This window comes from Snodgrassella gandavensis (assembly GCF_914768025.1).
GTDB lineage: Bacteria > Pseudomonadota > Gammaproteobacteria > Burkholderiales > Neisseriaceae > Snodgrassella > Snodgrassella gandavensis.
In genome coordinates, this window is sequence record NZ_CAJZCE010000002.1 from 172,259 (window position 1) to 229,929 (window position 57,671).

Sequence of the window (57,671 nt, forward strand, 5' to 3'; positions counted from 1 at the left end):
CAGTATTTTATAATAGTTATCCCCATATTTTACCTAAAGTTTTGCGCTGGATTTTGTGTACAGGTGGATAAGTCAGCAATAATTGGTTATATTGTTTTGACATAAAAAATAAATGCGCTTGCCAGTCGTTGTAGTGCCTGCCACAATAGCTGTTCAATTCAATCAATATTAATTTGCATTTGTATGAAATGTCCCTTTTGCCAGCATCATAATACACAGGTGATTGATACGCGTTTGAGCGAATGTAATAACAGCATTCGCCGCCGTCGCCGTTGTTTGGCCTGTGACAGTCGGTTTAGTACGCTGGAAGTGGTGGAAATGCGAATGCCACTGATTATCAAGCGTACTGGGGAAAAGGTGCTGTTTGATCCGGCCAAGCTGTACACCAGTATTAGCAGGGCATTACATAAGCGGCCAATGGACCGGGAAAGTGTTGAAGATGCTGTAGCCGAGATTGAGACTAATCTTTATCACATGGGGGTCAAAGAAGTTCCCAGTCATATGATTGGAGATATGGTGTTGAATATGTTGGCTAAAATGGATGAGGTTGCTTATGTGCGCTTTGCGTCGGTGTATAAAAGTTTTCACGATGTTTCGGAGTTTACGCAACTGATTGCAGCATTGCAAAAGGTAGATTAAAGGTATTTATTCTGTCAGGCTATTTTGGGTCTGCTCGCTGCATTGGCTGCTAATTCTTGTTATACTTTGTAACCATTATGCCTTGTCATGAAAGCTTGAATATATCATGTTGAAATCTCGTTTATGGTTATTTGGAATAATCGCCTCGCTAAGTTTATCTGCATGTACGCAAAAAGATACTTCTGTGACGATGGATGCCAGTGATACTCAGGTCGCAAGCAGTGATGTACCCGCTGCTGCGGCTACATCCACCCAGACGCTAACCAGTAAGGATGGCAAGCTCAGTATTGTGGTAGATGGAGGTTTTGCTGATGTAATGGATAGCGCACAAGACTGGGTAGATCAGGCACAGGTAAATAACCTTACTTTATTGCAGCATGATGATGGCAGTAATATTACCTTGGCAGTTAACAATTTGGGTGCGATAAAAATCAAGGCAGATGAATATTTCAAAAATCTGGCTGATAGCCTGAAAAACAATGCAGATATCAGCAACCCTAAGGTAGGCATTGCTACCGAAAATCGCATGAACTATCGTTTTAGTCACCAGCAAAACGGTACTTTACTCCATGAAAGCTGTGTTGCTCTAGTTGGAAATGATAATCTTTATTCAGTCTGCGCCAGCAGTGATAGTGCCAGTGATGCTGAGCTTGCTGCTACGTTGAAAACTATTAATGTACAGAACAGTTAAAAATGAGCTTTTCTGAGCTTGATAAAAAATTCATGCAAACCGCCCTTGAGCTAGCCTGGCAAGGGCGGTTTTCTACCAACCCAAATCCGCGGGTAGGCTGCGTAATTACACGTGGTGAGCAAATTGTCGGTGAGGGATTTCACGTACTGGCTGGGCACGCACATGCTGAAGTACATGCATTACGGCAAGCTGGACAATTGGCACAAGATGCTACTGCCTATGTCACTTTGGAGCCTTGCAGCCATACCGGCCGCACAGGACCCTGTGCTCAGGCTCTGATTGATGCTCATATTAAGCGCGTGGTTGTGGCCATGAGTGATCCCAATCCGTTGGTCAAAGGTAATGGCCTAAGTATGTTGCAACAGGCGGGTATACAGGTTGATTGTGGTTTGTATATGCAGCAGGCACGTGAACTGAATGCAGGTTTTTTATCCAGACTGGAAAGACACAGACCCTATATCCGGCTGAAAATCGCGGCGAGTCTCGATAGCAAGACAGCATTGAGTAATGGTTTGAGCCAGTGGATAACCGGTGCGGCTGCACGCAATGATGTGCAGACATTACGTGCTGAAAGCTGTGCAGTATTAACGGGTATCAATACTATACTGGCAGATAATCCACAGTTAAATGTGCGGCGCTTTTCTGCATTGCGACAGCCACTACGTATCATTCTGGATAGTAAGCTACGCATCACTCCGGCTTATCAGGTGATTCATGATGTGAATAGTCCTACCCTGATTGTTACCACGGTTCGCGATAGGGTTAAAAAAGCTGTTTTTGACCCTTATCCACATGTTTCCATTCTTACTGTGCCGGCCAATCAGCATGGCCAGATTGATTTGCAAAAATTATGGCCGGTTTTGGTTCAACGCGATATTGGTCTGATACTGGTTGAAGCGGGTTCTATCCTGAATTCTGCTTTACTTGCTGCCAATGCCGTAGATGAGATAATTTATTATCAGGCTCCGAAAATTCTCGGAGCTGCAGCACGCAATGCTATTGAGTTAGCGGAAAATCCACAGGCATTAACTGATTCTGAATGGCAGACAGTTGATATAGCGGTTTTAGATCAGGATTGTCGCTGGTCATTGCGTCATCAACAAAGCACAGCCTGGTTAACAGGAACGGTGGGATAATGTTTGTAACTGGGTGTTTATTTAAACAATCTCTATTGTATATAAAAAAAACAGTGCTGAAAATAAACTATCGTTGTGTAACAATAAGCCTCATTGTTTGAGTGCTTCATTTATGTAACATCATATTTTTAGCATCATTGTTGATATTCTATTGGTATTTTAAAACAAAGGCTTCGCCATGCGTATTTTATTAACGGGTTCAAAAGGTCAGGTAGGTAGTTGCTTAAGGGACAGATTGCCGGAAAGTTGGGAATTGATTGCCAGTGACTCGCAGACACTAAATATTACTGATGCACATAATGTGCTCAATATGGTGAAAACTTTTGAACCGGATGTGATTATAAATGCAGCAGGTTACACCAAAGTTGATGCCGCAGAAACCGATATCGCCAAAGCTTTTGCAGTGAATGCAACAGGAACATTGAATCTGGCTCAGGCTGCCCGGGCAATTGGCGCACGCCTGATTCATCTGTCTACTGAGCAGGTATTTGATGGCCATCATCATGTGATTCTGACAGAAAATATGGCACCCAATCCACTGAATGTATACGGACACAGTAAGCTGGCAGGGGAGTTACTGGCTTTAAACGCGCACGTAGATACCGCTGTTATTCGTACCTCATGGGTATACAGTGAACATGGACATAATTTTGTCAAAATCATGTTGCAAAAAGGATTGGAAACATCCACTATTCGCGTGGTAGACGATCAGATTGGCTGCCCCACCTATGCGGGAGATTTGGCTGAAGCCATTATCCGCCTTGCTGCATTAACTAATCCTGCGCGCGGATTAATGCATTTTGCCGGTAGCCAGCAAATGAGTTGGGCAGATTTTGCCCAGCGTATTTTTGCTGAAGCTGCTGAAATTGATGAGCGTTACAAACAGGTCAAAGTTGAGCGAATTGGCACTGCTGATTATCAGTCGGCAGCCAGACGTCCAGAGTTTGGTATTCTGGATAGTCGTACTTTGCAAAATCTGCTTCCGGAACCTGTAGTCGATACGCCTTTGGCGCACATTGTTGCTAAACTACTGGATTAAAAGAATGTGCAAAAAAAGCGGGTTACTGGCTAACCCGCTTTTTAGTGCCCGATAGCATTACTTTTGTGTACGCATATCATGGTGCTCGATAATAAAGCCAGCATCCCGATACGTACGAAAACGCTGTCGTGCAGCTGCTATTTCATCCAAATCAGTACTCACCAGCTCCAATACTCGCTCTGGTAGCTGCGGAGCATCACACCAATAAACATCCGCCAGATTAATAACCACCCAATCTTTCTGTATTGCCGGTAAATCTGTACCATAAGCCAGTAATACCAATTGCCCAGTAATCGGCTGCGGTTGTTGCGGTGACCAGATTTCATGCGGGATGAAACTAGTGGCTTGAAATGACCATAGAGCATGATCAAACCGACTCATACTGCTTTCATCTTCTAACCAGATCAGAACGCTTGCTCCACTTTTATATACTTTTTGAGTCAGCCGGCAAGTAAAAGAGACTGGATCAGTAATATGAGTATAAAAAGTAGTAGTGGCCATATCGTCTTAAATTCAGGATTGCTGAATCAGATATTCAAGCAGCAGCGGAACAGGACGGCCTGAAGCACCTTTATTGTTGCCTGAATGCCAAGCTGTGCCAGCAATATCCAGATGTGCCCATGGATAGGCTTCGGTAAAACAGGATAAAAATGCTGCAGCAGTAATCGTTCCGGCAGCACGTCCGCCTATATTCTGCAAATCAGCAAAATTGGATTTTAGCTGTTCTTTGTATTCGTCGAATAAAGGCAATTGCCAGGCTTTATCATTAATACTGGCTGCAGCCTGCAATATCTGATCAATAACCGACTGATTATTGCCCAGTACGCCTTGCGCAACATGCCCCAGCGCAATGATACAGGCACCTGTTAATGTGGCCACATCGATTACTGCTTTGGGCTGGAAACGTTCAGCATAGGTAAGAGCATCAGATAAAATCAGCCTGCCTTCTGCATCGGTATTCAAAACCTCAATATTCAAGCCATTCATGGCCTTAATAATATCACCCGGTTTGACTGCATTACCGGAAGGCATATTTTCACAGGTAGGAATGACAGCTACCAGATTCAGTGGCAGTTTAAGTTTGGCCGCAGCTGCAAAAGTACCAATAACAGCAGCAGCACCACACATATCAAATTTCATTTCATCCATCGCAGCACCCGGTTTAAGGGAAATACCGCCGGAATCAAAAGTGATACCTTTGCCTACCAGAACCACCGGTTTATCTTCAGTATTCGGGGCGCCGTGATATTGCAGTTCAATAAGATAGGCACCGGCGGAGCTGCCCTGTGCCACTGCCAGCAAAGCATTCATACCCATTTCCTGAATATCGGCTGTGGCCATAATTCGTGCACTGGCACCCACATCAGCAGCAATTTTGGCAGCAGAAGAGGCCAGATAGGCTGGGGTGCATAAATTACCAGGTGCATTACCCAGATCTTTACAGATATTCATACCATAAACAACAGCTTCACCCTTGCTCAGGTATTCATTCACTGGGTAAATAGTGTAGTAATTGATATGTTCAAGTGCTACTGGTTTAGAATCTTTTTTAAACGTATCAAAATGATAAACAGCTTCGCCCACTGCAATCGTAAATGCCTGTACCCATTGTTGTGCCAAGACTTCAGACAATAAACTCAAATCTACATTAATCCGGGTTTGCTCTTTGGCCCAGCTGGCAGCCATTGCAGCCAACTTCTGCAGGCTGGCATAGTCTTCTTTTTCTATGCATGCTACAGCCAAAGCCTGTACTTGATTGTGTTCAACTGTATGTGTAGCAATAAAATCTTTCTGTTGCTGTTGTAATTGCGACAGTAAAGAACTGGCTACAGAATTGTTGTGTTTACTGTTTGCAGGACAGACAATAAGTAAAGAACTATTGTTTTGCGGCTGCAATTGTTCGGCTTTTATGCTAAATTCCATCTTTTCCTCTCCCATTAAGGGCGTTGTATATATTCTGGACGAATCATGCGTTAGCTGATTTTGGATGCCCCTATTGTAACGCAGGCTGTCACTAAAATACCGGCAGTCGCACATGTGTTTATTATTATATGATCTATCAACGCCAATTTATTAAAGAATTATCATGGGCTGCCGTTGGCATTTTCGTGATTTTGCTGATAGTACTGGTGGCTACGCAAGCAATTAACCTGCTGGGCAGGGCTGCCAGCGGCCGTGTGGCTATTGATGCAGTAACCGCATTAATTGGCTTCTGGACAATTGGCCTGACACCTGTATTACTGATTTTAACTGCTTATATCAGCATTATTACGGTACTTACCCGATACTGGCGTGATAGCGAAATGGTTATTTGGCTGTCCAGTGGCTTATCATTAAAAAACTGGATTTTTCCCTTAATGAAATTTGCCCTTCCGTTTGCAGTTCTAGTAGCGGTAGTCTCGATGCTGATTCAGCCATGGGCAGAGTGGCGTAGCCGTGAATTTGCAGAATTGCTAAAACAGAAACAGGAAATGTCATTACTGGAGTCAGGTGTATTTCGCGAAATAGGCAAAAGCCACCCACGGGTTTATTTTATTGAATCATTTGATCCTGATAGCGGCCGTGCCAGTAACCTGTTTGTACGGGAAAAGGAAAAAAAGGGCAAAGACAGTACGATTTTTGCCAAACGTGGTGAGTTCAAACAGGATGGAGAAAAACGTATTCTGACTCTGGAAGATGGTTTCCGCTACTATGGCCTGCCCGGACAGGCAGACTATCAAAGGGTTTCATTTGACAAAATGACTCTGGTCATCAGCGTCAATACAATGGTTATTGACCCAAAACAAAACCGGCATACCATTCCTACTGCTGCGCTATTTGCCAGCGATAAAGACATTTACAAGGCAGAGCTGATGTGGCGTTTATCATTACCGATCAGCGTAATCGTACTGGCTTTGCTGGCCTTGCCACTATCGTATTTTAATCCGCGCACCGGTCATACTTACAATATCCTGATTGCGATTGCTGTATTTTTAATTTACCAGAATGGACTGACCTTTTTACGGGATTTGGTGGAAAATGGTCGTATTCCGCTTTGGCTTGGCATATTGCCGATGCATCTTTTGATGTTTCTGGTGTTTTTATTCTTATTGAATTGGCGCAATCGTCCATCTGCGTCATTTAAAACAGCATTTACATCATTATTCGGAGGCCGCTCCTGATGCGTTTGCTTAATCGCTATGTAATTAGCCAACTGTCGATTTGCACTTTGTATGCATTGCTGGCACTGCTAAGCTTATACAGCTTCTTTGACATTATGGGTGAAATCAGCCACGTTGGTGATGGGCGTTATACTGCCAATAAAATGCTGTATTACGTTTTATTGTTAATTCCCACACATGCCTATGAGCTTATGCCTCTGGCTGTGCTGGTAGGTGCACTGGTATGTCTGAATCAGATGGCCAGCGACAGTGAATTTACTGTAATCAGAACTTCTGGTATCAGCTTGGCCAGCATTATTGGCATGATGTTGCAGTTTGGCTTGCTGTTTGCCATTATTGCTGCGTTACTGGGTGAATATATTGTACCTAAAACCGGCCCTTATGCAGAACAGTATCAGTTGCATGCCCGTCAGAACAGCATTAGTGCCGGAGATAGTGGTATCTGGTTGAAGCAGGGGCATGATATTGTGAATGTCGCTGAAATGTTACCTGACGGCAGCTTAAAAAACATCAGCATATATCGACATGATGAACAGTTCCATTTAACGGAAACTTTGCATGCATCCAGTGCCAAAGTTGATTCTCATGCCCAGCAAGGTAAAAAGTCGAAGTGGTATCTACATCAGGTAGACCAGTCTGTTCTACAAGAGCATCAAATAACAGTAAATCATCTGGAAAATCTGGATTGGCATATGTCCATCAATCATCAGTTGCTTAATATATTGCTGGTAGCGCCTGAACAGATGTCTATTCTGGCTCTGTCGACTTATATCAAGCATTTGAAAAATAATCACCAACAGACTACCCGCTACGAACTGGCATGGTGGCGTAAAATTGCCTATCCATTGGCCTGTATTGTTATGGCTCTGGTGGCATTGGCTTTTACTCCACAGCAGAACCGGGGCGGAAATATGGGCTTGAAACTTTTCTATGGAATCTGCTTAGGGCTATTATTCCATTTCTCAGGGCGGTTGTTTGGATTTACCAGCCAGTTATACGGGGTACCAACTCTGATTGCCGCATTTCTGCCTACACTGTTATTTTTATGTCTGGCTGTATACCTGATTAGACGGCAAGAAAAGCGGTAAAATCCAGTTGCATGCTCTAAATGATTTATTAACTTCAGATTTAAATATTGATAAATTAATTGCTAAATACTTTTTAATACAATATCAACAAACGATAGATGGCAAAAAGCTTTGCTTTGGTGAATTTGTATTACATATAAAAGTGTTGCGTAGGGTTATAAAACAATTTGATATCACCATTGATGCTATTACTGAATCGGCTAATCAGATTCATACTCATCGTTTTGTAAAAAACATCAAAATTGATAATGCTACTAGCTAATTTGAAGCTTTTGCTTGATTGGTCATTGAATAAATTAATGTCTGCAATGAGTTAACCCGTCAATTAAACGGCCATATAAATGATCAGCAACTAGGTTCTCGGCATTAAATTTTATCGTAGATGGATTAAGATTCAGTTAGTTTAATTATTCTCTACCAAATATTATCTTTAAACTATTTCATCCATAGATATACAACAAGTTTGCAATTTGGATAAACCATATAATATAAATATTTTAAAGAGTAGCTGGGTACTTCTGGCAATATTAATACGTCAATACAAATATTGCTATTAATGGTTGAATAAAAAAAATTATCATATTAATAAAGTTAGTTGATTTACCGTTATTTATATTTTTTTCTGCTGTAGAAGCCAGATAACACATTAAATAAATTATAAATTGAATTAAATAAGGCACTCTCTAGCTTACTAACAGGCAAGCGTAAAACAGATAATACCATACACAATTATTTCAGTAATACTTTCAAATATATATATACAGCCAATATAAACATAAATGACTAATAGAGTAACTTATGCAATTTTTTCTGTTCATCGGCTTCAGTCAAAATGCCAGCATTTTGCAATAGCTGAATATAAGTAGTGATATAGCCATATTGTGCCTCTGCCAATTTCTGTTCGGCATCGGCTTTGGCCTGTAATGCCTGTAATTCGTCTAGATTACTGCGTACACCTACTTTACGGCCTAATTGAGTAGCTTGTAATTTTACCGTATTGGCTTTTAATAACTGTTGCTGTGCCTGAATCTGATACAGATTGCCTAATGTAGTTTGATACGCCTGAGTAATATTCAGTTCAATTTTACGTTCAGTAGCGATTAATAAGAATTTATTTTGCTGTTCTCTGGCTGCTGCTTCTTTAATTTTGCTGTGAATCAAGCCACCACTGAATATAGGGGCTGAAAGCTGAACTGTTACGATACCGCCTTTACTGCGAGTGCCATGATCCATACCATAAAACTGCTGAATCTGATGGTTGTCCTGATAGCCGCCATTAAGCGTTAGTTTTGGCCAGTTCTCTGCTTTAGCCGCAATATAAGCCTGCTTGGCATTTTCCAATGCCAGCTTTTGCTGCTGCCATTCAGGATTATTTTTTTGCGCCAGATTTATCCAGTCTGCTTTACTTGATTTACCTAGTAAATCGCCAAAATCAGTATTTTTTAAACGCTTAATTTTCTTCGGATCCAGTCCTGTAATATTAGCCAGATTATTTTGTGCTACCAGCAGATCTGTCATCGCACTGACTTTTTTTGCCCGGGCAGCTTCATAGCCTGCTTGTGCTTCATTGGTATCTACAATAGTAGCTGCGCCCTTGTTAAATAAGGCTAGTGCTTGCCTGATCTGCATTGCATAGGCTTCTTTTTCTTTTTCAATTGAAACCAGCTTGTCTTCAATCAGCAATACCTGAAAATAAGCATTGGCTACTTTAAGCAGTAGATCCTCCTTCACATTTTCCAGTTGCCAGTCAGCCATGTTAGCGGTAATTTTGCCTTGCTGGTATTGTGCCCATTTGGCTTTATCAAATAGCGCCTGACTTGCCTGAACGTTCCAGCCATGCGTCTGGGTAGTACTGGACAGGGAGGAGGGCTGTTTCTGATAGATATAATTAGTATTTACCTGTGGCAATAATGCGGCTCGTGTCTGTGCCAATTGCTCTTTATGAGCATCCCGCTCATTTTGAGCTGCTGCATATTCTGCGGAATAACTTATTGCAGCCTGCCAGGCATCAAACAGATCGAATGCCTGTGCAGTTGTAGAGATAATACCGCAGCCAATAAGAATAGAGATAGCTTGCCAAGTACCAATACGAATATATTTTTGCATCAACGTTCTCGCATACTTTCATCAACTTTAGTTTGTAGCGGGCTTAACAAATAAGTGATAACGCGACGCTTACCGGTTTTAATCTCAGCGGTAACATTCATACCCGCTGTTAAATTAACCTTTTTACCATCTACCATTAGATAATTTCTGTCCATAACAATGGTTGCAGCAAAAACCAGTCCCAGCTTTTCATCTTCAATCGCATCAAAGCTGACATGTTTTACCTTACCGGTTAAATAACCATAACGGGTATAGGGGAAAGACTCAACTTTGATAACTGCATCTTGGCCAGCCTTAATAAAACCGATATCTTTATTTGGCACCAATGCCTCAATTTCCATCTGATCCTGATCAGGTACGATTACCATAATCTGTTGTGCAGCCGTGACCACTCCGCCCACAGTATGGGTGGCAAGCTGTTGTACCGTACCATCAACTGGCGACTTTAAAGTCATTAACTGCTTGCGCTGCAATGCTTTGTCTGTTGCTTCCGTAAGTTGCTGGATTTGCTCATTTGCCTGTCGCAGCTGATCAAGCGTATCGCGCTTGAGCGTATTAGTTTGTAACTGACGATTCTGCTCGGCTTCGCGTATACTTTCCTGAATCTGCCGAAGCTGGCTGCGCTGGCTGGCTAAATCATTTTTATTCTGAATATACTTGCTTTGCTGTTCATAATAAGCGTGTTTGGAAACAAAGTTCTGTGCCAGCAAGTCTTTATAATCTGCCGTGCGGCTCTGCTCAATAGCCGTGGTTTGTTCAAGTTTGCTCACCTGCGATTGAGTTCCCTGAAGCTGTGCCTGATGTTCTCGCAACACTGTCTGTAACTGGGCATCCTGAGTAAACCATGTTTGAAACTGATGTAATGCCAGTGATTGTGCTTCTATAATCTGCTCAGGATTAAGATGCCATTGCGTGGCTAATTCCCGATCCAGTTGAGGAGGCTGATGCGTCTCCACCGCACGGATAACTGCTTCCAGACGCAATTTATTTAAACGTGCGGCCTGTAGGGATTTTTCCGACTGCGCATAGTCACTATCGGAACCAATACCACTTAACTGAACCAGTACCTGACCACTGCTTACATGGTCGCCATTTTTGACTGCAATTTTGTCGACTACTGAAGTTTCCAGTGGCTGGATTATCTTACTGCGCCCACCGGGAGTGGTTTTACCCATGGCAACAGCAACAATATCCAGCTTACCAATTAATGCCCATAAGAGTGCAATAACAGCAAATAGTATAATCAGGCGTGCAGTCCATTTGGGTGCAGCGGAAAGAGGAGTTTCCGTTAATTCCAGATGTGCCGGTAAAAATGCACGCTCATCTTCATCGCGTTTAGGCGGATCAAGCTGAAAACGGACAGACCAAACATTTTTCCACACCGTAGTATAACGGTGCAGGAACTCTTTAAAAGCTTGAAAGCGAATACCCATAATCTATTTTCTTATTCTGGTTTTAATATTAGCTATTCTGGAGCTGATATAAGTAGCGATAGTAACCATCCGGCTTAGCGAGCAACTCCTCATGAGTTCCTTCTTCCACTATACTGCCTTTATCCATGGCAATAATGCGATCGGCCATACGAACAGTAGATAGGCGGTGGGCAATTATCAAAACCGTGCGGCCTTTGCAAATGGCCTGCATATTTTGCATAATGGCTCGTTCCGATTCATAATCCAGCGCACTTGTTGCTTCATCCAAAATCAGAATTCGCGGATTTCCTACCAAAGCCCGAGCAATGGCGACACGCTGCCTTTGCCCGCCAGACAGCCCTGCACCCTGTTCACCAACTATAGTGTCATAGCCTTCTGGTAACTCCATAATAAAATCATGGGCACCAGCCATTTTGGCTGCATACATAATATTTTCCAGAGGCATCCCCGGGTCGGCAAGAGCAATATTGGCGCGGATACTCTGATTCAAAAGCACATTTTCCTGAAGTACCACTCCAACCTGACGGCGCAACCATGCCGGATCAGCCAGTGCCAGATCATTACCATCTACTAATACCCGTCCGCGCTCCGGTGTATATAAGCGTTGTACCAGTTTGGTTAGAGTTGATTTACCAGAACCGGAACGTCCGACAATACCCAGAATTTCACCTGACTTAATCTGCAAATTTAAATCACGCAGAATTTCTGCACCATCCGGACGATAGCGGAAAGAGATTTTTTCAAATTCAATCTGGCCTTTGATATTCGGCAATGCTACGCGTGAAGTAGGATTTTCGGTTGGGGTGTTTAAAATATCGCCAAGGCGGGAAACAGAAATGCCCACCTGCTGGAAATCCTGCCACAGCTGTGCCAAGCGGATAACAGGTGCCGCAACCTGACCAGCAAGCATATTAAATGCAATTAACTGACCCACAGTCAGCTCACCTTTAATCACCAGATGAGCACCCAGCCATAAAGTAATAACAGTCACCAGTTTCTGAATTAGCTGCACACCCTGCTGGCCAATAGTAGCAAGGCGGGTAACGCGGAAACCGGAGCTTACATAAGCAGCCAACTGCTGATCCCAGCGTCTGGTAATTTGAGGCTCAACCGCCATAGCTTTAATCGTACCGATTGCTGTTACCGATTCAACCAGAAATGACTGATTATCAGCATTTCTGGCAAATTTATCATTCAGCCGTGAGCGTAAAATAGGGCTGATAGTCGCGGACCAGATGGCGTAACAAGGCAGAGAAATAATAACTACTAACGTAAGCCAACCACTGTAAAACCACATCACCAGCAAAAAGATAAATGAAAAACAGAGATCCAGTACCGAAGTTAACGCCTGTCCAGTGAGAAAGTTACGGATTTGTTCCAGCTCACGTACCCGGGCTACCGTATCGCCCACTCGTCGGTGCTCGAAATAGGCCAGAGGTAGGCTTAACAGATGACGAAATAGTCGTGCGCCCAGCTCGACATCAATACGTGACGTGGTATGGGCAAAAACATAAGTGCGTAAACCACCTAAAACCACATCAAAGACAATAATCACCAGTAAGGCAATAGTAATAACATCAAGAGTGGAAAAACCGCGATGCACCAGAACTTTGTCCATTACCACCTGAAAAAACATAGGTGTAACAAGGGCAAATAGCTGAATAAAGACAGATACGACCAATACTTCCAAAAAAATGCGCCGGTATTTGATTACAGCCGGAATAAACCAAGTAAAGTCGAATTTAGCCAGTTGTCCCAGAATCGACGCTCTTGAAGCAACCAGAATAAGCTGTCCAGAATAGCGTTGCACAAACTCATCTTTAGTTAGAATAACTGGCTTACCCGCTTCAATATCCTGAATCAGGTAACGATCGTCATCTATTCTGGCTAAAATAAAATGCTGGCCATCTTCACGCCATACCAGTGCAGGTAAGGCTAGTAGAGGCAAACGCTTGATATCGTGCTTGACCAGTTTGGCTTTCAAGCCCAGATCTTTGGCTGCAAGTAGCCATTGTTCAATTTTTAAATCATTCTGTTCCGCGTACCTATGCATAATATCTGCAGGATTAACGGCGATGCCATGAAAATGAGCTAAAAGAACCAAAGCAGAAACTGCAATACTTGGTTTCTCAAGTTTAGCAGGTATAGAAGATTCTGGTGGTAATGACATAGATTTCAACATCACTGTTTAAATATCTATATATAAATTAACACAACTATAAAAAAAAATACACAGTAAGCTCATCTTCAAATAGATTATTCATAATGCCATTTGAATTATATTTTTAAAGTTATTTGTGTAAATTAAAAATAATTTATATTTCCTAGATATATGAAATTATTATATTGTTTTCGTTGAAGAGATAATAAAATTTTTAATAATATCAATATAATATAGATATATAATTAAAATAAATATTTTATGTTATATAATAAATAGTAAATTATAGTTGTTTATTCTATGAGATTTTAGGTTAAATAAGTTTAAAAATAATGTTTAATACGAATTCCATTGATATATACGAAGCTTAATATACAACTTACATAGAGAATTATGTGGCGTATTTAATTGGTTTATATTCCATTAGTTTCCTATTACTTAAAGTCTTATATGATAGCTAAATTTTGGTTAAAAGATTGTTTGTCAGAAGAAAATTTATAAAACATTTGATTTAATAACGAATCACGGGGATATTCTACTTAGAATATATCTATAGAGTTGTAATTATGAATATAGTAGAAATTTATGCGTTCATGGAGAGCATATTAAGCTATGATTATTTGTATTTGCAATGTAAATACCCCATAGTTAGTACAAAACTGATGCAGAAAATCATGCTGCTTGCTTTAGGGTTTATATTCAATCGGTATTATATTATTTGGTGTTTTATGAAATATTCCGATGTTATAAATTGTTAGTCATTCTTCAGTTACCTTACTTGCCTGTTGCAGTTTATTAAAAAGATATAAATCCAGTACCTCTGTACAACACCAATGATTAAACCTTTCAATATACCCATTTTGATATGGGCTGCCGGGGTTGATGTACTCTTATAGTTATACCACGTGATTTTGCCCAGTTAGTAAAGGTGTTTCCGGTGAATTCCGATTCATTATCCACCCGTATTTTTAATGGATAACCATGATATTCGGCCAATTTATCCAGATAACGGGTAATCCTACCAGCTGGTAAACTGACTGTAATATCAATGTCTAGTGCCTCATGATTAAAGTCATCTATCACATTGAAAGTTCTAAAGTGCCGTTGATTGCGACTGCTGTCACTCATAAAATCCATTGACCAGCATTCACCTTGTCTATTCGGTACGGATAGCTTCTCCGGGCATCGTGGTGCAAAACGTTGTTTACGCTTTACCCTGAGATTAAGTTTTAATTCACAATACACCCGATACACCTGTCTATGGTTCCTGATGTGATTAAAACACTTGGGAAAGCCTAAGCGTAAATGCCTGTCTGTGCTAGTACTTAGTAGCGAAATAGGCACCAAATCATCCTGTAACTAAGGCTGATAATAGTTAAGCGCAAGTAGCTTAGGCAGCTCATTGCAGTAGTAACAGGATGATTTTTTTGTAACTCCAGAGCCCAGTCTTTACGTTCCTTGGTAGGCACTAGCGCTTTTTTATGATTTCCCCCTGAAGCTGAGATTTTAAATCTCAGTTCAGCAAACATCTGCTTAAGCTTGCGATTTTCAGCTTCCAGTTCCTTTAAGTGTTTGATATCTGATGTTTCCATACCACCATAATTTTCTCGCCATTTATAAAAAGTCAATTACCGATGCCATATTTACGACAAATTTCTTTGGCAGGGATACTGGCTTGAGCTTCTTTTAAAATAGATACGATCTGATGTTCAGTCATCTTGTTCATGTTTAAATTCTCTATGGGTTAATGGAGAGAATTTTCTACTTTGGGGTTGTACTATTTTAGGGGGTAGTTACAGCGATGTTGTATATAAGTCATATTATGTGCTGACACCCTACACGGTAGTACTAAATGGTGTTTGGACTATATTATGGTGAAAGCCAGAATATTGTGCAAATATGAGGTCATCTCTTATATAAACTTCGTATTTTTTTGATGTGGTAGAGTAAAAATATTCTCGAGCGAGTGCTATAGTATAGATTATTTAGGTAAAAAAAATATAAAATGTGTTAGTATAAGTATATTAGTTTAAAGCAGAAACTTTAAATATAAAGTACAAGGAATGTTGACATGTTTTATGAAGTGATGCTTGAAAAGAATTGGTAACTGTGGATGAAATTTGGGTCAAATATTTATGGAATCAGAAAACAGTACCATTACCCTCGGAATTAATTGATGATAAATGGATACAAAATCGAGTGCTGTGGGAGTCAACTTGATTATCGATGCACAGGAGTATATGACGCATGGTGTAGACGATTTGTATCGGTAGTAAAAGTGTATTATATAAAAATTTATTACTATTCAAGCAGGTGAAATTGATGGGTGCATGGAGAATATGACATTATGCTTGAAATGTTATTAATTATTGTTGGCATTATCCTAATTATTTTACTTTTACTCCTATGTACTGCCTGGATACTGAATAAGGTAATGGATTTAGCAGAAGCACATCCAAAGCAGGCAAAATATACATTGATAATTCTGGGCTTTATATTGATGGCGGCGGGTAGCTTTAAAATACGGGATTTATATTATGTAAGACCACCGTATCGTTTCTGGAATGAATTAGTAAGGAAAAATCCTAAACCATTCAATGTACAACAAGAAGAGTTTGAGGCTAAAAACAGAGCTGGATATTGTTGGCGGGACAGGAAATATTATAGCAAAGAGGAGCTTTGGCATAAAGCAATAAAAAGTTTAACTGGGCGAATGATATATGAGAATAATTTGTTTTGGGATAATGAGGTATTAGATGCTGAGGGTAAGCGGAGCTGGACATCTGCTGATTGCGAACGTTGGAATAGTTGTAAAGTATGGCGAGTGCCAGTAAGTTTAACTAATCAAGAGTTTGAAGCTTATATAGGAGATGGGGAGCATTATCGTGAAAAAGTTGATGGACTAAAAAATGCTGAAAATGTGCAGAGCTATGTGTATACCTCGGATAAGAACTATATTAATGATGAGTTTAAATTAAAAGATTTTATTCTAATACATGATAACATTGAAGGAACTACTATATATGGCAAGAATTGTTGTAGGATATTGAATAAAACAGAATGGTCAGTGATAAGAAAAAACTATAATTTATACTCTGTTAAAAATGAGATGGGCACATTTGTAGAAGAGTCGAAAATCCCTGAAGATATAAATATTAGTTCATGGGGAGTCGGTAATTTCTATTTAAGTGTTACCGATTTTACAGTTGGAGATAAACGTGAGTTACTCGGGAATCCAAATAATGTCTTTTATTTAAATAATTGTGGCGATATTTTATATAAACCATTTTATTTTATGCGGTGAATTAAATATTCTTAACCTAGTAAAAATAAAGGAGATGATAATAAATATTATATATTTTGTATTGGATTTAATGTAATTGTTTTCAATCAGATATCTGAAATATTGCACAAAAGGAGTATTAACATGCCTTATGACATGAATGCAGGAAAAAATTTAGTGAGTATGAATGAAGTTCTGGCCACATATTTATGGAATCAAGCAAAAACACCATCAAATTCCAAAGCAATTAATGACAAATATATGAGCGAATTTATTCGCTCTGCAGACAGTCTGGTTATTCGAGCGTATAAATCAGCGGATTCGGTAACGCTGCCGTATTACTTCAACGATAATAACAGATATAGCATAGCATATAAATTTCTATTTGATAATCAGAATATTATTAATGAAAATATGAAAAAAGATTATATTTTCGCTGAAAGTGGCGACGGAAAAGATAATGTTATTTTGGGCGAGCAAGGAAGAGAGATTGTGAATGGCGGAGACGGCAACGATACTCTATGGGGAGGAGATGGTAATGACATTCTGAACGGAGGCGCAGGCGATGACATTTTATATGGAGGAGCAGGTGACGATATTCTCAATGGGGGTGAAGGCAACGATATTCTGAATGGAGGTGCAGGCAACGATATCTTGAATGGAGGAGCGGGCAATGATCTTCTATTGGGTGGAGCTGGTTACGATATTCTGAATGGTGGTACTGGAAACGATAGTCTGAGTGGTGGTGATTGGCATAAAGATCGTTATGAATTTGAGGCGGGGCATGGCCAAGATGTGATTAACGATAAAGACTACGAATATTATTCTACTGAAGAATGTTTGGAAAAATGTAATGATATAGTATTTAAGGGAGCCAAGCTGGCAGATGCAGTATTTACCCGCTCTGGCACAGATTTGGTTATTCGAGCGTTTGGGTTTGCTGATTCAGTAATATTGCCGGATTACTTCAATGAGAACAACAGGTATAGTAGAGCATTTAATTTCTTATTTGATGATCAAACCATCACTTATCAAGACTTCAGAGAGAACTTTACGATTAGTCAGAGCGGAGATGAAAAAGATAACGTTATTTCTGGCTGGCATGGAAAAGATATTCTGAATGGTAAAGCGGGTAATGACACTTTATGGGGAGGAAGTGGCGATGATATTTTAAATGGAGACGAAGGCAACGATACTTTAAATGGAGAAAATGGCAACGATATCCTGAATGGAGGAGTAGGAGATGATATTCTGAACGGAGGCGCCGGCGATGATATTTTAAATGGAGGAGCAGGTGACGATATTCTGAATGGGGACGAAGGCTATGATATTTTAAATGGGGGCGCAGGCAACGATATTTTGAATGGTGGTGATTGGCATAAAGACCGTTATGAATTTGAGGCCGGGCATGGTCAAGATGTGGTTAATGATAAAGGTGACGACTATTATTCTGAAGCCAATCTGAAAAAGCGTAATGACCTTGTATTTAAAGGTGCCAAGCTAGCAGAGGCAAAATTTTTCCGATATGGAGATGATCTGGTTATTCACGCGTATGGATCAGCAGACTCAGTGACTCTACCAGATTACTTCAACTATGAGAACAAATATAGTAGAGCATTTAACTTTACATTTGGTGATCAAACTATCATTTATGAAGATATCAGCAAGCACTTTACGATTTGTCAGAACGGAGATGAAAAAGACAATGTTATTAACGGCTGGAATGGAAAAGACATTCTGAGCGGAGGAGCGGGCAATGACACTTTATCAGGTGGATATGGCGATGATATCTTGGATGGTGGCGAAGGCAATGATATCCTGAATGGAGGAGAGGGTTACGATATTCTGCATGGGGGTACGGGAAATGATATTCTGAATGGTGGCGATTGGCATAAAGATCGTTATGAGTTTGAAGCAGGTCATGGTCAAGATGTAATTAATGATAAAGGTGACGATTTTAAACTTTATCAAAAGAAACGAAATGATGTCGTATTTAAAGGTGCCAAGTTGGCAGATGCAGAGTTTACTCGCTCTGGAACCGATCTGGTTATTCAAGCCTATGGATCAGCCGATTCGGTAACGCTGCCGGACTACTTTAATGATGACAATCGCTTTAGTAGGGCGTTTAACTTTGTATTTGATGATCAAACCATTACTTTAGAAGACATCAAAAAGGATTATGCCATCATTCAGAGCGGAGATGAAAAAGATAATATTATTTCCGGCTGGCAAGGAAACGATATTCTTATCGGAGGTGCAGGAAATGATGTTCTAAACGGCGGTACTGGTTATGATATTCTTATTGGGGGTGTTGGTAATGATATTCTCAATGGAGGCAACTTTGAAAAAGACCGTTATGAATTTGAGGCAGGTCATGGCCAAGATGTGGTTAATGATTTAGGCTATATGAATAAAAAGAACAAAAATCAGCGTAATGATTTGGTATTTAAAGGTGCTAATCTAGCCGATGCTGAATTTATCCATTCTGGCAATGATCTGGTTATTCGGGCGTATGGATCAGGAGATTCGGTGACGCTGCCGGATTACTTCAATAATAAAAATAAATACAGCCGTGTGTTTGATTTTGTATTTGAAGATCAGAGTGTTAGTTATGAAGAGCTGAAGAAGAAACGCGCCTTTGTTTTAGCTGAAAGTGGAAAGCAAAAATACAGTGTTAATTTTAATTGTGACTCGAATGTTGATAGCTTGAGTTATGGCAATTTTTCTGTTTTCGATGCTGGTTATGAACAGGGTGTTGCCAATACTGTAGCAGGTAATTCTGCGCAGCAAGGTGGTTCTTTTGCAAGTGATTGGGATGGCACTGCTGCTCAGGTTCAGGCTTTGTTATCAGCTATGGCAGGGTTTACTGCGGGTATTGAGGGTGGGTTAAATTCGCCAGAACAGATGCCGCAATTGACTCAAATGGCCAATGTGTCAGCTTATTGGGGTAGTTAATGAGTTTTAAAGTTTTTATTTAAGAATTTATTTTCTTAGGTTGTATTTTTGTTTAAAAAATCCTTAAACATGATTGTTTAAGGATTTTTTTGATTGGTGGTTTGGTTTTATATTAAAACTGCACAGCCTTGTGCCGGATCACTGCTGCGCGCCGCTATGGCGTCTTCTACAGTCATGCCGAGAGCCTTGGCTACACCAGCGCCATAATCAGGGTGGCAGGCATTGCTGTTGCGGATATGGCGATATTTGATGAAATCCGGTGCATCGCCCATGGCTCGTGCCGTGTTTTCATATAATACCTGCTTTTGTGCATCGCTCATGAGGTTAAACAGGGCACGTGGCTGACTGAAGTAGTCATTATCATCTTCATGGAAATTCCAGAAATCGGCATCGCCATGAATTTTGAGAGGAGGCTCTCTGAATTCAGGCTGTTCCTGCCACTGGTGAAAGCTATTGGGTTCGTAGTGGGGCAGGCTGCCGTAGTTGTCATCTACGCGGGTGGTGCCATCGCGATGGTTACTGAAGACGGGGCAGCGTGCTTTGTTTACTGGAATCTGATGATGGTTAACACCAACGCGGTAGCGGGCTGCATCTGCGTAGTTATACAAACGTGCCTGTAATACTTTGTCTGGTGATACGCTGATTCCGGGTACGAGGTTGCTTGGGGCAAAGGCTGCCTGTTCGACATCAAGGTAGTAGTTGTCTGGATTGCGGTTTAGTTCGAATTCTCCAACTTCGATAAGCGGGTAATCGCCATGTGGCCAGACTTTTGTGAGGTCAAATGGGTGATAGGGGACTTTTTCTGCATCTGCTTCTGGCATGATTTGGATATACATGGTCCATTTGGGGAAGTCGCCGCTTTCAATGGCGTTATATAGATCGCGCTGATGGCTGTCGCGATCTTGTCCCATGATGTTGGCCGCTTCTTCATCGGTGAGGTTTTTGATGCCTTGTTGGGTACGGAAATGAAATTTTACCCAAAAGCGTTCTTTGTTGGCGTTGATGAAGCTAAATGTGTGTGAACCGAATCCATGCATGTGGCGATAGCTGGCAGGGATGCCGCGATCAGACATGGTGATGGTGACTTGATGAAATGCTTCAGGGAGTAGTGTCCAGTAGTCCCAGTTATAGGTGGGGCTGCGCAGGTTGGTGCGGGGATCGCGTTTCACTGCTTTGTTTAAGTCGGGAAATTTACGCGGGTCGCGTAGGAAGAATACTGGGGTGTTGTTGCCAACTAAATCCCAGTTGCCTTGTTCGGTGTAGAAACGCATGGCAAAGCCGCGTATGTCACGCTCTGCATCGCCACCACCGCGCTCGGCCGCCACTTCGGAAAAGCGGACGAACATTTCGGTTTGTTTGCCAATCTGGCTAAACAGTTTGGCACAGGTGTATTGGGTAATGTCGTGGGTTACGGTGAATGTGCCAAATGCACCTGAACCTTTAGCATGCATACGGCGTTCGGGTATGACTTCGCGAACAAAATTAGCCAGTCTTTCGTTAAGCCATAAATCCTGCGCTAATAGTGGGCCACGAGGTCCGGCGGTGAGGCTATTCTGGTTATCAGATACTGGGGCACCCTGATCTGTGGTGAGATGGGTAACCGGGCATTTTTTTATGTCATGAGTCATGGTAAAGCTCCTTGTTAATTTGTTATTAAAAAAGGCCTTTACTGCTTTTGGCTGGTTAAATGATTATAGGCTTTATATAAATTTTTAATGTTAATTACTTGTTATTTTACATATTCTTGAAATTGACAATTATGTTTAATGTTTGTCAATTTGTTTATGTTTTAATGATTGTTTTTTGGGTTTATTTGTTTGTTGGTGATATGCAGAAATAAAATAACCAGCCTGTTCAGGCTGGCTGGGAGAATTTAGATAGAATCTTTGCTTGGCAATAATCTGAATTTGGAGATTTAGCTATTAAACTGAGAAAGATGAACCGCAGCCGCAGGTGGTGGTGGCATTGGGATTACGGATGACAAATTGAGAACCGTGCAGGCTTTCTGAGTAGTCAATTTCTGCGCCAACCAGATATTGGTAACTCATGGGATCAATCAGGAAAGTTAAGCCATCTTTTTCGATTTCAAAATCATCATCGTTAACGATTTCGTCAAAGGTAAAGCCATATTGAAAACCTGAGCAGCCGCCTCCTGTCACGAATACCCGCAGTTTCAGGTCTGGGTTGTTTTCTTCTGCAATCAGGTCTTTAACTTTGGTGCAGCAGCTTTCGGTAAAGATAATTGGTGTTTCGATGTCGTTATCTGACATGGCTTGATCCTTTTAGCAAATATGGGCAGACTGAATTGTCTATCCTGCCGGCAGTTTATGGCAAGAGGGGAATGTGCTTTAGTCCGCTGGTTTCATTCAGGCCGAACATGATATTCATATTCTGTATGGCCTGTCCGGCGGCGCCTTTAACCAGATTGTCAATCACAGATAGAATAATCCATGTATTGTTCTGGGGGGCAGGCTGTACGCTGATGCGACAGAGGTTAGCTCCGCGCACAGTACGTGTTTCTGGCATGCTGCCGGTAGGCATTACATCTACAAACGGGCTGGTACGATAATAGTCAGCAATCAGTTGATGCGGATTGTGACCATCTTTAATTTGTATATACATGGTGGCATGCATGCCGCGAATCAAGGGGGTAAGGTGGGGAACAAAAATGAGATTGTTACTTATCTGAGGCTGTAAGAGGTTAAGCGTTTGTCTGATTTCAGGTAAGTGTCGATGGCCACTGACTCCATAAGCTTTGAAGTTGTCGCCGCATTCGGCAAACAGGTTGCCGGTATCTGCTTTGCGGCCGGCACCGGACACGCCTGATTTGCAATCGGCAATCAATAGTTGATTATCGGCTAGGCATTGTTGTTGTAATAAAGGCAGTAAAGGCAAGCTAACACAGGTGGGATAGCAACCTGGGTTGGCTACGAGCTGAGCCTGAGCGATAGCGGTACGATTGAGTTCACTCAGACCATACACGGCTTTTGCAATCCAATCTGGACTGGTATGGGTAAATGGATACCATTGCTGCCAGAGTGCTACATCTTTGATGCGATAGTCTGCTGACAGGTCAATGATTTTTATACCCTGTGCCAGCAGGGGGGGCGCTTCCTGCATGGCTATGCCGTTTGGTGTGGCAAAAAATACGACGTCACACTGATTCAGGTTGGCCTGCTCAGGATGCTGAAAAATAAGATGGTCATAAGTACCACGTAAACTGGGAAAGTAGTCGCTCAATGCTGTTCCTGCTGCGCTGCGGCTGGTAACGGCAATTATTTCAGCGGCTGGATGTTGTGCCAGTAGGCGTAATAATTCCACACCGGTATAACCTGTGGCGCCAATAATACCGATTTTAATATTCATATTTTCTCTTTCATGGTTTTTATGGCCGGCTTGGCTGGTTAAATGACTACTTGTGCACCTAGTTCGACTACACGATTGGCCGGAATATGATAGTAGTGACTGGCGGTGGCACTGTTTTTATATAACCATTTGAAGATTCGGGCGCGTAAGCGACCCATATTGCCATGTTTGGTTTTGGCTGCTACAACGATGCTGTCATGGGAGAGAAAAAATGACGTTTCCATGGTTTCCAGTGTGATGCCCTGTTCCGCCATTAAGGCCAGAATATGGCTGATATTGGCTGTTTCCTGAAAGCCGTAGTTGGCAATAACGCGGGTAAAGCGTGGGTCAATCTGTTTCATGGCAATGCGTTCGTTGTCGGCAATGTGGGGTACCTCTTTGGTTTTGATGCTGAGTAGGACGTTGTAGCTATGCAATACTTTGTTATGTTTGAGGTTATGCAGTAGTGCTCGCGGAATGCTGAATGGGTCGGATACCATGAATACAGCGTTACCGGAGACAATTTGTGGCGGATAGTCGTGCAGGTTTTCGACAAAATCATCCAGTGAGAATTCTTTGTTCTGTTGCGCCTCGTGCAGCTGTAACTGGCCATGACGCCAGGTAGAAAATAACGTAACTACAATCAGTGCTACCATTACTGGGAACCAGCCGCCGTGAATCAACTTGAGCAGGTTGCTGCTGAAGAAAACGAGATCGAAGCACAGGAATACTGAGGTAAGTAGTAGCGCTAGTGGAATTGGCCAGCGCCAGTTTTTAATCATGACGACACAGAACAGGCATGAGGTGATGACCATGGTGCCGGTCACGGCAATTCCATAGGCAGAGGCCAGATGTTCGGAGTCGTGAAAAGCCAAGACTACTAAAGTGACCGCAACGAGTAACAGCCAGTTAACCAGTGGCAGGTAAATCTGGCCAATTTCTTCGTTATTGGTATGGATGATGTTCATGCGTGGTGCAAAGCCAAGCTGAATTGCCTGACGTGTAAGGGAGAATGCGCCTGCAATTACGGCCTGACTGGCAATAATGGTTGCAAAGGTAGCCAGTATGATTAAGGGAATCAGTAGCCAGTGTGGGGCACTCAGGAAAAATGGATTGTTAATTGCTGCCGGATTGTGCAGAATCAGTGCACCCTGTCCCAGATAGTTGATGATGAGGCTGGGTAAAACCACTTTTATCCAGGCTGTCTGGATGGGCTGACGGCCGAAATGTCCCATATCTGCATATAAGGCTTCGGCTCCTGTTACTGCCAGTACAACACAGCCCAGCCCGATAAAGCCATCCCAGCCGTGGTTGATGGCAAATTTAATGCCGTAGTAGGGGTTGAAAGCCAGTATGATTGTCGGTGCCTGTACTATCTGATACAGGCCTATCAGTGCAATGGCGCTAAACCATATCAGCATGATGGGGCCAAACAATGTACCAATTTTATGTGTGCCTTTTTTCTGAATCAGAAATAGTGCAAACAGAATTATCAATGCTATTGGCATAACATATGGCCGGAAGCTTTCGTTGATTACAGTTAAGCCTTCTGCGGCAGAGAGAACGGATACTGCTGGCGTAATCATGGCATCACCGTAGAAGAGTGCGGTACCGGTGAGCCCCATCATCATGACAATCCATGCAGGTTTGCCTTTAAGATGTCGCATTGCCTGCTGCATGAGTACCACAACACCGCCTTCGCCATTGTTATCTGCCCGCAGGATAAATAAAACATATTTGAGGGTAACAATCAGGAGCAGTGACCACAGGATCAGAGAGACGAAACCCAGTACATTTGCCTCTGTGGGTGCTATTGTTGAAGCGCGAAAGCTTTCTTTTAAGGCATACAGTGGGCTTGTGCCAATGTCGCCATAAACAATACCCAATGCAGCAAGTGTGATTGCGGTATTGGCAGAAAACTGTATACGCATTTATATACCTCATTATATGGTTATCAGGGAGTGAAGTTTAGTCTTAACATTAAGTTTAGCCAATCCCTTAAGTATGAGTTTTTATAGATTTTTTGTTCATTAGTCATGGCTTGAGGTGGCTAATCCAGACTGTTTTTGCGTTTATGTGTTGATGGTGAGAATACTATTTTAGTCTTTAGATAAATCAAACAGGGGGTGATTAACTTTATTTTAAGAATATGTTATTCAGTATTTTATGGATTAACAAAAGGTTATGACGGAATTTGGCGGGCTTAGGTGGAAATAATTATACAGAGCTGCTGATGCAATTGGTTGATATGCTTGCGCTAATTAATATTAATGTTTGCTATAGATAATGGCAGGTAGTTTCTTTTTTTTCAACAATGGGTTAAAATAAAGAAATTTTTCGAATTATTGAGAAATGGCCCTGAGGCCATTTTTTTGTTTTTACGGAGCACAGATGGATATTCAGGGCATTTTGGAAAAAACTTTGCCGGGTCTGGGCTATGAGCTGGTGAATTATGAGCTGACTGCACAGGGAGATTTGCGTGTCTTTATTGATAAGGCAGAAGGTGGCATTTCTCTGGATGATTGTGTTGCGGTCAGCAATCACTTGAGCCGAGTATTGGCAGTAGAAGATGTTGATTATCAGCGTCTGGAAATTTCCAGTCCCGGTTTGGATCGTCCGCTAACCAAACCGGCTGATTTTACGCGCTTTGCCGGACAACTGGCCAAGATTAAAACACGCTTGCCTATTGATGGGCAGAAAAATTTTATTGGCCGGATTAATGGTATGGATGAGAATGATTTGATCAGTATCACGCTGGAAGAGGCTAATGAAGTACGTCGAGCCAAGCGTGCTGCGGTGGCGGCAGGTAAAACTGTTTTAATTGAATGGCAAAATGTAGATAAAGCACGTTTGAAGCCGGAATTTGATTTTTAAATTGAATTTTCATATTGTTGTAAGCACAGGCTTGCAAGGAGAATTAAATGAGTCGTGAAATTTTGCTACTGGCTGAAGCTTTGGCGAGTGAGAAAAACGTAGATACAGAAGTGGTATTCAGCGCACTGGAATTTGCTCTGGCCAGTGCGGCAAAGAAAAAAACCGAGCGCGAAAATATGGATGTGCGGGTGATTATCGACCGTAACACTGGTGATTACAGCAGTTTTCGTCGCTGGCTGATTGTGGCCGACGAGGACTATACCTATCCTGATATTCAGAAAACCATTGAAGAGATTCAGGAAGAAATTCCGGGAACGACATTACAGATTGGTGAATATTACGAAGAACCAATTGAAAATGTAGAATTTGGCCGGATTGGAGCCCAGACTGCCAAGCAGGTAATCTTGCAGCGCATTCGTGATGCAGAACGTGAGCAGATTTTAAATGAGTTTTTGCAACGCAAGGATAGTCTGGTTCTGGGCACGGTTAAACGCGTTGAACGGCATGGTGCAATCGTGGAAATTGGTCGTCTGGAAGCCTTGCTGCCGCGCGATCAGATGATTCCGCGCGAAAATTTCCGTAATGGTGACCGGGTGCGGGCTCTGTTTTTGCGGGTGGACCAGATTGGTAACCGCAATCAGGTGATTCTGACCCGTATTTCGCGCGAATTTCTGCTGAAACTGTTTGAAATGGAAGTGCCGGAAATTGAAGACGGTCTGCTGGAAATCAAGGAAGTAACCCGTGATCCGGGCTTGCGCGCCAAAATTGCGGTGAAGTCGAATGATGCCCGCATTGACCCGCAGGGCACTTGTATCGGGGTACGTGGATCACGTGTGAATGCGGTAACGGAAGAGCTGGCAGGTGAACGCATTGATGTGGTGCTGTGGTCACCGGAAACTGCTCAGTTTGTGATTAATGCACTGAGCCCGGCTGAAGTAACACGCATTCTGATTGATGAAGACAATCATTCGGTTGACGTGATTGTGGCAGAAGATCAGTTGGCACTAGCCATCGGACGCGGTGGACAGAATGTACGTCTGGCAGCAGAACTGACTGGCTGGCAACTGAATATCATGACTGTGGAAGAGGCGCAGGAACGCCACGAGGCGGAAGATAAAGCAGTACGTGAGCTCTTTATAAATAATCTCGGCGTAGATGAAAATGTGGCCGAGGTTCTGGTACAGGAAGGATTTACCAGTTTGGAAGAGGTGGCTTATGTACCTGTTCAGGAGATGCTGGAAATTGAGGGTTTTGATGAAAGTACGGTGGAAGAGTTGCGCAATCGTGCTCGTGATGCCATTTTAACCCTGGCCATTGCTTCTGAGGAAAAGCTGGAGCACATGGATGAAGAGCTGAAAAATCTTGAAGGTGTGGATCAGGAGATGCTGCATGATTTGGCCAATGAGGGGATTAAAACCCGTGATGATCTGGCCGAGCTGTCAGTTGATGAGCTGATTGAGATTACAGGCATTGATGAGGAAACCGCCAAGAAAGTGGTGATGGCAGCACGCGCCCACTGGTTTGACGAAGTATGAGGGTACGCGAATGAGTAATCAAATAACTGTAGAACAATTTGCCGTGGAGTTGCATTTATCAACTGCACGGTTGCTGGAGCAGTTGGCCGAAGCAGGAGTACATAAACAGGCAGCATCAGATAAACTGACTGCTGCGGACAAAAAACAGTTGCTGGTTTATTTAAAGCAGTCTAATGGTAGTCAGTCTGCCGGTACCATCACGCTGAACCGTAAAAAACCAGCTGAGAAAAGTACTGTTGGCGGTGTTGAAGTTGAAACCCGCCGGCGTCGACGCATTGCCGTGCCGTCAGAAGAACTGGCAGCCAAGCCGGCAGAAGAAAAAATAACACCTGCTCAACCAGAATCAGAGCCGGTAAAGGTAGATACTGAAGCTGAGGAACAGGCGAAAAAAGCTGCTGCAGAGCAGGCTGAAGCGCAGCGCAGGGAAGAATCTGCTGCTGCCGCAGCTGCTGAGGCCGCACGTTTGAAAGCAGCGGCTACGGCCAGTAAAACCGAACAGAAAACGAAAGTGGAGTCTGTGCAGACAGAAGTGGTAAAACAGGAAGTGAAACAGCAACAAACTGAAAAACAGCAACCGACTGAAGCAGCTACGCAAACTGCCGAGGTAACTGCTGACAAAAAAGCAGCAGATAAAAATGAGCAGCATAAATCCAAGCGCAACCGCAACCGCAATGCGAAAAAAATTGATTTGGCTGCCTTGGTAGCAGAAGCGTCCAAACCTATTATCAGCCCAGAAGAACAGGCTCAGCGTGATGAAGAGGCTCGACGTGCCGAAGCCATGCGCGCGCATCGTGAAATGTTGCTGAAGCAGAAGCAGGAACGTCAGGCACGGCGCGAAGCAGCCAAGCAGCAGGCCAAGGATGAAAGTAAGGTTGCCAGTGAGCAGAAAACCGCTGAAGTGCGTTCAGCTAAGCCGAGTGAGAAGAAACCGGTAACCAGTACTAGCACGCCTAAAGCTGCGGAGTCTGGGGCTGAAGCAGCCGGACGGCGCAAGAAAGATGAGCAGCGCCGTCAGCGTGAAGATGAAATGCCGAAAGGAAAATCTGCACGTGGTGGTAAAAACCGTCGTTCAACTGATGTGGGCAGTGCAGAAGACAGCCGCAGACGTGGTGGTAAAAAAGGTGGCAAGAAACAGCTCAAGCTGGAACCGAATCAGCATGCTTTCCAGGCTCCTACTGAACCAGTGGTACATGAAGTACTGGTACCAGAGACAATTACTGCTGCTGAGCTGGCACACAAAATGGCAGTTAAAGCTGCGGAAGTTATCAAAACGCTGATGAAGATGGGTATGATGGTTACCATTAACCAGTCACTGGATCAGGAAACAGCCCTGATTGTTGTGGAGGAGATGGGACATATTGGTAAAGCGGCAGCAGCCGATGACCCTGAGGCATTTCTGGATGAAGATACAACGGTTACTACTGAGGCCGAAGCCTTGCCACGTCCGCCGGTAGTGACAGTGATGGGGCATGTGGATCATGGTAAAACTTCTTTGTTGGATTACATTCGCCGTGCCCGTGTTGTGCAAGGTGAGGCAGGTGGTATTACTCAGCATATTGGTGCCTACCATGTTGAAACCCCACGTGGTGTGATTACTTTCTTGGACACGCCAGGACATGAAGCATTTACTGCTATGCGTGCCCGCGGTGCTCAGGCTACTGATATCGTTATTCTGGTGGTTGCTGCTGATGATGGAGTAATGCCGCAGACTATCGAAGCAATTGCTCATGCCAAAGCGGCCAAGGTACCATTAGTGGTGGCTGTTAATAAAATTGATAAAGAGGGTGCCAATCCGGAACGTATTCGTCAGGAATTAACTGCGCACGAAGTAGTGCCAGATTCTTGGGGTGGTGACGTGCAATTTATTGATGTTTCAGCTAAACAGGGTACCAATATTGATGCCTTGCTGGAAGCAGTACTGCTGGAAGCAGATGTGCTGGAGCTGAAAGCACCGGTAGATGCGGCTGCTAAAGGTATTGTGGTGGAAGCACGTCTGGATAAGGGACGTGGTGCGGTAGCTACTTTGCTGGTGCAAAGTGGTACTCTGCGCAAAGGCGACATCGTGCTTGCAGGTACGACTTTTGGTCGTGTACGCGCTATGGTAGATGAAAATGGTAAAACCATTACTGCCGCTGGTCCATCTATTCCGGTAGAGATTCTGGGTCTGTCTGATGTGCCTAATGCTGGTGAAGACTTCATTGTACTGGCAGATGAGAAAAAAGCGCGTGAGATTGCTCTTTTCCGTCAGGGTAAATATCGTGATGTGCGGCTGGCAAAACAGCAGGCAGCTAAACTGGAAAACATGTTTAACAACATGGGTGAAAATCAGGCACAAAGTCTGCCGATTATCATCAAGGCTGATGTTCAGGGCTCTTATGAAGCATTAGCTGGCAGCTTGCGAAAACTGTCTACTGATGAAGTACGTGTTGATGTACTGCATAGTGGTGTAGGTGGGGTGAGTGAGTCTGATGTTAATCTGGCGATTGCTTCAGGTGCAGTTATCATTGGCTTTAATGTTCGTGCTGATGCAACTGCGCGTAAGCTGGCTGAACATGAAGGCATTGAAATCCGTTATTACAATATTATCTATGATGCTATCGATGATGTGAAAGCAGCTTTAAGTGGCATGCTGGCACCGGAGCAGAAAGAAAATGTGATTGGTACAGTGGAAATCCGTCAGGTAATTACGGTATCCAAGGTTGGCAATATTGCTGGTTGTATGGTTACGGATGGTTTAATCAAACGTGATTCGCACGTTCGGTTAATTCGTAATAATGTGGTTATCCATACTGGTGAGCTCTCTTCATTAAAACGCTTTAAAGATGATGTTAAGGAAGTGCGTCAGGGCTTTGAATGTGGTCTGATGCTGAAAAACTTCAATGAAATTGTCGAAGGCGATCAGCTAGAGGCTTTTGAAGTGGTTGAGGTTGCCCGTAAGCTTTAAGCATATTTGAAGTATTACAAGGCAGTCTGGATGTTTTTTCGGACTGCCTGAATTATTGGCCTGATCACAGAAAGGAATGATTATGCGTAAACCCCAACGTGGTTATGCACGTCAGGATCGTGTCAAAGAGCAGATTATGCGTGAACTGGCCGAACTGGTACGTGTTGGCCTGAAAGACCCCCGGGCTGGTTTTATCACGATTAATGAAGTTGAAGTAACTCGTGATTATAGCCATGCTACTGTTTATTACACAGTATTGGATGATAGCACCCGTGCTGTTACTGAAGAAGCATTGGAACAGGCTAGAGGCTATTTGCGTAGTGAGCTGGCACGGCGAATTACTTTATTCCGCACACCTGAGCTGACATTTGTTTATGATGATTCGCTCGAACGGGGTATGAGTATTTCGCACCTGATTGACAAGGTAGCTAAAGAAAAACCGGTTGAGGATTAAAGTCGTAATAAAAAAAGAGATTGATCAATTATGATCAATCTCTTTTTTTATTACGTTACTGGTTCGGTAACATTAAAATGCTATGTTAGCGACCATAGTAAACCGTAATCGAAGCTGTGGCAATAGCATGGCTGTTGACCACGAAGCCTGTGTAGCTGGTAGTTACGTCAGCAGGTAGCTCGATTTTATCGGTGTCTAAAGCATAGATGGTAAAAATATACCGGTGTGGTGGGTCGCCTTCAGGCGGATAAAAGCCGGAATAACCTAAAGTTCCAGTTTCATTGCGTAGCTGACGTGCACTGGCAGGTAAATGCTGCCCATTTTCAGCACCAGCATCGCGTTTCAGCTCAGTTAAATCTTTGGGCAGGTTGATGGCCATCCAGTGCCACCAGCCAGCGCCACCAGTAGGGGCATCAGGATCGTGGCACTGAATCGCAAAACTTTTGGTTTGTGCCGGTGCATTTTTCCATATCAGGGCAGGGGACTGATTATCACGGTCACTTTGATAGGATGAATCAACGGTATCACCATGTTTAAATTCTGGACTGGTTAAGATAAATTTATCTGTCATTGTTTCCTCAAAATCAATTGATATTTATAAATAGTAGTTTAATTTTGCATTATGAAATGTATTAAGTCAATGTTACTATGTTAGTGTTTTATGAAAATTATAAGCACTAATACGGTATATTCTGGCAGGCCGGTTTCGATACTAGGAAAAAAATTCCTATTTCTAAAATATTCATTCATTTGGCTATGTAAAAAGGTAGTTGTTTGACTTTGATTAAATGCTCTCTTTTGGTATCTCTAAATACTTTTATGTATATAGCTTTCATTGGGATTTGGTGAGAGTGAAGTCTGTGGTTATTGTTTTGCAGGATAGGTTTACTTAATCTGCATGGCAATTTGTTTTATTTAAGATTGGGTTGAAAGCTTATAGTACAGTTGAAATTGCTTCTAACGGAGGACAAAAAATTACAGTCAGGTTTGTGTGATTTTAAAGACGAAGCGTACGGATATTCTGTGGAAGAAAGATTTTATTTATATATATAAGCGGTATGAGCAGAAATTTATCCGCAAATTGATCTAAATATACTGAAGTCTATATGTGAAATATCAACTATCTGGAAAATTTATGTGGATATAATTTCATGCGTCAGATTAGACGCTAAGATACAGTGATAGCCAGTTTGGCTTTGCAATACTTTTAATAGTATCTGTTTGCCAGATTTTATCAGTTTGCAGATAGGAAGGTAAGTTTTGGCCATACTGTACTACTCTACTGAAATATAAATTAGTATTAATTATTGAATGGTTGTATTGCGATTATGGTGACTAAAGAGTTATTACCTTGGGTATGTGTTTCTGGCTTTATGCTGGATGAAACGCTATGGGATGATATGCTGGCTACTCTGGCTGCGCCCCAGTCTGTACAGTGTGTCTCACTGGCAAATGGAGACAGTATTGACGCTATGGCAGATGATATTGCGGCCAGTGCTCCAGAACGTTTTGTATTGATTGGATTTTCGCTTGGGGGGTATGTTGCGCGGGCGGTGGCTGCCAAATATCCGCAGCGTGTAGCCGCGCTGGTATTAATTGCTACTTCGTTACGCGAGGATACACCCGAGCAACGTGCAGCCAAGCTCAATACTTTACAGATTCAGCAACATCTGCATTTTCGTGGTTTGGGGCATAAGGCCATTGTTCAGACTTTGCGGCCGGATAATCAAAATAATCAGGTAATGATAACCCGAATCCGACGTATGAGTGAACGCTTGGGGTTTGATGTTTTAAGCCGGCAGTCGCTATTAAACCGGGCAACACCAGATGACCAGAAAATTTCCTGCCCAACCCTGATTATTGCGGCTGCACAGGATCAGATGCGTTCTTTGGATGAGGCACAGGAATTACAAGAATTTATACCGCAGGCCAGCCTGAAGATAATTGAGAATAGTGGGCATATGTTGCCATTAGAGCAGCCAAAATTACTGGCAGAAACTATTTTTAGCTGGGTACAGCAGCTTTAATCTATCTGAATTCTTCAGTAATTAATCGTATTATTCCAGACTTGGCTTGCTTTCAGTGCTGTTTATGTCTGGTATGTTGATAATGGAGATTGATTAGTTATTGCTGCCGATTACGCCTGAGTTTTGCCTATTTTGCTCCAGCCATTTCTGTGCTGTGTGTTTGTCATTAAAATATTTGGGTCTTTGCAAAGTTAATAGATTGGCGAATCGTGCACCAAGCCGAATCCAGATATCGTCTACGATAATGGCGGTACGGCCAAAATCATGCGCGTGCAAGCGTAAAAACCTGAGGTGTTCTAAAGCCATGTCAACTGTAAAGTCTTTCATTTGGCTCATATCAAGCAATAGATTGGGAAATTGCACCTGCTCAATGGCTTTTAATAATGCTTCTTCCAGTTGACGAAAATCTCCGAGTGTAAATTCGTTGTACAGAACAACACTCAAACCGTAGCTCTGTTCATGGATAGAAATCATATATTTACCTTTGATGATAGGTGTGCTACTGCTGCGTTCTATTGACTATGCTTAGCAATATCATACTAATGGATAACTATATTATCTATGATTATTTTGATTATATGCTGATATTAAGATGAAAATGCTAATAGCTGTGGCATAGATACAACCATGCTATGGAAAATTGAATATTATTAGTTTGTCTCAATCGTCTGTCTGGGATAAATAGTACTGGAGTTTTTTGATATAAAATAAAAACAGCTTTCAGAAATGAAAGCTGTTGGTTTTATGAAGTGCCAGAGTCGATTATCTGTTGGGCGTGGTTTCCGAATTCTCTGTTATTGCAGCCAGAGTGCCGGAGGGTACAAAACGATAAAATACTTCGCCATTCTGTATATACCCTAATTTGTCGCGTGCCATTTCGTTGATCGCATCTTTTCCGTTGGCAAGGTTTTTGACTTCAGCAGTGAGGGCACGGTTGCGCTGTATCAGGGCTTCATTGTTTGCGTTTTGGGCAATAACGCCGCGCTCCAGTTTCAACATGTCATGCCAGCCACCATGACCCATCCACAAGTTGTATTGTAAACAGATCAGTGCGAATAACAGTACCCAAGTTACCCACTTCATTTCATTTGCCTATTAGTATATTGCTTGTAACCAGATTAGCTGAGCTGATAAAGCGCTTTTTTACCCGGATAGTAGGCAGCCGTACCCAGTTCTTCTTCAATCCGTAGTAATTGGTTGTATTTGGCAATGCGGTCTGAACGTGAGAGTGAACCGGTTTTGATTTGCATACAGTTGGTACCAACAGCCAGATCAGCTATGGTGCTGTCTTCAGTTTCACCAGAACGATGGCTCATTACGCTGGTATAGCCTGAACGTTTGGCCAAGTCTACGGCTTTAAGTGTTTCAGATAAAGTGCCAATCTGGTTTACTTTAACCAGTAGTGAATTAGCCAGTCCCTGAGCAATGCCTTCACTCAGAATAGCTGGATTGGTTACAAACAGGTCGTCACCTACTAGCTGAACTTTTTTGCCCAGACGTTCGGTTAATAGCTTCCAGCCGTCCCAGTCGTGCTCACTCATACCATCTTCAATAGACACGATTGGATATTTGTTAACCAGCTCGGTTAAATAATCAACAAACTCGGCGCTGGTCAGGTTGAGTCCTTCTGCGGTTAATGCGTAATATCCGTCTTTGTAGAATTCGCTGGATGCGCAGTCTAGTGCCAATACGATGTCTTTGCCGGGAGTATAACCAGCTGCTTCCACCGCAGACAGAATCAGCTTGATTGCTTCTTCATGGCTGGCCAAATCCGGTGCGAAGCCCCCTTCGTCGCCGATACTGGTTGACATGCCTTTGTCATTACATAATTTTTTCAAGTGATGGAAGACTTCAGCACCGCAACGCAAGGCCTGACGGAAAGATTCAGCGCCTACTGGCATAATCATGAATTCTTGAATGTCAAGACTGTTATTGGCGTGAGCGCCGCCATTAATCACGTTCATCATGGGTACTGGCATGGACATCGGGCCGGCACCACCGATATAACGGTATAATGGTAAGCCGGCATCTTCAGCTGCTGCACGCGCAACAGCCAGTGATACAGCCAGAGTGGCATTGGCTCCAAGACGACCTTTGTTATCAGTACCATCCAGATCAATCATGATTTGGTCGATATAGCTTTGTTCGCTGGCATCTATGCCGATAAGCGCCTGTGCAATTTCATTATTAACATTTTCTACGGCCTGTAATACGCCTTTACCCAGATACCTCTGTTTATCACCATCACGTAGTTCCAATGCTTCCTTTTCACCGGTAGAAGCGCCGGAAGGCACAGCAGCTCTGCCCATTACGCCAGATTCAAGTAAAACATCACATTCAATCGTAGGATTACCACGTGAATCGAGTATTTCACGCGCAAAGATGTCAATGATTGCACTCATGCAAGTCTCCAGATTTTTAGATTTTATATTGTTGTGCGGTAAATGGTACAAACAATAAGCCTGCCAGATAGCAGCTTGGTCAGGTAGTTAAACTTTGTATTATACCGAAGGCTGAGTATGTGAACAGGGTAATTTACACTTAGTTTAGGCACGAGAGTGGGAAAGAACAGTCATGTGCTGTGTCGATAAATTAAAACGGTAAATAGTGTGGTTGTGTTACATAATTGTGTTTTGTTTATTATGTAGTTGGCCTGTAGCCCTTATCTGTATTGTGCCATTTGGTTTGTTACATGAGGTATTTGCCGCTGAAGCTTTAATGAATTTTGTGTTGTGTCTGATACACGTTACTGGCGTAAAGAAAATATCTTTTACTGTTAGTATATTAGAAATTAATAGTCTTTTTTATGCTTTTGGATTTTAAATTTTGTTTGACAGTTAAGCGTCGATTAAGTATAGTTCGCTCTTCTCAACGGAGAGTTGGCCGAGTGGTCGAAGGCGCTCCCCTGCTAAGGGAGTATACGGGCAAAACCTGTATCAAGGGTTCGAATCCCTTACTCTCCGCCATATTCAAAAAATCCCTGAATTAATTCAGGGATTTTTTATTTGCCTGCCGTCTGTGGCAGAAATAATGGTATATCTATTGGTGAGTTTGATTGGTTAATCGGTTTATCAATTGTTTCATAATAGTTTGAGCAGTGGCCTTTCCACTCCTGTTTCATTTGCAATCCTGTTTTGTGTTTTGTCAATAAATTTAATGCTTTTTTTGTATGTTTATGTTAAATTAATGAATGATTACTATTATCATTTAATTTGATTTTAATTTAATAGTTTATTTGAATTTTTTGCTGGAACAATAATTATCAGGAGTCTATCTTCGTATGCGTAAACTGGTTCATCATTCTTTTTCGCTGGCGTTACTTTCTACTTTAATTTCTCCATTATATGCTGCCGATGCAGAATTGGAAGATGTGGTGGTGACTGCTTCCGGGTTTAAACAGCAGGCCAAAAATGCAGCAGCATCGATTACCGTGATAAATGCCAAGGAACTGGAAACAAAAGAGTATCACGATGTTACTGATGCCTTGCAGGATGTTCCTGGGGTAGTGGTGACTGGTGGTGGCAGTACAAAGGATATCAGTATTCGTGGTATGTCTGGTGCGTATACGATGTTGCTGATTGATGGTAAACGGGTGAATTCGCGTGCTGTCCGTCCTAATTCGGATGGTCCTGGTATTGAACAGGGCTGGATGCCACCAATTTCTGCTATACAGCGTATTGAAGTGATTCGTGGCCCGGCTTCGGCTTTATATGGTTCAGATGCCATGGGTGGGGTCATTAATATTATTACTAAGAAAACGGCTGCCGACTGGACTGGCTCAATTAAAACGGATGCAACAATACAACAGCATAGTAATAGTGGTAATACGCTGCAAAGTAGTATTTATGTCTCTGGTCCATTAATTGAAGACCGGTTAGGTATTCGTGCCAGTGGCGGATATTCTCACCGAGATGAAGACAAATTTGTCGGTGGATATAAGGAACAGCGGATGCGTGACGGGGATTTTGTGCTGTCATGGACGCCGGACGATAGAAATACAGTTGATTTGGAAGTAAGCCGCAGTTTGCAAAATCGCAATGGTAAGGTAGGCAAAACTATTGACACGGCACCACGCAGAGGGAGAAAACCGACTGACGATTACACTCTGTATGATCGCAATCAGTACAGTGTTACGCATCGTGGCTATTACAATAATATTGATACACAGTCATATGTACAGCGTGAGGAAAACGATAATCCTTCACGTGATATGCATGAGAAGAATACGATTTTTAATACTCAGACTCAGTTTCGTTTAAACAAGCATACGCTGAGTGTTGGCGGAAGATGGCAGCGTGAAGAACTGAATGATTCGGGTAATCAGCTTACCATTAATGGACGACGCTTAAATCATCTGGAACGTGATTCGTGGGCAGTTTTTGGGCAGGACGAGTGGCGTATTGTGCCAACTTTTGCTCTGACTGGTGCTGCACGACTGGATCATGATGAGAATTATGGCTCTGAGATAACGCCAAAACTATATGGTGTGTGGACACCCACTAAAGAATGGACAATCAAGGGTGGATATTCACGTGGTTATAAAGCACCTGCTTTACGGGCAGCTTCAGATGGCTGGGGTCAGGTAACCGGTGGTGGTTACTCTAATGGGATTATTATCGGTAATTCCAATCTGAAGCCGGAAAAATCGGATAATTTTGAAATCAGCTTTAACTGGGATAATAATCGTAATTTATCTGCTGGGGTTACTACCTATTATACGAAGTTTAAAAACAAGATAACGGAAGTGCGTACCTGTCAGGGTAAAGCCGGTTCGAATGCCTGCTCATGGCGTAATGAATATTTTGATTTTATCAGCCAGCGTGAGAATGTGGACAAGGCGGTATTGCGCGGTATAGAAGCAACGTTTGGCTGGAAAATTACCCCGAAAATTGACTGGTCTGCCAACTATACTTATACGCATAGTGAACAGAAGAGTGGCCAGTTTAGTGGTAAACCGCTAAATGAGATGCCGAAAAATATGTTTAATACGACGCTGAACTGGAATGCGAATGAAAAATTCTCTAGCTGGGCGAGATGGAATTTCCGCAGTAGAACTTCAGATTATCTGTCCCGTACTTCTATGGCGATTGGTAAGCCGTCGTATGGTTTTGTAGATGCGGGTCTGGTATTCAAACCGAAAAAAGATGTGATTATCAGTGGTGGTATCTATAATATCTTTGATAAAAAGGTTGATCAGAAGAATTATGGCCGTACTCTGGATGGCCGCCGTTATAATATCAGTGCTCAGGTTAATTTCTAGGCTACTGGTTTATTATTCGTATCAGGGGGGAATATCCCCCCTGTTTTTGTTTCTATAATATAGCCGAGTTGAAATTGGCCAGATTCAGTTGCTGCAAGAGAAAGGAGACAAATGACTAGTGTGGGTTTGAGTGAGGTTATTTGATTACTGTCTGCTAAAAATAACTATATGCATGAGGCAGTCAATCAGGCTTTCGTATTCAAGCTGGTTGCTGGCTTATTATCAGAATGCTCAGAATAATATTGATTTCTTAACATTTAGCTTTGTGCTGGAATAATTTTAAGTGCATTTTCACTGGTGATGGTGCCAATATCCTGCCAGTGACAATTTCGTAAGTTGGCGATGACTTCTGCAATCTGGCGTAAATTCTCCGGATTATTGTTCTGATGCGGTAGTGGTGACATATATGGGGCATCGGTTTCAATAACCATGTGCTGTAAAGGCAGTTTTTCGGCGATGAGGCGAATTTTTTTCGCTTGTGGGCGTAGTAGCAGGGAGCCAACACCAATCAGAAAGCCATGCTTAATCCATGCCTGAGCTTCTTCCATACTGCCAGAAAAGGCGTGTGCAATACCGCCATAGGTAAAACGACAGCGTTTGATACTGTGTAAGCAGGCATCGGTGGCATGAACGTGATGAATGATGACAGGCCGCTGTGCTGATTTTGCCAACTGTAACTGGGCTTCAAGGCAGTTAATCTGTAGGTTTTTATCAACTAAACTAGGTGTACGGGCAAAATCCAAACCGATTTCACCGATTAGTGCTTGTGGGTGATGATGTAACAGTTGTTCGAGCTGGCTGAGCGCTAATTCGTTGTAACTGGCTACAAACCAAGGATGTATACCTATGGCGGCGTATATCTGAGGATATGATTGTGCCAGATGAAGGGTGATTGACCAGTCATCAGGGCTGGTTGCAGGCACAAGGAAGTGGTTAATACTTTTTTCGCCAGTCTGGTGTAATAATTGTGTCAGATTGTCGACAAGCGGGCTGTGATTAAGATGGCAATGGCTGTCAAAAAGCATGGTATTAAAAAACACGAGCCGGAAGCTCGTGTCGGTAGTTAACTGGTATTAATTTTGCGGTTGTTCGCCCTCAACGCCGTGACTGTTTTCAGAATCTGCTACAGGAGCTAGTGCATCATCTGCTGGCACCGGTTTGGCGGTCTGCATGGAGGGATGTTGTTGGGCGATAGCCTGTTCTTCTGGTGATACTTCACCCTTGAAGCGATTATTCAGGTCAAAGCGTTTGCCTCCACGCGCCAGAGATTTAATATACCGTGGCCGGCGGCAGTGGTTGGCCAGAACACGGGCAATCAGAGTAGGGTCATACTGGGGCAGGGCAGTAACTAAATCCTGATCAATGCCAATTGCCAAAGGTTTGAAGTGTTTAAATACATCGTATTTACGATAGATATGCTCGGCAATCATATAGGTTTGTTTTTTCTTGCTCATGGTTTGTACAGCAGATTTCAGCGCTGCACCCAAAGCGGTTTCTTGACTCATAAGGTTACTTCCTTGTGGTTTATGGCCATTTCAGTAAATTAAAGATAATCTAATAAACTGATTTTTGGTGATAGCTATGCAGTTATGGCTATAAAAAATAATATCTATGTATTGGGGTCAATTGGAGAATGGTGGGCTATATCTGGTGTCTCAACGCGAATATCAGCATTCTGGGCACGCTGGCGCAGTGCATGATCCATTAATACCAGTGCGAGCATGGCTTCGGCAATGGGTGCAGCACGTAAGCCGACGCAGGGATCATGGCGACCATGAGTAGCCAGTATAACTGGCTCGCCATGAATGTCGATAGAGTGGCGCGGTGTGGCAATGCTGCTGGTTGGTTTAATGGCCAGATTAATATGTATATCCTGACCGCTACTGATGCCACCCAGTATACCGCCTGCATTGTTGGATATAAAGCCTTCTGGTGTTAATTCATCTCCATGCTCACTGCCTTTTTGGCAGATACTATCAAATCCGGCACCGATTTCAACACCTTTAACTGCATTGATACCCATCATGGCATGGGCTATATCGGCATCAAGACGATCAAATACGGGCTCACCTAATCCTACTGGAACATGGCGGGCAGTGACATGCAATTTGGCACCGATGGAATCGCATGCTTTACGTATGCTATCCATATATTGTTCCAGTTCTTTAATCTGGCTGTGGTTGGCGACAAAAAACGGGTTATCATTTATGTAGGCATAGTTTTCAAAACGTATGCTTTTTTCGCCAATCTGGGTGACATGAGCAATAATTTCGGTATTGAAATGTTCTCGTAGCCATTTTTTGGCGATTGCTCCTGCTGCGACACGCATTGCTGTTTCGCGTGCTGAGCTTCGGCCACCACCGCGATAATCACGTATACCGTATTTATGCCAGTATGTATAGTCTGCATGCCCCGGGCGAAAGCTTTGGGCAATATCACTATAATCTTTACTGCGCTGATCGGTATTTCTGATTAATAGTCCGATGGGTGTCCCAGTGGTTTTGCCTTCAAATACACCGGAAAGTATCTCAACGCAATCTGCTTCGCGACGTTGGGTAACATAGCGACTGGTTCCAGGCTTACGTCTGTCTAGCTCAGGCTGGATATCGGCTTCACTAAGCGACAATCCGGGTGGACACCCATCTATGACGCAACCGAGTGCAGCACCATGACTTTCGCCAAAGGTGGTAACAGTAAGGATTTGTCCGAAAGTGTTGCCAGCCATAGGTTTTACTCTTACGTTTTGAGTACAGATTTTGCTGTTGAGTTTAGCATGGTTTATACGGTTTAGGCATAATTTGTCTGATGGCTGATTTATTTTTGTAGCAGATGCATTGATATGGCTAAAAATTTACCAGTTTTATCAGCGTTTTTGCCTGTTACTGATATTTTTATTATTGATGTGATTAGGATTATTGTCAATTTTTATGCTTTTGTTCTGATTGCATAGAAGTTATCATTCATCAGAATGAGGTTTGGGTTGGAATATATGCTATTCAGTAATAGGTAGTATTTACGGGATTATTTCAATTGGGTCGTGGCTTTTTTTGCTGTGTGGATGATTTTGGCGCAGGCTGGCTGGGCTGCTCTGTGCCAGCAATAGTAGGGGGCTCTGACGGCTGGGGTTTGGTTATAATCGGGAAATAAATTGAAGTGCCCAAGCCAAAGTTGTGGTTGCCACCGCCAATACCCACGGCTACGTTGGACGGCATACCAACGCTACACGCGCTTAGCAGGGTTAAGGCAAAGAGAGAAATAGGTATGAATTTCATGGCTTTTTTCAGAAAAATTAATGTTTTTATTATAAAACTTTCTGGCTGTTTGGCGAATAAAATTGTTTTGCCTGCTGGTAATGTTTTGCTGGTAGCAGAAAATGCGAACAGTTTATCGGTTATTTGAATTTCTTATGCAATGTCTTTTTTGGTGGGAAATGTTGTCTGTTGTGATTTTTTTAACAGAATGATTTTGAAAATAAATTTGTATAATGATTGCTTGGCTGATTAGGCTGGGGCTGTATTATCACAGACTCATGAAATTCGGTGAGCGCTGTCTAATGGGTGATGTTATTGTGTTGTTTTAATTTTAAAATAATCTATTATCACCAGCGCATGTTACATATATGCACTGTCTATTAGTTTAGCGAAGTTCACTTATTGGGTAGTTTGTCACTAATGGTTGTGTTTTTAGGTTTGCTAATCGCACAAACAATTGTTTGGCGCATTCATCTGCAAGCGCAAGCACATATGGTAATTTATCAGTACCTGATTTTCTCTGGATATTTTGTTAACCCGCTTTATTTTAAAACCCCATTTTTTGAAAATTGGCATGGCCACTTTTGAAGCATCTACACTTAATTGTGAAAGCTTTTTCTGGTGGGCCAAGTCAAGCACATGGTCATAGAGTTTTCTAGCTATGCCACGCTTTTGAAAGTCAGGATGCACGTACAGACAGTCTATGTAACCATCATCTCCAAGTTCAACAAACCCCGCAAGGCTTGAGCCAAAGATAGCCATCCAAGGCTGAGTGTTATCTAAACGTTCTAACCACTTCTGATAATCTGGTGGTGTTGAGCACCATGCTTCTTGCTGTGCTTTGCTATAAATATCGGTATCAATAGCATGAATAGACGAATGAAACAAATCGCATATTTCATAGGCATAGAGTGAAGAGTATGGTTTTACTTCAATTTTAGATGCAGCATTACCCAACTTGTTTCCTATTTTCATTATGATTTGCTCTAGCAAGACTTTGCACTTCAATATCGCCAACATTGACAAGGCTGGCTTCCGTACTAATAGCTTCGTGAGTATCCACATCAATAGCTAAGTGTGGTTTGCGCCATGTTCTGCTTTTTTACTTTACATTTACCAAAGACTTTAAGGTCTGTCGAGTCAATAACGAAATATCGAATAGCCCTCACGTTTTATTGCTATATTTGGTGTAAATTGTCTTTGAACGTTTACCGATATTAGTGTAACATCCATTGGCTTGAAAGCCAACTCAAAAAAGCCTTGCAGTGCAGGTGACGGCATAGAGAAAGTCCTCTCCATCATCAAGGCAGTTTCAATCGCGGTATTAGAGTACTGGAAGCCTCCATCACGCATATTTAAAAGGAATGAATAATTAATTTTCTTTTAAAATCCAAGCTGAAGGGTGCGCATTAAAACCAATATGACCATAATAATCAACTGCCTGTGGTGCAGCCAGTAGGGTGATTGAACATGCTTTGTCAGTGTTGTTTTTCACCTCTTTAATTAATTGTTTACCAATGCCTTGTCGTTGATAATCTTCATCCACCGCGAGATCTGCTAAATAAGTAATATAAACAAAATCCGTTAAGCAACGCGCAATACCAATCAGTTTATTATCATGCCAAGCGGTTATTAGCAAATTGGCATTATCTAGCATTGCTTGAAAGCGTATGGTATCCATAAGTGGACGACGCTCGCCTAATGAACAGTGACGATAAAGTGTAATGGCTTGTTCGAGTGTTGGTTTGACATCAGAACGATAAATAATGCGACTCATATTAATCTAATCCCCTATCATGATGTGAATTTTCTACTTGAATTAATTCTAGCTTATTATTGATAAGATTATAATATCTTCTTTTGTAAACTTCTTTACTTTCACTTACATCAGGATCGGCTAATATTCCAGAAATAATAATCAAACTACTATCTAAATGGTACTCTATTGAAAACCCGTTCTCTCCATTTTCATCTTCTATTAAATAAGCATTAGGTAAAGCAATAACTGTGTTAGAAAGTAAATTTCTGATTTCACCACAAATTGCACCACCACCACACCCATAAACCTTAACTAAATATTCATAAGCAAAGTTTGCATTTTTTATTTTTGCTTTAGTTTCAACAGAGAAATCAGCAAAATTTAAATTAGTATTGGTTTTATTTTGATTGGCGTTGGTGTAACCAAATGAAAATAATAAAAAAGATAAAATAGTGTACTTAAATATTTTCATTTTATCTCCAATTGCCGTTTTTAGGCTTTATTGAGACTTCCACTACTTGATTAGGTAGTATCTGTGTTGAATTCAGGCTGTCGCTTTGGTAATCAGATGAGCTATTAAAAGTCGCGATGTGTTTTCGATTTAATAGGCTATGCGTTTTGCAATTAGTTATGTATTACCCGGCCAGTTAATAGTTTATTTTAACAGGCCGGGTTTTGTGTTGGCTATGATGCAGATTAATGCTTAATTATATGGAGCAATGCTTTGGGCTACACTGGTTAATCCCTGTGCCAGAGCTTTAACCATATTACTGTAGCCATTACCTTGCTGAGCAATGCGGACGTTAAAATTCTGTCCTGTTTCATTAGTACCCAGCCAGCTACTATAGCCATTGATGTAGATATAACCATCGTAGCTGCCCTGAAAGGATTGGATATAAACAGTTAGTGTGGCTGCTTTGGGTTTGCTCTCAGGAGTAAACAGATAGTGAGCGCTCTGTTTGTTCAGTTCATTGGCTAATGCCAAACTGATTTCATTGCCCAAATCATCTGCCCATAAATGTTGCTGGGCAAAATGCAGGGTGGTTGGGCTGTCCTGATAAACCAGATTTCCTTGATTGAGACGTTCGGCCAGTACGACTTTAAGCTGAACAGGAGTTCGCTGGCTGGTGGCAGGCAACTGGTAATTACTGCCGGGTAACTGGTAATAGGTTACCGAATTGCTGGCACAGGCACTGAGTGCCAGAGTGGCGGCGCAGACAAGTGGTAGCAGGATTTTCATTATCTGGCTCCTTTTGGCTCAGGGTCATGCCCGCGGCGGTTGAAAATCAGGGCATTGGGTTGCTGTTTCAGGGTTTTCAGTGTCGGCTGTGCCTCTTTCAGCGTGCTATCAATGCTTTTCAGGGTTTGCTGAATATCACCATATAGCGGAGAGGTGCTGGATACGCCTTGCAGGGTGGTACGCAATTCCTTCAGGGTAGCAGCCAGCTCGGCCGGTAGCTGTTGAGTTTTGTTTTGTGCCAGAAGCCGGTCAGCGCTGGCTAAAGTGGTTTTCAGTTGTGCCAGTGTGCTGTCTAGCTGATGCATGGAATGCTCAATTGGCAGGTTGTTCAGTTTGGTTAATAACGTCGATACTTGATTCTGAATCATATCGAATCCGGTATTGCTAGTGCCGATTACGGTATATCCTTGGTAGTGTGCTACTGGTTTGAGTAGCGACTTGCCGGGTTGAGCCTGTGTTAGGCTGATATATTGATTACCTGTAAGCAGATTGTCTTTTTCCAGTGATGCAGACAGCCCTTTATTGAGTGCTTGCTGGATTTGTTGCTGCCAGATTTTGTCATCCTGCTGGCTGGCATTGATTTCCATGCGTCCCGGTTCGATGCGCAGGCGTACCGGTACCCAGCCATGCTGGAATAGTTTATGGCTGTCATTCAGGGCGAAGTAGGGTACGTCGGCAACTGAACCGATGTTGATTCCCTGATACTCTACTGGGGCGCCAACGCTCAGGCCTCGCACTGATTGCTGAAAGAATACCACGTAGTATTGTGCACGTTTGGTGGGCAGGTTATCCAGCTCGCGTTCACTGTTATACAGAGTAAATTCGGTATTGTTGGTAACAGGCTTGCCTTTGCCTTCAAACATGGTTTTGAAAACAATGGCTCCTGAGAGCAGGGCAGGCAAAGGAGCAGAATCGATATGTACACCACCGCCTGATGCAGTAACCTGAATGCCGGTCTGCAACCAGAATTTAACTTTGTCGCCAATCAGACTATCGTACGGACTGTTTATATAAACCTGATAATGGACGCTGTTGTCTTTGGGATCAAAATCGGCTTTTTCAATTCGTCCTGCACTGATGTCTCCGTAAAGTACGGGGCTGCCCGGTGTTAGCAACTTATCACTGTGACCTTTCAAGCGTAGACGGATGCCGCTTTGGGAAATGGCACTGACTGGCGGTAAATCTCCTACAGTAAAGGTCTCGGCCTTTTCTTTGCTATGGCCGGGGGTAAAGGCAATGTAGGAGCCGGATACCAAGGTATTAAGGCCGGTAATGCCACTTTGGTCTATGCGCGGTTTGACGATCCAGAACTGAGTATCTTTACGCAGCATATCTTTGACATCTGCACTCATCTGCGCTTTGATCTGCACTCCTTTTTCATCCGGACTGATGCTGATGGAAGTAACTTTACCCACGGTAACGTTCAGTACTTTGATTGCCGTTGTGTTAATTTCAATTCCATCTGCATCGTTAAGGTACAGGGTAATTTCCGGCCCTGTATGGCGCAGGTGCTGGATAAATAGCCAAGCCCCCGTTAATAACGCCAGTACTGGGATAGTCCACACCAGAACATTAAATGGTGGGGTATGCTTTACTGTAGCCGTTGTTTGCGTAGATTCATTTTCTGTTTGGCTCATGATGAATGCCTTTTAGTGCTACTTTTATGATGAGATGGATGTTGTTTTACCTCATCCCAGATTAAGCGTGGGTCGAAACTGAGTGCTGATATCATGGTTAAAATGACTACTGCGCAAAAGTATATGGTGGCAGCTCCTGGTGTCACATGTGCCAGTGGTGTGGAAAATGCTGACATAAGTATGATAACGACGAAAATATCAATCATTGACCAGCGTCCGATTGATTCGGTAATGCGGTACAACATGGTTAATTTACGTGCAGACATTAGTGGCCGGTAAGCAGCCGAGTAAAGTAATACCAGCATGAATATGATTTTCAGCACGGGAATGGCCATGCTGGCACTGAAAATAACTACGGCTATGAGTACATCGCCATCATTCCACATGTATTCAATACCATCAAGAATGGTACTGGCCAAATTGGTACCCGGGGAACGGGTTATCATCATCGGCAGTAAATTGGCAGGAATATAGAAAATAATGGCTGCCAGTAAAAATGCCATGCTGATACTCAGGCTTAGAGGTTTGCGCCGGCTTAAATAGGAACCACAAACGTCACAGACATTCTGGGTATCCGGTTGTTCAAACAGGCAGTAATGACAATTGATGGTGTCAGCATTATGGATTTGTAATGTTGGGTCGTGGCCAGTAAGGCGCTGAATCTGATAAAAAATCCAATGTTCGGGCACGCCCTGAGAGGTGCGGATGAGCAGAATGGCCAGTACCATCATAAGCCAGAAAGCCAGCCCGAAGTGTATTTGTGCCATACCGCTGATTTTAATATAAGACACCAGCGTAGCAATATAAAATACATCTACCATGATCCAGTGACGCAGACGCACCAGTGTGCGGGTGGCGTATAACATGCCCGGTAACACTTGCTGATAGCGCAGGCCGGTATAAACATACAGGCACAAGAGCAGAAACAGTACCGGTGAACCAAAGGTGAGAAAAAACATGACTTCTGCCAGCAGGGAATAGTCCTGCTGTGCCAGTGACGCTACCATATAGGGAATGGTTAACTCTATATGCATGCCAAACAAATCTATGCTCATGTATAACTGGGTGTATACAATGGTCATGATAATTAGTGAGGCTATGGCATACGCTGTCGGCGTATCAAGCGGATGTGTCTCAACCCGTACAAGATGCTGATGGCAGCGCGGACACAGAGCAGATTCACCCGGCGTCAGGGCAGGAATGAATAATGACATACCGCAGCAGGGGCAGCCAACTTGATGCGCAGGCAGGCTGCCAACAGGTAAGTTGGTTGATGGATGTTGCGCTGATTGTGCGGAACGATAGCTCAAGATATCAGGTTTCAGTTGGGAAAGCAGCTATATAAAAAAATAACTTAACAGAGTAGACATTGCTCTGTTAAGTTTAATATACGTAATTTAAGGCCAATGTGCAATTGGCTTATAACGCAGCAAGCACCGCATCACCCATTTGGCTACAAGAAACGCGCTGGCAGCCTTCTTCAAAAATATCACCGGTACGCAACCCTTGTGCCAGTACTTTACCCACGGCCTGCTCAATCTTTTGTGCAGCATGCTCATTATTCAGGCTGTAACGCAACAGCATGGCTAAAGAGAGGATGGTTGCTAGTGGATTGGCCAGATTCTGGCCAGCTATATCAGGAGCGGAACCATGTGAAGGTTCATACATGCCTTTTCCTGTTTCGTTGAGAGAAGCAGAAGGTAGCATGCCAATGGAGCCTGATAACATGGATGCCTGATCAGAGAGAATATCGCCAAAGATATTGCCGGTGACGATCACATCAAACTGCTTGGGTGCTTTTACTAGCTGCATGGCTGCATTGTCTACATACATATGGGTGACGCTGACATCAGGGTAATCCTTACTCATATCCGTGATGATTTCACGCCACAGTTCGGTAGTTTCCAATACATTGGCTTTATCAACGGAACACAGTTTTTTATTGCGTTTCTGGGCAGCTTCAAAAGCAATTTTACCGATGCGGCGGATTTCACTTTCACTATAACGCATGGTATTGATGCCTTCGCGTTCGCCATTGGGCAAAGTATGGATACCGCGTGGCTCGCCAAAATAGATATCACCGGTTAGTTCGCGCACAATCAGTATGTTCAGGCCAGAAACAACTTCCGGTTTCAGGGTTGAAGCATTGGCCAGCTCAGGATAGAGAATCGCCGGGCGCAGATTACCAAACAGGTTAAGGTCTTTGCGGATGGCCAGTAAACCACGTTCGGGGCGCAATGGACGTTCCAGTTTGTCATATTGTGGACCACCAACTGCACCCAGTAACACTGCATCTGCCTGACGACAGATATTTTGGGTAAATTCGGGGTAGGGATGGCCATATTCATCATAGGCAGCTCCCCCTAACGGTGCATACTGATAATCTGCATCCAGCCCGTCTGCAATAAATTTGTCTAAAATGCGTACCGCCTGTGCGATGATTTCCGGCCCTATGCCGTCACCGGGAAGAATGGCAATGTGTTTGCTCATTTTATTCTTTCTGCATGTTAATTAATTGCCAATGGCCTTGCGGTCATCAGTTTGTTTATTCTGAATAAATGAAAATAGAAATTTGCCCGATTCAATTAGGGCTGGTACAGCCAAGGTTGCTGTTGCTGGTGTTTGATTTCATATGCCTTGATGGCATCTGCATGTTGTAAAGTCAGGCCAATTTCATCCAGACCATTGAGCAAACAATGCTTGCGATGCTCGGTTATCTCAAAATGGTAGTGGTTACCATTGGGTGTGCTGACGGTTTGTTCGGGTAGATTGATACTGAGCTGATAGCCTTCCTGAGCAATAACTTCTTGGAATAGCTGGTCAATTACTTCCTCAGGCAGAATAATTGGTAACAAACCATTTTTATAACAGTTATTAAAAAAGATATCTGCAAAAGAGGGGGCAATGATGGCTCGGAAGCCATAATCATCCAATGCCCATGGTGCGTGTTCTCGGCTGGAACCACACCCGAAATTTTTACGAGTGAGCAAAATATGTGCACCCTGATAACGTGGCTGGTTAAGCACAAAATCCGGATTTAATGGACGCTTGCTATTATCCATGCCGGGTTCACCGTGATCCAGATAACGCCATTCATCGAAAGCATTGGGGCCAAAGCCACTACGTTTGATTGATTTTAAAAACTGCTTTGGAATAATGGCATCTGTGTCTACATTGGCGCGATCCAGAGGTGCTACCAGAGCAGTAAGGGTAGTAAAAGATTTCATGCTGGTATTTCAGTATTGTGTAGTTAATGATTGAATTTTGAGCAAGCCCTGACGGGCTTGCGTACAGTTACATTTCTGAGCGTACGTGGTCAGAAGCATTACTTACTGCCTGACCACCGGAGGAAATATCACGACCCACACCGGAAACAGTATGACAACCCGCCAGAAAACCAACAATGGCAATACTCAAAAGCATCAGTTTTTTCATGATTTTATCCTTGTATGATTATTTATCGGCAGCATTGGATAAGTGCTGGCCACCGGCTCTTACATCCTGTCCCATTCCATGAATTGTGTGACAACCGGAGAGTACAGCCATAACCATTGCAGCAATTAACAACATTTTTTTCATGCCTTACTCCTTAAACAAAGATAAAAGTTAACAAATTCAATCAGAACTACATGCTTATCATGCACTTGCTGGCCTAAAACTGCAAGTTATTCACTTTATATTTGTCGCACATCGGTAAAATGTCCGGTAATTGCTGCTGCGGCAGCCATGGCCGGACTAACTAGATGAGTACGCCCGCCATTGCCTTGCCGGCCTTCAAAATTGCGGTTGGAAGTAGAAGCACAGCGTTCCTGTGGCTGTAAGCGGTCTGCATTCATCGCCAGACACATTGAGCAGCCCGGTTCACGCCATTCAAAGCCAGCCGCAGTAAAGATTTTATCCAGACCTTCTTCTTCCGCTTGCTGTTTAACTATGCCAGAGCCGGGCACAATCAATACCCTTTTAACATTATCTGCCTTGTGTTGCCCTTCTGCGACTTTGGCGGCCATACGCAGATCCTCAATGCGCCCGTTGGTGCATGAACCGATAAATACCACATCAACCGGAATTTCATTTATTGGTGTGCCGGCAGTTAATCCCATATATTGTAAGGCGCGCTGCATGCCTTCGCGTTTAACCGGATCAGCCTCTGCTGCTGGATCTGGTATCTGTTTGTTTATCGCGATAACCATTTCCGGTGATGTGCCCCAAGTTACCTGAGGCTCTATATCTGCTGCGTTAAAGTGATAGGTTTTGTCAAAATGTGCGCCATCATCAGACACCAGAGTCTGCCAATAGCTGACAGCCTGTTCCCATAATGCCCCTTTGGGTGCAAAATGACGGTCTTTGATGTAATCAATGGTTGTCTGGTCTACGGCCACCAGACCAGAGCGGGCACCGGCTTCAATTGCCATATTGCAAAGTGTCATGCGCCCCTCCATTGATAGATTGCGTATGGTTTCGCCACCAAATTCAATTGCATAGCCAGTTCCGCCAGCCGTACCAATCTGGCCGATGATATACAAGGCAATGTCTTTGGCGGTAATGCCGGATTTGAGATTGCCATTAATTTCAATCAGCATAGTCTGTGATTTTTTGGCGGTAATGCACTGTGTTGCCATCACATGTTCTACTTCAGATGTGCCGATGCCATGAGCAAGTGCACCGAATGCACCATGTGTGGACGTATGCGAATCGCCGCATACTACCGTCATGCCCGGTAGAGTAGCACCCTGTTCCGGGCCAACAACATGGACAATTCCCTGATTGATATTTTTAAATGGATAATATTTCTGTACGCCGAAATCCTGAATATTTTTATCCAGCGTATTGACTTGAAGTTTGGATATGGGATCAGTAATGCCTTCATCCCAATGATCAGTAGGGGTATTGTGATCAGCTGTGGCCACAATGCTTTGTTCGCGCCAGAGGGGACGATGCGCCAGCTTCAGGCCTTCAAATGCTTGCGGGCTAGTTACTTCATGCACCAGATGGCGGTCGATATAAAGTAATACTGTGCCATCTGCCTGCTCTTGGACAATATGGCTATTCCACAGTTTTTCATACAGGGTTTGTGCGTTCATTGGAGTAGCTTTGTTTTGTTATGATTTCTGTGTGAGGAATCTTAATACTGTTAAGAGGGATTTACAAGTGTTTTGTCTAAAAATAAAACATTCAGCCGTTTTCAGCAAAAATTTATAGTATTTTTAGACTAAATGTCTAATTTGTTTTAGCAAGCATAGCTGGATTATTTTTGATAATGATAATATTTGCTGTTTTCTGCTGAATTGTCGTTTATTGTTATAATGATGACTGCCATATGAAGCAAAAATGCTGTGTGTGAATGTAGAAAGGAATGAAATATGAGTTTACCGGATGTGGCCGCAGCGCATCGTATAGAGTTGCAGAATTTTGAACGTGCAATTTTAGCCAGACAAACCCAGATTGAATCATGGTTTCGTTCTCAATGGCGACATCACCACGCTCCTTTTTACGGATCGGTGGACATTCGCAACAGCGGATATAAATTGGCCAGTATCGATATGAATCTGTTTCCCGGCGGTTTTAATAATCTGAATCCTGCTTTTCTGCCTCTGGCGTCAGTAGCGGCGCAGGATGCGGTGGAACGTGCCTGTGCTGAAGCTCAGTCAGTATTATTAATCCCCGAGAACCATACGCGGAATACTTTTTATCTGCAAAATGTTTATGCATTGTATTCCATTCTGCGGCATGTCGGTTTAGATGTTCGTATTGGTACACTGAATCCTGAAATTACTCAGGTAACCACGCTTGAAACCGCACTTGGTGACCACATCACACTGGAACCAGTACAACGGCAGGGAAACCATTTGCAGCTGGCGGATGGATTTACACCATGTATGATTCTGTTAAATAATGATTTGTCTGGCGGTGTACCAGAAATCTTACAGGGTCTGGAGCAGACATTGTTACCACCAGTGAAAGCTGGCTGGACCACAAGGCGCAAAAGTACCCATTTTCAAGCTTACAATCAGGTAGCGGCAGAATTTGCCCAGTTAGTAGGTATCGATGAGTGGGTAATCAATCCCTATTTTGAAGTATGCAGCGATCTTGATTTCACTAGCCATGAAGGAGAAAATCGTCTGGCTGAAACCGTCGAACGGCTGTTACAGCGTATTCAGCACAAATATGATGAGCTGGGGATTGAGGATAGGCCTTTTGTTATTGTTAAAGCTGATGCTGGCACTTATGGTATGGGAGTGATGAGTGTGCATTCTGCTGATGAAGTGCGTGGACTCAATCGCAAAAAACGCAATAAAATGGCCAAAATCAAAGAGGGGCTGGAAGTTAGCGAAGTCATCGTGCAGGAAGGTATCTATACTTATGAAACACTGCATGGCGCAACAGCCGAACCTGTTGTATACATGATGGATAGATTCGTTATCGGTGGCTTTTATCGCGTGCATCAGGATCGTGGGCCTGATGAGAATCTTAATGCCGTAGGCATGCATTTTGTCCCATTGAAATGTAATATTGCTTCACCGGAAACGCAAAATGATGAAGAAGAGGCCGTAAGCAAACGCGAGTTTAAGCCGTGGGAAAAGCTGAGCATACCACAGACTAATGATATTACTCAGGCCAGTGATTGCGAAAGTACTCGTTTGTATGTGTATGGTGTACTGGCCAGATTATCTTTACTGGCTGCAGCTATTGAGCTGGAAAATATGCCCGAACCGACTGTTTAATTTGCCTGCACTGCCTTGATTGTATTGTTGTGCTGATTTTCAGGATTCAGCAAAACAGCTTCAGTATTAATAAATCGTTAATTGATAAAGTTATATACATAATGAAAAAAACTCGAGTATTAACCGGCGTTACCCCCAGCGGAATACCGCATTTGGGCAATTATGTTGGGGCAATTCGTCCGGCGATTCAGGCCAGCCTGAACCCTGACGTGGAATCATTTCTGTTTTTATCAGACTATCATGCTCTGATTAAATGTCATGAACCTGAAAAAGTGTACGAATCCACAAAAGCTGTGGCGGCGACCTGGCTTGCCTGCGGTCTCGACCCAGAACGTACCACTTTCTATCGTCAGACAGATATTCCCGAAATAATGGAATTAAACTGGATTCTTACCTGCAATACCGCCAAAGGGCTGATGAACCGCGCACATGCCTATAAGGCAGCCATGCAGGAAAATGCTGAGAAAGGGCAGGAAGACCCGGATCATGGTATTGAAATGGGGCTGTTCTGTTATCCGATGCTGATGAGTGCGGACATTCTGATGTTTAATGCAGATAAAGTCCCTGTAGGTCGAGACCAGATTCAGCATCTGGAAATGGCGCGCGATATTGCAGGCCGTTTTAATCATCGTTTCAAACCGCTGTTTACCTTACCGGAAGCGCAAATCGACGACAATGTTGAAACACTTGTGGGGCTGGATGGCCGTAAAATGAGCAAAAGTTATGGCAATACCATTCCGCTGTTTGAGTCTGAAAAGAAATTGCAGAAAGCTGTTAATAAGATTGTCACTAATCTGAAAGAACCCGGCGAAGCGAAACAGCCGGATGAAAGTCCCTTGTTTGATATTTACAAGGCATTTGCCACGCCAGCAGAAACCGACCAGTTTACACAGATGCTCGCAGATGGACTGGCCTGGGGTGAAGCCAAGAAAATTCTGGCGGCAAAAATCAATGAGGAACTGGCTGAGAAGCGTGAACGCTTTGCGCAACTGAACGCACAGCCTGCTCTGATTGAAGATATTTTGCAGGCTGGTGCTGTAAAAGCGCGCCAGCAGGCACGGCCACTACTGGAGGCAGTACGCGAAGCAGTGGGTATCCGTTCATTAAAATAGAGTATATTTTTATCCGGAAGGGAAAATAACTCTCCCTGCCGGATAAACACTCCGACAGGTAAACTCGATGAAAATCCTATTTATTGCCGACCCGATGGCAGGTTTTAAAACCTATAAAGACACCACGTATGCCATGATGCGGGAGATGGCCAGACGTGGCTGGAAACTGTTTCATACATTAGCCAGTCAGTTGAGTGTGCAACAGGAATGTGTTGTGGCCAGTGCGAGCGAGTTCAGCTTTACTGATGCCAGCGATGAGCATGATCATAACTGGTTTAAACCTTTGCCACCGCAACAATGCCCACTGAATCGTTTTGATGCGGTTATCATGCGTACCGATCCGCCTTTTGATATGCAGTATCTGTATGCTACTCAATTGTTGACACTGGCCGCCAAACAGGGTGCCTATGTGTATAACAGTGGTCAGGCAATGCGTGATTTTAATGAAAAACTGGCCATTCTGGATTTTCCTGAGTTTACCGCCCCAACGTTGGTTACGACGCACGCAGTTGATGTGCGAGCGTTTCTAAGTGAATATCATGACATTATTATCAAGCCGTTGGATGGAATGGGCGGTATGGGTATCTTTCGCCTAAAACAGAACGACCCCAATATTGGCAGTATTCTGGAAATGCTGATGCGTCTGGATAGTCGCACCATTATGGCGCAACGTTATATTCCCGAAATTGTTCATGGCGATAAACGCATATTGATTATCGGCGGTAGAGTTGTGCCTTATGCGCTGGCACGTATCCCGCAGCAGGGTGAAACGCGTGGCAATCTGGCTGCTGGTGGCAGAGGTGTGGCTCAGCCATTGAGTGAACGCGATCTACAGATTGCAGAAACACTGGCTCCAGAACTGGTACGCAGAGGTATTTTACTGGCTGGTCTGGATGTTATTGGTGATTACCTCACTGAAATCAATGTGACCAGCCCAACTGGTTTTCAGGAAATTAGCAAACAAACCGATTGTGATGTGGCCGCATTGTTTGCCGATGCAGTGGAAGAGGCTGCGCGCTTGCACGGTTCACCTGTGTAGTTTTTCATATATTTTATAAATAGCAGATGTAAAAAGGGAAAATTATTGTTATGCCGGAAAATAACAATCAGTACGCCATAAATGTTAAAGGTAAAAAAGGTTTACGCCGTATATTCAATGCTTATGGTTATTCTCTAGCCGGTTTGAAAGCCGCCTGTAGCGAGTCAGGTTTTCGTCAGTTGTTATTATTAAATAGCGTATTGATTGTACTGGTATTCGTGCTGGATTTTGGTATGCAGACACGGATGGTATTGATTATGGCCTCATTCTTAAGCTGGATTGTTGAGCTGTTTAATACCGCTATTGAGGCAGCCGTAGATCATACTTCGCTAGCTAAACATCCTTTGGCCAAACGTGCTAAAGATACAGCTTCGGCCGCTCAGTTGTTAGCTTTGCTACTTCTGGCTATCTTGTGGTTATTGGCATTATGGCGTGATTACCTGATTAACTGGTTTTAGACAATACTGCATTTTTACACTTTAGACAGTTAGATTACGGATGCGGGTATTTTTAACTTTTTACAGGAATTATTGACTAAACATAAATCTGGCTGCTGACTAAAAAATAGAAAGTAAACAATGCATTTTTTGATAATTCTATTACCTGTATTCGGTATTTTTGTCACAGGTTTTATGGCGCAGAAAGTATTAAAATTTGATATTGCCAATTTGTCAAAAATGTCGTTGTATATTCTTTCGCCATTTTTAGCCTTTAAAACGTTCTATAGCAATCAGCTAACTGTTGCCTATGCTTATTATGCCTTATATGTACTGGCATATTGACGCGGTGATGACTGCGTAAAATCGATTTGTTTAAATCGTTCATCATTTAAGATAAGTCGTGAACGTATAAAAGTAGGGTTAGCTAATCTTGTATTCATGTTCTTGACCTAAATCAAACTATAAGGGGCACCGTATGTCAATTAATGTAGATTTTATTAATGGTTATTTAGAGGCGATGCGCTGCCTTAATATGGGGCCTAATCATGGCTGTTATTTTTCTATTGTATTGTTAGAGCATAGAGGTAATTTGAGTAATACCTTGAAACAACATTTTGGAACCTTGGTTGACAGTAAAGGTAAGCACTATGACGGTGATTTATGGCATATAAACCCAGTACAGATAACGGTAGAGAAATTCACACAAATAATAAGTGAATGGTTCTTTAAGCTTTCCTATTCGCCAACGATACATAAAGAGAATAACATATGGGGCATCCGCGGTTTTATTGATGCATTAGCACCAGTAAAGCTTAACTCATGCTATTTATATGAAATCCACATTTCTCCGCCAATTTCCTATGCAACACGATGGTGTGATTTAGTTATCATTTATCAAAATGAACATTACTTAATTCATTTTGATTTCGATAGTTAGTCAAATCTTAATAAAAGAAGATAATAGAATATATGTGTTGGGCTGATTATACTAGTTTATCTTTGATGAAAATTATGTCATTACAACAATCAGGATAATTGTGTCCTGATGCTATCTATATGCTTTATAAATAAAAAATTATGGTACGTTGGTAATTTTGGTTTGGCTTGGTACTGCTGGCCGTGAGCATGATAGGGGATTCATCTATTCCAGTAATCATGCTGATTCTGGGTATGCAATTGGCAACATTACATATCAGACAAATTGAAGTTGCCAAAATAAGCTTTACGCTGGTAGTCCGATTGATGGTATCACCCCTGTGGGCGTTGCTGCTGGTGTATTTTATGCCGATAGACCTGATGGCGAAAAAAATATTGATTGTTCTTGCCGCCATGCCGACAGCAGCTAATACTACTTTGATGTCCGTGCAGTTCAACAGCAAACCGCAATTGGTTTCTTCAGCCACTTTTTTCAGTACGGTATTAAGCCTGATTACCTTGCCGATAGTGCTGATGCTGGTTCAGCCGCCGGTTATGAATCTATTAGCGATTTGAGTGGTGATTTAAGCTAATAAATGTATATTTGATATATGCTTATCTGAATAAATGACAGGTCTTATTATTGGTGTGACCGGATCTGATTTATTCCCTGATGTAACAATACTTATTACCCATCCTATAATGTTCTTTTACTTGAAACGGATTATAACAATATATAGTACAATTTATTTTAGGTTAAAAGACATGAACATAAGCAAGCAACATGGTTGCAGAAGTATTGTTTATTTATTAATTACGGTAATAGGCTGGGGAATTATGTATCCAGCATCCAAACATGCTGTATCTTCAGGTATTGATGGCTATTACCTTACATTCATCCGTTATGTTTTGGGCGCAGTGCTTGTCAGTGTGATATTAATCGTTCTGGAAGGAAAACAAAGTTATCAGACTGAAGGTAAAACCTTACTACTTTGGTTTTTCGGAAGTATCGGCTTTGCAGGGCTAAATTTTCTCACATTCATAGGAATCGGTTATTCATCAGCAGAACATGCAACTATTATATTAGCACTCATGCCCTTATTATCGTTTGCTTTAACATGTATTATTAATCGTAGTTTCCCCGATACTAAAACCATTTTCTGTATGCTAATAGCTTTTGCCGGCATAGTTTTGGTTATTACTAATGGTAATTTCAGTCATTTGATGGCTTCATCTAGTTTTATTGGTGATTTGTTATTACTGGCAGCCACTGTTTGCTGGGTAATTTATACCTATTTTGCCAATGTTATGATTTCAGTATATAGATGGAGTGCTTTACGAGTCACTGCTTTAAGCTCTTCCTTAGGAACACTGAGTATAATAATCATTACTTTAACGGCTACTTTATTAGGATATGCCAGCTAT

Annotated in this window: 53 protein-coding genes, 1 tRNA gene and 1 pseudogene (1 of these 55 cut by a window edge); 23 read left to right on the forward strand and 32 right to left on the reverse strand. The window is 42.7% G+C overall.

What is annotated here, in order from left to right:
* Positions 1 to 183 precede the first annotated feature (183 nt).
* From nrdR to rfbD, 4 genes are all read left to right on the forward strand, one after another.
* On the forward strand, positions 184 to 639 hold the full coding sequence (gene nrdR / locus MJ764_RS02580; RefSeq protein WP_239324362.1) for a transcriptional regulator NrdR: 456 nt from the start codon (positions 184 to 186) through the stop codon (positions 637 to 639).
* 106 nt (positions 640 to 745) lie between these two features.
* A complete protein-coding gene (locus MJ764_RS02585) occupies positions 746 to 1,330 on the forward strand; it encodes a cytochrome C (protein WP_239324364.1) in 585 nt (194 codons plus the stop codon).
* Positions 1,331 to 1,332: 2 nt separating this feature from the next.
* Positions 1,333 to 2,466, forward strand: a complete 1,134-nt coding sequence (ribD, locus tag MJ764_RS02590; protein WP_239324366.1) for a bifunctional diaminohydroxyphosphoribosylaminopyrimidine deaminase/5-amino-6-(5-phosphoribosylamino)uracil reductase RibD — start codon at positions 1,333 to 1,335, stop codon at positions 2,464 to 2,466.
* A 178-nt stretch (positions 2,467 to 2,644) separates the two neighbouring features.
* Positions 2,645 to 3,505, forward strand: a complete 861-nt coding sequence (gene rfbD / locus MJ764_RS02595) for a dTDP-4-dehydrorhamnose reductase (protein ID WP_100090524.1) — start codon at positions 2,645 to 2,647, stop codon at positions 3,503 to 3,505.
* Between the two features lie 57 nt (positions 3,506 to 3,562).
* Here rfbD and MJ764_RS02600 read toward each other — a convergent pair whose 3' ends face one another.
* Both MJ764_RS02600 and MJ764_RS02605 read right to left on the reverse strand, forming a co-directional pair.
* The gene (locus tag MJ764_RS02600) at positions 3,563 to 4,006 is read right to left on the reverse strand and encodes a DNA polymerase III subunit chi (protein ID WP_239324368.1); all 444 of its coding nucleotides are present in this window, start codon (positions 4,004 to 4,006) and stop codon (positions 3,563 to 3,565) included.
* Positions 4,007 to 4,018: 12 nt separating this feature from the next.
* A complete protein-coding gene (locus MJ764_RS02605) occupies positions 4,019 to 5,428 on the reverse strand; it encodes a leucyl aminopeptidase (protein WP_239324370.1) in 1,410 nt (469 codons plus the stop codon).
* Positions 5,429 to 5,556: 128 nt separating this feature from the next.
* On the opposite strand from MJ764_RS02605, the gene lptF reads away from it, so the two are divergent.
* The 3 genes from lptF to MJ764_RS02620 are packed head-to-tail and all read left to right on the forward strand — an operon-like array spanning position 5,557 to position 8,016.
* Positions 5,557 to 6,666 (forward strand): LPS export ABC transporter permease LptF, encoded by a 1,110-nt coding sequence (lptF, locus tag MJ764_RS02610; protein WP_239324372.1) that lies wholly within the window; start codon positions 5,557 to 5,559, stop codon positions 6,664 to 6,666.
* On the forward strand, positions 6,666 to 7,754 hold the full coding sequence (lptG, locus tag MJ764_RS02615) for an LPS export ABC transporter permease LptG (RefSeq protein WP_239324374.1): 1,089 nt from the start codon (positions 6,666 to 6,668) through the stop codon (positions 7,752 to 7,754). Before lptF ends, lptG begins: the two co-directional genes overlap by 1 nt.
* A gap of 7 nt (positions 7,755 to 7,761) precedes the next feature.
* The gene (locus tag MJ764_RS02620) at positions 7,762 to 8,016 is read left to right on the forward strand and encodes a hypothetical protein (RefSeq protein ID WP_239324376.1); all 255 of its coding nucleotides are present in this window, start codon (positions 7,762 to 7,764) and stop codon (positions 8,014 to 8,016) included.
* A 521-nt stretch (positions 8,017 to 8,537) separates the two neighbouring features.
* Here the strand turns inward: MJ764_RS02620 and MJ764_RS02625 are convergent.
* The 6 genes from MJ764_RS02625 to MJ764_RS02645 form a co-directional block, all read right to left on the reverse strand.
* Positions 8,538 to 9,860: a TolC family protein gene (locus tag MJ764_RS02625; protein WP_239324378.1), complete on the reverse strand. Its 1,323-nt coding sequence runs from the start codon at positions 9,858 to 9,860 to the stop codon at positions 8,538 to 8,540.
* A complete protein-coding gene (locus tag MJ764_RS02630) occupies positions 9,860 to 11,287 on the reverse strand; it encodes an HlyD family type I secretion periplasmic adaptor subunit (RefSeq protein ID WP_239324548.1) in 1,428 nt (475 codons plus the stop codon). Before MJ764_RS02630 ends, MJ764_RS02625 begins: the two co-directional genes overlap by 1 nt.
* A gap of 34 nt (positions 11,288 to 11,321) precedes the next feature.
* The gene (locus MJ764_RS02635) at positions 11,322 to 13,463 is read right to left on the reverse strand and encodes a type I secretion system permease/ATPase (RefSeq protein ID WP_239324380.1); all 2,142 of its coding nucleotides are present in this window, start codon (positions 13,461 to 13,463) and stop codon (positions 11,322 to 11,324) included.
* Between the two features lie 749 nt (positions 13,464 to 14,212).
* A complete protein-coding gene (locus MJ764_RS11565) occupies positions 14,213 to 14,338 on the reverse strand; it encodes an integrase core domain-containing protein (protein ID WP_420853916.1) in 126 nt (41 codons plus the stop codon).
* Positions 14,301 to 14,699, reverse strand: coding sequence for a DDE-type integrase/transposase/recombinase (locus MJ764_RS02640; protein WP_239324382.1), 399 nt, complete (start codon positions 14,697 to 14,699; stop codon positions 14,301 to 14,303). Before MJ764_RS02640 ends, MJ764_RS11565 begins: the two co-directional genes overlap by 38 nt.
* Positions 14,700 to 14,779: 80 nt before the next feature.
* Positions 14,780 to 15,082 (reverse strand): transposase, encoded by a 303-nt coding sequence (locus MJ764_RS02645; RefSeq protein ID WP_275415226.1) that lies wholly within the window; start codon positions 15,080 to 15,082, stop codon positions 14,780 to 14,782.
* A 719-nt stretch (positions 15,083 to 15,801) separates the two neighbouring features.
* On the opposite strand from MJ764_RS02645, the gene MJ764_RS02655 reads away from it, so the two are divergent.
* Positions 15,802 to 16,758: a hypothetical protein gene (locus MJ764_RS02655; RefSeq protein WP_239324388.1), complete on the forward strand. Its 957-nt coding sequence runs from the start codon at positions 15,802 to 15,804 to the stop codon at positions 16,756 to 16,758.
* A 123-nt stretch (positions 16,759 to 16,881) separates the two neighbouring features.
* A complete protein-coding gene (locus tag MJ764_RS11405; protein ID WP_275415227.1) occupies positions 16,882 to 19,692 on the forward strand; it encodes a calcium-binding protein in 2,811 nt (936 codons plus the stop codon).
* A gap of 107 nt (positions 19,693 to 19,799) precedes the next feature.
* Here MJ764_RS11405 and MJ764_RS02680 read toward each other — a convergent pair whose 3' ends face one another.
* From MJ764_RS02680 to MJ764_RS02695, 4 genes are all read right to left on the reverse strand, one after another.
* Positions 19,800 to 21,320: a catalase gene (locus MJ764_RS02680; protein WP_239324395.1), complete on the reverse strand. Its 1,521-nt coding sequence runs from the start codon at positions 21,318 to 21,320 to the stop codon at positions 19,800 to 19,802.
* A gap of 294 nt (positions 21,321 to 21,614) precedes the next feature.
* The gene (gene erpA / locus MJ764_RS02685; protein ID WP_239324397.1) at positions 21,615 to 21,962 is read right to left on the reverse strand and encodes an iron-sulfur cluster insertion protein ErpA; all 348 of its coding nucleotides are present in this window, start codon (positions 21,960 to 21,962) and stop codon (positions 21,615 to 21,617) included.
* Between the two features lie 55 nt (positions 21,963 to 22,017).
* The gene (argC, locus tag MJ764_RS02690; RefSeq protein ID WP_239324399.1) at positions 22,018 to 23,058 is read right to left on the reverse strand and encodes an N-acetyl-gamma-glutamyl-phosphate reductase; all 1,041 of its coding nucleotides are present in this window, start codon (positions 23,056 to 23,058) and stop codon (positions 22,018 to 22,020) included.
* A 38-nt stretch (positions 23,059 to 23,096) separates the two neighbouring features.
* Entirely contained in the window at positions 23,097 to 24,968 is a 1,872-nt protein-coding gene (locus MJ764_RS02695; protein WP_239324401.1) for a potassium transporter Kup, read from the reverse strand.
* 460 nt (positions 24,969 to 25,428) lie between these two features.
* Between MJ764_RS02695 and rimP the strand changes: the two genes are divergently transcribed.
* The 4 genes from rimP to rbfA all read left to right on the forward strand — a co-directional run bounded on the left by rimP (position 25,429) and on the right by rbfA (position 30,844).
* Positions 25,429 to 25,911 (forward strand): ribosome maturation factor RimP, encoded by a 483-nt coding sequence (gene rimP, locus MJ764_RS02700; RefSeq protein WP_239324403.1) that lies wholly within the window; start codon positions 25,429 to 25,431, stop codon positions 25,909 to 25,911.
* 47 nt (positions 25,912 to 25,958) lie between these two features.
* On the forward strand, positions 25,959 to 27,446 hold the full coding sequence (gene nusA, locus MJ764_RS02705) for a transcription termination factor NusA (protein ID WP_239324405.1): 1,488 nt from the start codon (positions 25,959 to 25,961) through the stop codon (positions 27,444 to 27,446).
* Between the two features lie 10 nt (positions 27,447 to 27,456).
* A complete protein-coding gene (infB, locus tag MJ764_RS02710; protein ID WP_239324407.1) occupies positions 27,457 to 30,390 on the forward strand; it encodes a translation initiation factor IF-2 in 2,934 nt (977 codons plus the stop codon).
* A gap of 82 nt (positions 30,391 to 30,472) precedes the next feature.
* Positions 30,473 to 30,844 carry a 30S ribosome-binding factor RbfA gene (gene rbfA / locus MJ764_RS02715; RefSeq protein WP_239324409.1) on the forward strand — a complete coding sequence of 124 codons (372 nt, stop codon included), beginning with the start codon at positions 30,473 to 30,475 and terminating at the stop codon, positions 30,842 to 30,844.
* 85 nt (positions 30,845 to 30,929) lie between these two features.
* Here the strand turns inward: rbfA and MJ764_RS02720 are convergent, their stop codons facing one another.
* A complete protein-coding gene (locus tag MJ764_RS02720; RefSeq protein ID WP_239324411.1) occupies positions 30,930 to 31,415 on the reverse strand; it encodes a YbhB/YbcL family Raf kinase inhibitor-like protein in 486 nt (161 codons plus the stop codon).
* A gap of 757 nt (positions 31,416 to 32,172) precedes the next feature.
* On the opposite strand from MJ764_RS02720, the gene MJ764_RS02725 reads away from it, so the two are divergent.
* Positions 32,173 to 32,871: an alpha/beta fold hydrolase gene (locus MJ764_RS02725; RefSeq protein ID WP_239324413.1), complete on the forward strand. Its 699-nt coding sequence runs from the start codon at positions 32,173 to 32,175 to the stop codon at positions 32,869 to 32,871.
* Positions 32,872 to 32,964: 93 nt separating this feature from the next.
* Here MJ764_RS02725 and MJ764_RS02730 read toward each other — a convergent pair whose 3' ends face one another.
* From MJ764_RS02730 to eno, 3 genes are all read right to left on the reverse strand, one after another.
* Positions 32,965 to 33,345, reverse strand: a complete 381-nt coding sequence (locus tag MJ764_RS02730) for a SpoIIAA family protein (protein WP_239324415.1) — start codon at positions 33,343 to 33,345, stop codon at positions 32,965 to 32,967.
* 288 nt (positions 33,346 to 33,633) lie between these two features.
* On the reverse strand, positions 33,634 to 33,954 hold the full coding sequence (ftsB, locus tag MJ764_RS02735; RefSeq protein ID WP_239324416.1) for a cell division protein FtsB: 321 nt from the start codon (positions 33,952 to 33,954) through the stop codon (positions 33,634 to 33,636).
* Between the two features lie 35 nt (positions 33,955 to 33,989).
* On the reverse strand, positions 33,990 to 35,273 hold the full coding sequence (eno, locus tag MJ764_RS02740; protein ID WP_239324417.1) for a phosphopyruvate hydratase: 1,284 nt from the start codon (positions 35,271 to 35,273) through the stop codon (positions 33,990 to 33,992).
* A 471-nt stretch (positions 35,274 to 35,744) separates the two neighbouring features.
* Between eno and MJ764_RS02745 the strand changes: the two genes are divergently transcribed.
* Positions 35,745 to 35,837: transfer RNA gene (locus tag MJ764_RS02745), tRNA-Ser, on the forward strand.
* A 314-nt stretch (positions 35,838 to 36,151) separates the two neighbouring features.
* Complete coding sequence (locus MJ764_RS02750) at positions 36,152 to 38,131, forward strand: ligand-gated channel protein (RefSeq protein ID WP_239324418.1); 1,980 nt, start codon at positions 36,152 to 36,154, stop codon at positions 38,129 to 38,131.
* Positions 38,132 to 38,388: 257 nt separating this feature from the next.
* Here MJ764_RS02750 and MJ764_RS02755 read toward each other — a convergent pair whose 3' ends face one another.
* From MJ764_RS02755 to leuC, 16 genes and pseudogenes are all read right to left on the reverse strand, one after another.
* Complete coding sequence (locus MJ764_RS02755) at positions 38,389 to 39,156, reverse strand: TatD family hydrolase (protein WP_239324419.1); 768 nt, start codon at positions 39,154 to 39,156, stop codon at positions 38,389 to 38,391.
* Between the two features lie 48 nt (positions 39,157 to 39,204).
* Positions 39,205 to 39,636, reverse strand: coding sequence for a ProQ/FINO family protein (locus MJ764_RS02760; RefSeq protein WP_239324420.1), 432 nt, complete (start codon positions 39,634 to 39,636; stop codon positions 39,205 to 39,207).
* Positions 39,637 to 39,740: 104 nt separating this feature from the next.
* Positions 39,741 to 40,856, reverse strand: coding sequence for a chorismate synthase (aroC, locus tag MJ764_RS02765; RefSeq protein WP_239324421.1), 1,116 nt, complete (start codon positions 40,854 to 40,856; stop codon positions 39,741 to 39,743).
* 301 nt (positions 40,857 to 41,157) lie between these two features.
* Positions 41,158 to 41,403, reverse strand: a complete 246-nt coding sequence (locus tag MJ764_RS02770; RefSeq protein ID WP_239324422.1) for a hypothetical protein — start codon at positions 41,401 to 41,403, stop codon at positions 41,158 to 41,160.
* Between the two features lie 420 nt (positions 41,404 to 41,823).
* Complete coding sequence (locus tag MJ764_RS02775) at positions 41,824 to 42,357, reverse strand: GNAT family N-acetyltransferase (RefSeq protein ID WP_239324423.1); 534 nt, start codon at positions 42,355 to 42,357, stop codon at positions 41,824 to 41,826.
* A 25-nt stretch (positions 42,358 to 42,382) separates the two neighbouring features.
* A pseudogene (locus MJ764_RS02780) lies at positions 42,383 to 42,732 on the reverse strand (transposase); the annotation flags it as partial.
* A 22-nt stretch (positions 42,733 to 42,754) separates the two neighbouring features.
* Positions 42,755 to 43,159: a GNAT family N-acetyltransferase gene (locus tag MJ764_RS02785; protein ID WP_100090974.1), complete on the reverse strand. Its 405-nt coding sequence runs from the start codon at positions 43,157 to 43,159 to the stop codon at positions 42,755 to 42,757.
* Between the two features lies 1 nt (position 43,160).
* Positions 43,161 to 43,613, reverse strand: a complete 453-nt coding sequence (locus MJ764_RS02790; RefSeq protein WP_239324425.1) for a hypothetical protein — start codon at positions 43,611 to 43,613, stop codon at positions 43,161 to 43,163.
* Positions 43,614 to 43,844: 231 nt separating this feature from the next.
* Positions 43,845 to 44,381, reverse strand: a complete 537-nt coding sequence (locus tag MJ764_RS02795; protein WP_239324427.1) for a PqiC family protein — start codon at positions 44,379 to 44,381, stop codon at positions 43,845 to 43,847.
* Complete coding sequence (gene pqiB, locus MJ764_RS02800) at positions 44,381 to 46,018, reverse strand: intermembrane transport protein PqiB (protein WP_239324429.1); 1,638 nt, start codon at positions 46,016 to 46,018, stop codon at positions 44,381 to 44,383. The genes MJ764_RS02795 and pqiB overlap by 1 nt, the downstream gene beginning before the upstream one ends.
* On the reverse strand, positions 46,015 to 47,328 hold the full coding sequence (locus MJ764_RS02805; protein ID WP_275415228.1) for a paraquat-inducible protein A: 1,314 nt from the start codon (positions 47,326 to 47,328) through the stop codon (positions 46,015 to 46,017). Before MJ764_RS02805 ends, pqiB begins: the two co-directional genes overlap by 4 nt.
* Positions 47,329 to 47,437: 109 nt before the next feature.
* The gene (gene leuB, locus MJ764_RS02810; protein WP_239324432.1) at positions 47,438 to 48,508 is read right to left on the reverse strand and encodes a 3-isopropylmalate dehydrogenase; all 1,071 of its coding nucleotides are present in this window, start codon (positions 48,506 to 48,508) and stop codon (positions 47,438 to 47,440) included.
* 95 nt (positions 48,509 to 48,603) lie between these two features.
* Positions 48,604 to 49,245, reverse strand: a complete 642-nt coding sequence (gene leuD / locus MJ764_RS02815; protein WP_239324434.1) for a 3-isopropylmalate dehydratase small subunit — start codon at positions 49,243 to 49,245, stop codon at positions 48,604 to 48,606.
* Positions 49,246 to 49,312: 67 nt separating this feature from the next.
* Positions 49,313 to 49,453, reverse strand: a complete 141-nt coding sequence (locus MJ764_RS02820) for an entericidin A/B family lipoprotein (RefSeq protein ID WP_100089603.1) — start codon at positions 49,451 to 49,453, stop codon at positions 49,313 to 49,315.
* 18 nt (positions 49,454 to 49,471) lie between these two features.
* Positions 49,472 to 49,597 (reverse strand): entericidin A/B family lipoprotein, encoded by a 126-nt coding sequence (locus MJ764_RS02825; protein WP_080701765.1) that lies wholly within the window; start codon positions 49,595 to 49,597, stop codon positions 49,472 to 49,474.
* A 95-nt stretch (positions 49,598 to 49,692) separates the two neighbouring features.
* Positions 49,693 to 51,099, reverse strand: a complete 1,407-nt coding sequence (leuC, locus tag MJ764_RS02830; protein ID WP_239324436.1) for a 3-isopropylmalate dehydratase large subunit — start codon at positions 51,097 to 51,099, stop codon at positions 49,693 to 49,695.
* A 279-nt stretch (positions 51,100 to 51,378) separates the two neighbouring features.
* On the opposite strand from leuC, the gene gshA reads away from it, so the two are divergent.
* The 7 genes from gshA to MJ764_RS02865 all read left to right on the forward strand — a co-directional run.
* A complete protein-coding gene (gshA, locus tag MJ764_RS02835; RefSeq protein ID WP_239324438.1) occupies positions 51,379 to 52,740 on the forward strand; it encodes a glutamate--cysteine ligase in 1,362 nt (453 codons plus the stop codon).
* Between the two features lie 101 nt (positions 52,741 to 52,841).
* The gene (trpS, locus tag MJ764_RS02840; RefSeq protein WP_239324439.1) at positions 52,842 to 53,852 is read left to right on the forward strand and encodes a tryptophan--tRNA ligase; all 1,011 of its coding nucleotides are present in this window, start codon (positions 52,842 to 52,844) and stop codon (positions 53,850 to 53,852) included.
* 67 nt (positions 53,853 to 53,919) lie between these two features.
* Complete coding sequence (gene gshB, locus MJ764_RS02845; RefSeq protein ID WP_239324441.1) at positions 53,920 to 54,891, forward strand: glutathione synthase; 972 nt, start codon at positions 53,920 to 53,922, stop codon at positions 54,889 to 54,891.
* 50 nt (positions 54,892 to 54,941) lie between these two features.
* Entirely contained in the window at positions 54,942 to 55,349 is a 408-nt protein-coding gene (locus MJ764_RS02850; protein ID WP_239324443.1) for a diacylglycerol kinase, read from the forward strand.
* Between the two features lie 457 nt (positions 55,350 to 55,806).
* Positions 55,807 to 56,268 (forward strand): hypothetical protein, encoded by a 462-nt coding sequence (locus MJ764_RS02855; protein WP_239324445.1) that lies wholly within the window; start codon positions 55,807 to 55,809, stop codon positions 56,266 to 56,268.
* 167 nt (positions 56,269 to 56,435) lie between these two features.
* Positions 56,436 to 56,822: an AEC family transporter gene (locus MJ764_RS02860; RefSeq protein WP_338053809.1), complete on the forward strand. Its 387-nt coding sequence runs from the start codon at positions 56,436 to 56,438 to the stop codon at positions 56,820 to 56,822.
* A gap of 51 nt (positions 56,823 to 56,873) precedes the next feature.
* Positions 56,874 to 57,671, forward strand: partial view of a DMT family transporter gene (locus MJ764_RS02865; protein WP_239324449.1) — the 5' portion only. 270 nt of this gene lie beyond the right edge of the window; only the first 798 of its 1,068 coding nucleotides appear in the window; its start codon is at positions 56,874 to 56,876; its stop codon lies off the right edge, out of view.

What these genes read in the sequence shown, in the direction of transcription:
- nrdR (WP_239324362.1), top strand. Translation starts at nt 184, where the DNA reads ATGAAATGTCCCTTTTGCCAGCATCATAATACACAGGTGATTGATACG.
- MJ764_RS02585 (WP_239324364.1), top strand. Translation starts at nt 746, where the DNA reads ATGTTGAAATCTCGTTTATGGTTATTTGGAATAATCGCCTCGCTAAGT.
- ribD (WP_239324366.1), top strand. Translation starts at nt 1,333, where the DNA reads ATGAGCTTTTCTGAGCTTGATAAAAAATTCATGCAAACCGCCCTTGAG.
- rfbD (WP_100090524.1), top strand. Translation starts at nt 2,645, where the DNA reads ATGCGTATTTTATTAACGGGTTCAAAAGGTCAGGTAGGTAGTTGCTTA.
- MJ764_RS02600 (WP_239324368.1), bottom strand. Translation starts at nt 4,006, where the DNA reads ATGGCCACTACTACTTTTTATACTCATATTACTGATCCAGTCTCTTTT.
- MJ764_RS02605 (WP_239324370.1), bottom strand. Translation starts at nt 5,428, where the DNA reads ATGGAATTTAGCATAAAAGCCGAACAATTGCAGCCGCAAAACAATAGT.
- lptF (WP_239324372.1), top strand. Translation starts at nt 5,557, where the DNA reads ATGATCTATCAACGCCAATTTATTAAAGAATTATCATGGGCTGCCGTT.
- lptG (WP_239324374.1), top strand. Translation starts at nt 6,666, where the DNA reads ATGCGTTTGCTTAATCGCTATGTAATTAGCCAACTGTCGATTTGCACT.
- MJ764_RS02625 (WP_239324378.1), bottom strand. Translation starts at nt 9,860, where the DNA reads ATGCAAAAATATATTCGTATTGGTACTTGGCAAGCTATCTCTATTCTT.
- MJ764_RS02635 (WP_239324380.1), bottom strand. Translation starts at nt 13,463, where the DNA reads ATGTCATTACCACCAGAATCTTCTATACCTGCTAAACTTGAGAAACCA.
- MJ764_RS02655 (WP_239324388.1), top strand. Translation starts at nt 15,802, where the DNA reads ATGCTTGAAATGTTATTAATTATTGTTGGCATTATCCTAATTATTTTA.
- MJ764_RS11405 (WP_275415227.1), top strand. Translation starts at nt 16,882, where the DNA reads ATGCCTTATGACATGAATGCAGGAAAAAATTTAGTGAGTATGAATGAA.
- MJ764_RS02680 (WP_239324395.1), bottom strand. Translation starts at nt 21,320, where the DNA reads ATGACTCATGACATAAAAAAATGCCCGGTTACCCATCTCACCACAGAT.
- erpA (WP_239324397.1), bottom strand. Translation starts at nt 21,962, where the DNA reads ATGTCAGATAACGACATCGAAACACCAATTATCTTTACCGAAAGCTGC.
- argC (WP_239324399.1), bottom strand. Translation starts at nt 23,058, where the DNA reads ATGAATATTAAAATCGGTATTATTGGCGCCACAGGTTATACCGGTGTG.
- MJ764_RS02695 (WP_239324401.1), bottom strand. Translation starts at nt 24,968, where the DNA reads ATGCGTATACAGTTTTCTGCCAATACCGCAATCACACTTGCTGCATTG.
- rimP (WP_239324403.1), top strand. Translation starts at nt 25,429, where the DNA reads ATGGATATTCAGGGCATTTTGGAAAAAACTTTGCCGGGTCTGGGCTAT.
- nusA (WP_239324405.1), top strand. Translation starts at nt 25,959, where the DNA reads ATGAGTCGTGAAATTTTGCTACTGGCTGAAGCTTTGGCGAGTGAGAAA.
- infB (WP_239324407.1), top strand. Translation starts at nt 27,457, where the DNA reads ATGAGTAATCAAATAACTGTAGAACAATTTGCCGTGGAGTTGCATTTA.
- rbfA (WP_239324409.1), top strand. Translation starts at nt 30,473, where the DNA reads ATGCGTAAACCCCAACGTGGTTATGCACGTCAGGATCGTGTCAAAGAG.
- MJ764_RS02720 (WP_239324411.1), bottom strand. Translation starts at nt 31,415, where the DNA reads ATGACAGATAAATTTATCTTAACCAGTCCAGAATTTAAACATGGTGAT.
- MJ764_RS02725 (WP_239324413.1), top strand. Translation starts at nt 32,173, where the DNA reads ATGGTGACTAAAGAGTTATTACCTTGGGTATGTGTTTCTGGCTTTATG.
- MJ764_RS02730 (WP_239324415.1), bottom strand. Translation starts at nt 33,345, where the DNA reads ATGATTTCTATCCATGAACAGAGCTACGGTTTGAGTGTTGTTCTGTAC.
- ftsB (WP_239324416.1), bottom strand. Translation starts at nt 33,954, where the DNA reads ATGAAGTGGGTAACTTGGGTACTGTTATTCGCACTGATCTGTTTACAA.
- eno (WP_239324417.1), bottom strand. Translation starts at nt 35,273, where the DNA reads ATGAGTGCAATCATTGACATCTTTGCGCGTGAAATACTCGATTCACGT.
- MJ764_RS02750 (WP_239324418.1), top strand. Translation starts at nt 36,152, where the DNA reads ATGCGTAAACTGGTTCATCATTCTTTTTCGCTGGCGTTACTTTCTACT.
- MJ764_RS02755 (WP_239324419.1), bottom strand. Translation starts at nt 39,156, where the DNA reads ATGCTTTTTGACAGCCATTGCCATCTTAATCACAGCCCGCTTGTCGAC.
- MJ764_RS02760 (WP_239324420.1), bottom strand. Translation starts at nt 39,636, where the DNA reads ATGAGTCAAGAAACCGCTTTGGGTGCAGCGCTGAAATCTGCTGTACAA.
- aroC (WP_239324421.1), bottom strand. Translation starts at nt 40,856, where the DNA reads ATGGCTGGCAACACTTTCGGACAAATCCTTACTGTTACCACCTTTGGC.
- MJ764_RS02770 (WP_239324422.1), bottom strand. Translation starts at nt 41,403, where the DNA reads ATGAAATTCATACCTATTTCTCTCTTTGCCTTAACCCTGCTAAGCGCG.
- MJ764_RS02775 (WP_239324423.1), bottom strand. Translation starts at nt 42,357, where the DNA reads ATGAAAATAGGAAACAAGTTGGGTAATGCTGCATCTAAAATTGAAGTA.
- MJ764_RS02785 (WP_100090974.1), bottom strand. Translation starts at nt 43,159, where the DNA reads ATGAGTCGCATTATTTATCGTTCTGATGTCAAACCAACACTCGAACAA.
- MJ764_RS02790 (WP_239324425.1), bottom strand. Translation starts at nt 43,613, where the DNA reads ATGAAAATATTTAAGTACACTATTTTATCTTTTTTATTATTTTCATTT.
- MJ764_RS02795 (WP_239324427.1), bottom strand. Translation starts at nt 44,381, where the DNA reads ATGAAAATCCTGCTACCACTTGTCTGCGCCGCCACTCTGGCACTCAGT.
- pqiB (WP_239324429.1), bottom strand. Translation starts at nt 46,018, where the DNA reads ATGAGCCAAACAGAAAATGAATCTACGCAAACAACGGCTACAGTAAAG.
- leuB (WP_239324432.1), bottom strand. Translation starts at nt 48,508, where the DNA reads ATGAGCAAACACATTGCCATTCTTCCCGGTGACGGCATAGGGCCGGAA.
- leuD (WP_239324434.1), bottom strand. Translation starts at nt 49,245, where the DNA reads ATGAAATCTTTTACTACCCTTACTGCTCTGGTAGCACCTCTGGATCGC.
- MJ764_RS02820 (WP_100089603.1), bottom strand. Translation starts at nt 49,453, where the DNA reads ATGAAAAAACTGATGCTTTTGAGTATTGCCATTGTTGGTTTTCTGGCG.
- MJ764_RS02825 (WP_080701765.1), bottom strand. Translation starts at nt 49,597, where the DNA reads ATGAAAAAAATGTTGTTAATTGCTGCAATGGTTATGGCTGTACTCTCC.
- leuC (WP_239324436.1), bottom strand. Translation starts at nt 51,099, where the DNA reads ATGAACGCACAAACCCTGTATGAAAAACTGTGGAATAGCCATATTGTC.
- gshA (WP_239324438.1), top strand. Translation starts at nt 51,379, where the DNA reads ATGAGTTTACCGGATGTGGCCGCAGCGCATCGTATAGAGTTGCAGAAT.
- trpS (WP_239324439.1), top strand. Translation starts at nt 52,842, where the DNA reads ATGAAAAAAACTCGAGTATTAACCGGCGTTACCCCCAGCGGAATACCG.
- gshB (WP_239324441.1), top strand. Translation starts at nt 53,920, where the DNA reads ATGAAAATCCTATTTATTGCCGACCCGATGGCAGGTTTTAAAACCTAT.
- MJ764_RS02850 (WP_239324443.1), top strand. Translation starts at nt 54,942, where the DNA reads ATGCCGGAAAATAACAATCAGTACGCCATAAATGTTAAAGGTAAAAAA.
- MJ764_RS02855 (WP_239324445.1), top strand. Translation starts at nt 55,807, where the DNA reads ATGTCAATTAATGTAGATTTTATTAATGGTTATTTAGAGGCGATGCGC.